Raw genomic sequence first — 56,416 nt, 5'->3', positions numbered from 1 at the left:
ACCACCAACGTCTTCCATGTGCAGGGTGAAAACCTCAGCCTGGAACTGGTGCCTCAGCGCCTGCGTGGTGAAATTGCTGTCCTCGATATTCAGGATGACAAAGGCAAGGTTATTGTCGAGCAGGGTCGTCGTATCACCGCTCGCCACATCAACCAGCTGGAAAAAGCCGGGATCAAAGAGCTGCAAGTGCCTCTGGACTACGTCCTGGGTCGCACTACCGCCAAGGTCATCGTGCATCCGGCTACCGGCGAAATCCTGGCAGAGTGCAACACCGAACTGAACACCGAAATCCTGGCAAAAATTGCCAAGGCTGGCGTTGTTCGCATCGAAACTCTGTACACCAACGATATCGACTGCGGTCCGTTCGTCTCCGACACCCTGAAGATCGACTCCACCAGCAACCAATTGGAAGCGCTGGTCGAGATCTATCGCATGATGCGTCCAGGCGAGCCGCCAACCAAGGACGCTGCCGAGACACTGTTCAACAACCTGTTCTTCAGTCCTGAGCGCTATGACCTGTCTGCGGTCGGCCGGATGAAGTTCAACCGTCGTATCGGTCGTACCGAGATCGAAGGTTCGGGCGTGTTGTGCAAAGAAGACATCGTCGCGGTTCTGAAGACTCTGGTCGACATCCGTAACGGTAAAGGCATCGTCGATGACATCGACCACCTGGGTAACCGTCGTGTTCGCTGCGTAGGCGAAATGGCCGAGAACCAGTTCCGCGTTGGCCTGGTACGTGTTGAGCGTGCGGTCAAAGAGCGTCTGTCGATGGCTGAAAGCGAAGGCCTGATGCCGCAAGACCTGATCAACGCCAAGCCAGTGGCTGCGGCGGTGAAAGAGTTCTTCGGTTCCAGCCAGCTGTCCCAGTTCATGGACCAGAACAACCCGCTGTCCGAGATCACCCACAAGCGTCGTGTCTCTGCACTCGGCCCTGGCGGTTTGACTCGTGAGCGTGCTGGCTTCGAAGTCCGTGACGTACACCCGACTCACTACGGTCGTGTATGCCCGATTGAAACGCCGGAAGGTCCGAACATCGGTCTGATCAACTCCCTGGCCGCCTATGCGCGCACCAACCAGTACGGTTTCCTCGAGAGCCCGTACCGCGTGGTGAAAGACGCTCTGGTCACCGACGAGATCGTATTCCTGTCCGCCATCGAAGAAGCTGATCATGTGATCGCTCAGGCTTCGGCCACGATGAACGACAAGAAAGTCCTGATCGACGAGCTGGTAGCTGTTCGTCACTTGAACGAGTTCACCGTCAAGGCGCCGGAAGACGTCACCTTGATGGACGTATCGCCGAAGCAGGTAGTTTCGGTTGCTGCGTCGCTGATCCCGTTCCTCGAGCACGACGACGCCAACCGTGCGTTGATGGGTTCGAACATGCAGCGTCAAGCTGTACCAACCCTGCGTGCTGACAAGCCGCTGGTAGGTACCGGTATGGAACGTAACGTGGCTCGCGACTCCGGCGTTTGCGTCGTGGCTCGTCGTGGCGGCGTGATCGATTCCGTCGACGCCAGCCGTATCGTGGTTCGTGTTGCTGATGATGAAGTTGAAACCGGCGAAGCTGGTGTCGACATCTACAACCTGACCAAGTACACCCGCTCCAACCAGAACACCTGCATCAACCAGCGTCCGCTGGTGAGCAAAGGTGATCGGGTTCAGCGTAGCGACATCATGGCTGACGGTCCGTCCACCGATATGGGTGAGCTGGCTCTGGGTCAGAACATGCGCATCGCGTTCATGGCATGGAACGGCTTCAACTTCGAAGACTCCATCTGCCTGTCCGAGCGTGTTGTTCAGGAAGACCGTTTCACCACGATCCACATCCAGGAACTGACCTGTGTGGCGCGTGACACCAAGCTTGGGCCAGAGGAAATCACTGCAGACATCCCGAACGTGGGTGAAGCTGCACTGAACAAACTGGACGAAGCCGGTATCGTTTATGTAGGTGCTGAAGTAGGCGCAGGCGACATTCTGGTAGGTAAGGTCACTCCGAAAGGCGAGACTCAGCTGACTCCGGAAGAAAAACTGCTGCGTGCGATCTTCGGTGAAAAAGCCAGCGACGTTAAAGACACCTCCCTGCGTGTGCCTACCGGCACCAAGGGTACTGTCATCGACGTACAGGTCTTCACCCGTGACGGCGTTGAGCGTGATGCTCGTGCGCTGTCGATCGAGAAGACTCAACTCGACGAGATCCGCAAGGACCTGAACGAAGAGTTCCGTATCGTTGAAGGCGCCACTTTCGAACGTCTGCGTTCCGCTCTGGTCGGCCACAAAGCCGAAGGCGGCGCCGGTCTGAAGAAAGGTCAGGAAATCACCGACGAAGTTCTCGACGGTCTTGAGCACGGCCAGTGGTTCAAACTGCGCATGGCTGAAGATGCACTGAACGAGCAGCTCGAGAAGGCTCAGGCCTACATCGTTGATCGCCGCCGTCTGCTGGACGACAAGTTCGAAGACAAGAAGCGCAAGCTGCAGCAGGGCGATGACCTGGCTCCAGGCGTGCTGAAAATCGTCAAGGTTTACCTGGCAATCCGTCGCCGCATCCAGCCGGGCGACAAGATGGCCGGTCGTCACGGTAACAAGGGTGTGGTCTCCGTGATCATGCCGGTTGAAGACATGCCGCACGATGCCAATGGCACCCCGGTCGACGTCGTCCTCAACCCGTTGGGCGTACCTTCGCGTATGAACGTTGGTCAGATCCTTGAAACCCACCTGGGCCTCGCGGCCAAAGGTCTGGGCGAGAAGATCAACCGGATGGTCGAAGAGCAACGTAAGGTTGCTGAACTTCGCACCTTCCTGGACGAGATCTACAACCAGATCGGCGGTCGTAACGAAGATCTGGATAGCTTCTCCGACCAGGAAATCCTGGATCTGGCGAAGAACCTGCGTGGCGGCGTTCCAATGGCCACTCCAGTGTTCGACGGCGCCAAGGAAAGCGAAATCAAGGCCATGCTGAAACTGGCAGACCTGCCAGAAAGCGGCCAGATGCAGCTGACCGACGGCCGTACCGGCAACAAGTTCGAGCGCCCGGTTACTGTTGGCTACATGTACATGCTGAAGCTGAACCACTTGGTAGACGACAAGATGCACGCTCGTTCTACCGGTTCGTACAGCCTGGTTACCCAGCAGCCGCTGGGTGGTAAGGCGCAGTTCGGTGGTCAGCGTTTCGGGGAGATGGAGGTCTGGGCACTGGAAGCATACGGTGCTGCTTACACTCTGCAAGAAATGCTCACAGTGAAGTCGGACGATGTGAACGGCCGGACCAAGATGTACAAAAACATCGTGGACGGCGATCACCGTATGGAGCCGGGCATGCCCGAGTCCTTCAACGTGTTGATCAAGGAAATTCGTTCCCTCGGCATCGATATCGATCTGGAAACCGAATAACACGTGACGCGAATCGAGAGCGGGGCAGGATTGCCCGCTCTCTGCTCCGCCAGGAGGAAAGGCCTTGAAAGACCTACTGAATTTGCTGAAAAACCAGGGTCAAGTCGAAGAGTTCGACGCCATCCGTATTGGATTGGCATCGCCTGAGATGATCCGTTCGTGGTCGTTCGGTGAAGTTAAAAAGCCGGAAACCATCAACTACCGTACGTTCAAACCTGAGCGTGACGGCCTGTTCTGCGCCAAGATCTTTGGCCCGGTAAAGGATTACGAGTGCCTGTGCGGTAAGTACAAGCGCTTGAAGCACCGTGGTGTGATCTGCGAGAAGTGCGGCGTTGAAGTCGCGCTGGCAAAAGTTCGTCGTGAGCGCATGGCGCACATCGAACTGGCCTCGCCAGTAGCCCACATCTGGTTCCTGAAATCGCTGCCGTCCCGTATCGGCTTGCTGATGGACATGACCCTGCGTGATATCGAACGCGTTCTCTACTTCGAGAGCTATGTCGTTATCGATCCAGGCATGACCACCCTTGAAAAGGGTCAGCTGCTCAACGACGAGCAGTACTTCGAAGCGCTGGAAGAGTTCGGTGACGATTTCGATGCCCGCATGGGTGCCGAAGCTGTCCGTGAACTGCTGCACGCTATCGACCTGGAACACGAGATTGGCCGCCTGCGTGAAGAAATTCCGCAAACCAACTCCGAAACCAAAATCAAGAAGCTGTCCAAGCGTCTGAAGTTGATGGAAGCCTTCCAGGGTTCCGGCAACCTGCCAGAGTGGATGGTGCTGACCGTTCTGCCGGTTCTGCCGCCAGATCTGCGTCCACTGGTCCCGCTGGATGGCGGTCGCTTCGCGACTTCCGACCTCAACGATCTGTATCGTCGAGTGATCAACCGTAACAACCGCTTGAAGCGCCTGCTTGATCTGTCCGCTCCGGACATCATCGTGCGCAACGAAAAGCGCATGTTGCAGGAAGCCGTCGACGCACTGCTCGACAACGGTCGTCGTGGCCGCGCTATCACCGGTTCCAACAAGCGTCCTCTGAAATCCCTGGCTGACATGATCAAGGGTAAGCAAGGTCGTTTCCGTCAGAACTTGCTCGGTAAGCGTGTTGACTACTCCGGTCGTTCGGTAATTACCGTAGGTCCGACCCTGCGTCTGCACCAGTGCGGTCTGCCGAAGAAAATGGCTCTCGAGCTGTTCAAGCCGTTCATTTTCGGCAAGCTGGAAATGCGTGGTCTTGCTACCACCATCAAAGCGGCCAAGAAGATGGTCGAGCGCGAGCTGCCAGAGGTTTGGGACGTTCTCGCTGAAGTGATTCGCGAACACCCGGTTCTCCTCAACCGTGCACCGACCCTTCACCGTCTGGGTATCCAGGCGTTTGAACCGGTACTGATCGAAGGTAAGGCTATCCAGCTGCACCCTCTGGTCTGTGCTGCGTACAACGCCGACTTCGACGGCGACCAAATGGCCGTGCACGTACCGCTGACACTGGAAGCCCAGCTGGAAGCGCGTGCGTTGATGATGTCGACCAACAACATTCTGTCGCCAGCCAACGGTGAGCCAATCATCGTTCCGTCGCAGGACGTTGTATTGGGTCTGTACTACATGACTCGTGAAGCGATCAACGCCAAAGGCGAAGGTCGTGTGTTCGCGGATCTGCAGGAAGTTGACCGTGTGTTCCGTGCCGGCGAAGCCGCACTGCACGCCAAGGTCAAGGTGCGGATCAACGAAACCGTGAACGATCGTGATGGCGGCAGCGTGACCAACACTCGTATCGTCGACACTACAGTCGGCCGTGCGCTGTTGTTCCAGGTTGTGCCAAAAGGTCTGTCCTTCGACGTCGTCAACCTGCCGATGAAGAAGAAAGCGATCTCCAAACTGATCAACCAGTGCTACCGCGTGGTTGGTTTGAAAGAGACCGTGATCTTCGCTGACCAGTTGATGTACACCGGTTTTGCCTATTCGACCATCTCCGGCGTTTCCATCGGTGTTAACGACTTCGTTATCCCTGATGAAAAAGCCCGCATCATCGGTGCAGCCACCGACGAAGTGAAAGAGATCGAAAGTCAGTACGCCTCCGGCCTGGTAACCCAGGGCGAGAAGTACAACAAAGTGATCGACCTTTGGTCCAAGGCGAACGACGAAGTTTCCAAGGCGATGATGGCCAACCTCTCGAAAGAGAAAGTCATCGACCGTCATGGCGTCGAAGTCGACCAGGAATCCTTCAACTCGATGTACATGATGGCCGACTCGGGCGCACGGGGTTCTGCCGCGCAGATCCGTCAGCTCGCCGGTATGCGTGGCCTGATGGCCAAGCCGGACGGTTCCATCATCGAAACGCCGATTACTGCGAACTTCCGTGAAGGTTTGAGCGTACTTCAGTACTTCATCTCTACTCACGGTGCTCGTAAAGGTCTGGCGGATACCGCGTTGAAAACTGCGAACTCCGGTTACCTGACTCGTCGTCTGGTAGACGTGGCGCAGGATCTGGTTGTGACCGAGATCGATTGCGGCACCGAACATGGCCTGGTAATGACTCCGCACATTGAAGGCGGTGACGTTGTTGAGCCGTTGGGTGAGCGCGTATTGGGTCGTGTCATTGCCCGTGACGTATTCAAGCCAGGTACCGAGGAAGTTATCGTTCCTGCGGGCACTCTGGTAGACGAGAAGTGGGTCGAGTTCATCGAGCTGAACAGCATCGACGAAGTGATCGTGCGTTCGCCGATCAGCTGCGAAACCCGCTACGGCATTTGCGCCAAGTGCTACGGCCGTGACTTGGCTCGTGGTCACCAGGTGAACATTGGTGAAGCGGTCGGCGTTATCGCTGCCCAGTCCATCGGTGAGCCGGGTACCCAGCTGACCATGCGTACGTTCCACATCGGTGGTGCGGCAAGCCGGACCTCCGCAGCCGACAGCGTTCAGGTGAAGAATGGCGGTACCGTCCGTCTGCATAACCTGAAGCACGTTGAGCGAGTGGATGGTTGCCTGGTTGCTGTGTCCCGTTCCGGTGAGCTGGCAATCGCTGATGACTTCGGTCGTGAGCGTGAGCGCTACAAGCTGCCGTACGGTGCTGTGATTTCGGTTAAAGAAGGTGACAAGGTCGACGCTGGCGCAATCGTGGCCAAGTGGGATCCGCACACTCACCCAATCGTTACCGAAATGAAAGGTACCGTGACCTACGTGGGCATGGAAGAAGGCATCACGATCAAGCGTCAGACTGACGAATTGACCGGTATGACCAACATTGAAGTACTCGACGCCAAAGACCGTCCAGCTGCCGGTAAAGATATCCGTCCTGCTGTGAAGATGGTTGATGACAACGGCAAGGATCTCTTGCTGCCGGGTACCGACGTAATTGCTCAGTACTTCCTGCCTGCTAACGCCCTGGTCGGTGTAGCGGACGGTGCGAAAATTGCGATCGGTGATGTTATCGCTCGTATTCCGCAAGAGACTTCGAAGACCCGTGACATCACCGGTGGTCTGCCGCGTGTTGCCGACTTGTTCGAAGCCCGTCGTCCGAAAGAAGCCTCGATCCTGGCTGAAGTCAGCGGCACCATCGCGTTCGGTAAAGAGACCAAAGGCAAGCGCCGTCTGGTCATCACCCCGAACGACGGTAGCGATCCGTACGAAGAGCTGATTCCGAAGTGGCGTCACCTGAACGTCTTCGAAGGCGAACAGGTAAACCGCGGCGAAGTAATCTCCGACGGTCCGAGCGATCCACACGACATCCTGCGTCTGCTGGGTGTGAGTGCGCTGGCCAAGTACATCGTGAACGAGATCCAGGACGTTTACCGTCTGCAAGGCGTGAAGATCAACGACAAGCACATCGAGACCATCCTGCGTCAGATGCTGCGTAAAGTTGAGATCGCTGAGTCCGGCGACTCCAGTTTCATCAAGGGCGACCAGATGGAATTGACTCACGTACTGGTAGAGAACGAGCGTCTGAGCACTGAAGACAAATTTGTCTCCAAGTTCACTCGTGTACTGCTGGGTATCACCAAGGCGTCGTTGTCCACCGAATCGTTCATCTCGGCGGCTTCCTTCCAGGAAACCACTCGCGTACTGACCGAAGCGGCGGTAACCGGCAAGCGCGATTACCTGCGCGGCCTGAAAGAAAACGTGGTCGTGGGTCGTCTGATCCCGGCCGGTACCGGTCTGGCTTATCACAGCGAGCGCAAGCGCCGCCGTGATGCTGACAAACCGTTGCGCGTGAGCGCCAGTGAAGTGGAAGCTGCACTGACCGAAGCGCTGAACTCGAGCGGTAACTGAGTTCTGCGGTAGTAAATGAGTGCAGGCCCTGATCGCTCCGTTCATCCAGTCGAGACAATTTGTCGAGGTTGGATGGGGGGAGAGGTCGGGGCCTTGCCTTGACTGGGGGCAAGATCCTCTTTAGACTCTTGTACCCCTAAATTTGGCGGGGATTCGTTCCTGCCATTTTGCTTTTCTTGCAAGACAATAGCGTCGCAAGACAACAGTGGAGCTAGTAGATGGCAACTATCAACCAGCTGGTACGTCAGCCGCGTAAGCGTATCGTCGAGAAATCCGACGTGCCTGCGCTGCAGAACTGCCCGCAACGTCGTGGCGTATGCACCCGTGTGTATACCACTACGCCGAAAAAACCTAACTCGGCACTGCGTAAAGTATGCCGTGTGCGTCTGACCAACGGTTTCGAGGTTTCCTCGTACATCGGCGGTGAAGGCCACAACCTGCAAGAGCACAGCGTGGTACTGATCCGCGGCGGTCGTGTAAAAGACTTGCCAGGTGTTCGTTACCACACCGTTCGCGGCTCTTTGGATACTTCCGGCGTTAAAGGTCGTAACCAAGGTCGTTCGAAGTACGGTACCAAGCGTCCGAAGTAATAGTCGCTTGCAGCAAAAAACCGATTTCTATTTTTCTGAGTCGATAAGAGTAAGGTCGGAGGCGTCCCGAAAGGGCACCGATTCCGAGCGAACCTGAAGACCGTTTGAGGGCTTATCCATGCCAAGAAGACGCGTAGCAGCCAAGCGCGAAGTGCTTGACGATCCAAAATACGGAAGCCAAATCCTGGCCAAGTTCATGAACCACGTGATGGAAAGCGGCAAAAAAGCCGTTGCCGAGCGTATCGTTTATGGCGCGCTGGAAAAGGTTAAAGAACGCAAGAACAGCGACCCCCTGGAAATCTTCGAGAAAGCTCTCGACGCCATCGCTCCGCTGGTCGAAGTAAAGTCGCGCCGTGTAGGCGGTGCTACTTACCAGGTTCCGGTCGAAGTTCGTCCGTCCCGTCGTAACGCGCTGGCAATGCGCTGGTTGGTAGACTTCGCCCGTAAGCGCGGCGAGAAGTCTATGGCTCTGCGTTTGGCTGGCGAACTGTTGGACGCTGCTGAAGGTAAAGGTGCTGCTGTTAAGAAGCGTGAAGACGTGCACCGTATGGCTGAAGCCAACAAGGCTTTCTCGCACTACCGCTTCTAATTTTAGCTTCACTAATTTTGCGAGGGCTTTATGGCTCGTACTACTCCGATTAGCCGCTACCGTAACATCGGTATCGTTGCTCACGTGGATGCTGGTAAAACCACCACCACCGAGCGCGTCCTTTTTTACACTGGCAAAAGTCACAAAATGGGCGAGGTGCATGACGGCGCCGCGACCACAGACTGGATGGTGCAGGAGCAGGAGCGTGGTATTACCATTACTTCTGCTGCTATCACCGCCTTCTGGAAAGGTTCTGAGAAGCAGTACTCGCACGAACACCGTTTCAACGTTATCGATACCCCGGGCCACGTAGACTTCACTATTGAAGTTGAACGCTCCCTGCGCGTACTCGACGGCGCTGTCGTTGTGTTCTGCGGTACTTCGGGTGTTGAGCCTCAGTCGGAAACCGTATGGCGTCAGGCCAACAAATACGGCGTTCCACGTCTTGTTTACGTAAACAAGATGGACCGTGCTGGCGCTAACTTCCTGCGCGTGATCGGTCAGATCAAGCAGCGTCTGGGTCACACTCCGGTGCCAATCCAGTTGGCTATCGGTTCCGAAGACAACTTCCAGGGTCAGATCGATCTGATCAACATGCAAGCTGTCTACTGGAATGACTCTGACAAGGGTATGGTCCCTGTTCGCAAGGACATCCCTGCCGAGCTGCAAGAGCTGGCTGAAGAGTGGCGCAGCAACATGGTTGAGGCTGCGGCCGAAGCCAACGAAGAGCTGATGAACAAGTATCTCGAAGGGGAAGAGCTCTCCATCGAGGAAATCAAGGCCGCTCTGCGTCAGCGTACTATCGCTGGTGAGATCGTTCTGGCTGTTTGCGGTTCTTCCTTCAAGAACAAGGGCGTTCCCCTGGTTCTCGACGCCGTTATCGACTTCCTGCCTGCTCCGACCGACATTCCTGCTATCAAGGGTTCCAACCCGGATAACGAGGAAGAGGAAATGGAGCGTCATGCAAGCGACGACGAGCCTTTCGCGGCTCTGGCGTTCAAGATCGCTACCGACCCATTCGTGGGTACCTTGACCTTTGTTCGGGTTTACTCGGGCGTGTTGGCCTCCGGCGACGGCGTGATCAACTCGGTAAAAGGCAAGAAAGAGCGCGTGGGTCGTATGGTGCAAATGCACGCAAACGCCCGTGAAGAAATCAAGGAAGTACGCGCTGGTGACATCGCGGCCTTGATCGGCATGAAGGACGTCACCACTGGTGAAACTTTGTGCAACGCTGACAAGCCAATCATCCTGGTTCGCATGGACTTCCCGGAGCCGGTTATTTCGGTTGCCGTAGAGCCTAAGACCAAGGATGACCAGGAAAAAATGGGTATCGCTCTGGGCAAACTTGCTCAGGAAGACCCGTCTTTCCGCGTCAAAACTGATGAAGAGACTGGTCAAACGATCATCTCCGGCATGGGCGAGCTGCACCTGGACATCCTGGTTGACCGGATGCGCCGTGAGTTCAACGTCGAAGCCAACATCGGTAAGCCTCAAGTTTCGTACCGTGAGCGCATCACGAAGAGCTGCGAAATCGAAGGCAAGTTCGTTCGTCAGTCCGGCGGTCGTGGCCAGTTTGGTCATTGCTGGATCCGTTTTGCACCTGCTGACGAAGGTCAGGAAGGTCTGCAATTCCTGAACGAAGTAGTGGGTGGTGTGGTTCCTAAGGAATACATCCCGGCTATCCAGAAGGGTATCGAAGAGCAGATGAAGAACGGTGTTGTTGCCGGCTATCCGCTGATCGGCCTGAAGGCTACCGTGTTTGATGGTTCTTACCACGACGTCGACTCGAACGAGATGGCGTTTAAGGTGGCTGCTTCCATGGCGACCAAGCAACTGGCCCAGAAGGGTGGTGGTGAGTTGCTTGAGCCGATCATGGCGGTAGAGGTTGTTACGCCTGAAGACTATATGGGTGACGTGATGGGCGACCTTAACCGTCGTCGCGGCATGATTCTGGGTATGGAAGATACGGTTTCCGGTAAAGTAATTCGTGCCGAGGTTCCGTTGGGCGAGATGTTCGGTTATGCGACCGACGTTCGTTCCATGTCTCAGGGTCGCGCAAGCTACTCTATGGAATTCAAAAAATACAATACGGCTCCGTCGCACATCGTCGAAACCGTTACCAAAAAACAAGGCTGATTCAGTCCTTTAGGCAAGGAGTTAATTGTCGTGGCTAAAGAAAAATTTGATCGTTCCCTACCGCACGTCAACGTTGGCACTATCGGTCACGTTGACCACGGTAAAACCACTCTGACCGCTGCTCTGACTCGCGTCTGCTCCGAAGTTTTCGGTTCGGCTCGTGTTGACTTCGACAAGATCGACAGCGCACCAGAAGAGAAAGCTCGCGGTATCACCATCAACACCGCTCACGTTGAGTACAACTCGAAGATCCGTCACTACGCTCACGTTGACTGCCCAGGTCACGCTGACTATGTGAAGAATATGATCACCGGTGCTGCTCAAATGGACGGCGCTATCCTGGTTTGCTCGGCCGCTGATGGTCCGATGCCACAAACCCGTGAGCACATCCTGCTGTCCCGTCAGGTAGGCGTTCCGTACATCGTGGTTTTCCTGAACAAGGCTGACCTGGTAGACGACGCTGAGCTGCTGGAACTGGTTGAGATGGAAGTGCGCGATCTGCTGAGCACTTACGACTTCCCAGGCGACGACACTCCAATCATCATCGGCTCCGCTCGTATGGCGCTGGATGGTCTGGACGATAACGAGATGGGCACCACTGCCGTCAAGAAACTGGTTGAAACTCTGGACAGCTACATCCCAGAACCAGTTCGTCTGACCGACAAGCCGTTCCTGATGCCAATCGAAGACGTATTCTCGATCTCGGGTCGCGGTACTGTTGTGACTGGTCGTATCGAGCGCGGTATCGTTCGCGTTCAGGATCCACTGGAAATCGTTGGTCTGCGTGACACTACCGTCACCACCTGCACCGGTGTTGAAATGTTCCGCAAACTGCTCGACGAAGGTCGTGCTGGCGAGAACTGCGGCGTGCTGCTGCGCGGCACCAAGCGTGATGACGTGGAGCGTGGTCAGGTTCTGGTTAAGCCAGGTACCGTTAAGCCGCACACCAAGTTCACCGCAGAAGTTTACGTTCTGAGCAAAGAAGAAGGCGGTCGTCACACTCCGTTCTTCAAAGGCTACCGTCCACAGTTCTACTTCCGTACTACTGACGTGACTGGTAACTGCGAACTGCCAGAAGGCGTTGAAATGGTAATGCCAGGCGATAACATTCAAATGACTGTTACCCTGATCAAAACCATCGCAATGGAAGACGGTCTGCGTTTCGCTATTCGCGAAGGCGGCCGTACCGTTGGTGCTGGCGTTGTAGCTAAAATCATCGAGTAAGCTTCTCTTCTGAGATAGCTTCGATGCTTTGAAAAAGCCCCCGCTCAGCGGGGGCTTTTTTATTGGGTTGACACCTATCGGGGGCGTCTATAGAATTGCGCCTCCTTTTAACGGGCGTATTGCGCCCGGTGGGAATAGCAGCCGGAGTCTGAAATCCAATGCAAAATCAGCAAATCCGTATCAGGTTGAAGGCTTTTGACCATCGCCTGATCGACCAATCCACCCAGGAAATCGTGGAAACCGCGAAACGTACTGGTGCTCAAGTGCGTGGTCCAATTCCACTGCCTACCCGTAAAGAGCGGTTCACCGTTCTGGTCTCCCCGCACGTCAACAAAGACGCGCGTGACCAGTACGAGATCCGTACTCATAAGCGCGTTCTGGACATCGTCCAGCCAACGGATAAAACCGTTGATGCTCTTATGAAGCTTGATCTTGCGGCCGGTGTGGAAGTGCAGATCAGCCTCGGCTAAGACTCGGTCTTAGTCGTGTAACGCTCTGAAATGGGCGGCCATAGCGGGTGAAAGCCCCGTACACTCATGAGGTTTACAACATGACTATTGGTGTAGTCGGTCGTAAATGCGGTATGACCCGTATTTTCACCGAAGAAGGTGTCTCCATTCCGGTCACGGTCATTGAGATCGAGCCGAATCGCGTCACCCAGTTCAAAACTGAAGAGACCGATGGCTATCGTGCAGTGCAAGTCACTGTAGGCGAGCGTCGTGCTTCGCGTGTTACAGCTGCGCAAGCTGGCCACTTCGCTAAGGCGAACGTTGCCGCTGGTCGTACCGTCATGGAATTCCGCCTTGAAGAAGGCGAGTACCAGGCCGGCGATCTGATCAACGCTGAAATCTTCGCCGCTGGTCAACTGGTTGATGTAACCGGTCAGTCCAAGGGTAAAGGCTTCCAGGGTACGATCAAGCGTTGGAATTTCCGCGGGCAAGATAACACCCACGGTAACTCCGTATCCCACCGCGTTCCAGGCTCTATCGGCCAGTGCCAGACTCCTGGTCGTGTATTCAAGGGCAAAAAAATGTCCGGTCATATGGGCGCTGAGCGCGTGACCGTGCAGTCCCTCGAAGTAGTGCGCGTGGACGCTGAACGCAATCTGTTGTTGGTCAAGGGTGCTGTTCCTGGCGCTACTGGCGGCAACTTGGTTGTACGTCCAGCAGCCAAGGCTCGCGGTTAAGGGGAAGCTGACATGCAATTAAATGTAAATGACGCTCAAGCGATCGAAGTTTCCGAACTGACATTTGGCGGCGAATTCAACGAGACGCTGGTTCACCAAGCAGTCGTGGCCTACATGGCCGGCGGCCGTCAAGGTAGCAAGCAGCAAAAGACCCGTTCCGACGTTCGTGGTGGCGGTAAGCGCCCATGGCGTCAGAAAGGTACTGGCCGTGCTCGTGCCGGTACTATCCGTAGCCCAATCTGGCGTGGCGGCGGTACCACTTTCGCAGCTCGTCCTCAGGATCACTCCCAGAAGCTGAACAAGAAGATGTATCGCGCAGCAATGCGTTCCATCCTTGCTGAGCTGGTGCGTACTGATCGTCTGGTCGTGGTTCAGGATTTCGCTGTTGAAACGCCGAAAACCAAAGACCTGCTGGGCAAACTGAACAACATGAGCCTGACCGACGTTCTGATCGTGTCGGACGCTGTTGATCAGAACCTGTACCTGGCTGCTCGTAACCTGCCGCACGTTGATGTACGTGATGTGCAAGGTTCCGATCCAGTTAGTCTGATCGCATACGACAAGGTGTTGATCACCGTGTCGGCCGTGAAGAAATTCGAGGAGCTGCTGGGATGAACCAGGAACGCGTATTTAAAGTTCTGCTTGGCCCGCACGTTTCCGAGAAGGCTACGGTTCTGGCAGACAAGAAAGGCCAGTTCGTTTTCAAGGTTGCCACTGACGCAACCAAGCTGGAAATCAAGAAGGCCGTCGAAAGCCTGTTCAGCGTGAAAGTAGAGCGTGTTACTACCCTGAATGTTCTGGGTAAGAGCAAGCGCACTGCTCGCGGTCTGGGCAAGCGTAATGACTGGAAGAAGGCAGTTATCTCCCTTCAGCCAGGCCAAGATCTCGATTTCAGCAGCAGTGCTGAGTAAGGAAGGGGTGCATCATGGCAATCGTTAAATGCAAACCGACTTCCCCTGGCCGCCGTTTTGTGGTCAAGGTGGTCAACCAGGAGCTGCATAAAGGCGCTCCTCACGCACCGCTGCTCGAGAAAAAATCGAAGACTGGTGGTCGTAACAACAATGGTCGTATTACCACTCGTCACATCGGTGGTGGCCATAAGCAGCATTATCGTCTGGTCGATTTCCGTCGCAACGACAAAGATGGCATCGCTGCCACTGTCGAGCGTATCGAATACGATCCAAACCGTACTGCTCACATCGCTCTGCTGCTGTACGCAGATGGCGAGCGTCGCTACATCATCGCGCCTAAAGGCGTGAGTGCTGGCGACCAGCTGATCGCAGGTGCTCTGGCACCGATCAAGCCGGGCAACGCTCTGCAACTGCGTAACATTCCAGTTGGTAGCACCGTACACGGCATCGAATTGAAGCCAGGTAAAGGCGCGCAAATCGCTCGTTCCGCTGGTGCTTCGGCTCAGCTGATCGCTCGTGAAGGTGTCTACGTGACCCTGCGTCTGCGTTCTGGTGAGATGCGTAAAGTGCTGGCTGAATGCCGCGCGACCCTGGGTGAAGTCTCGAACTCCGAGCACAGCCTGCGTTCGCTGGGTAAAGCTGGTGCCAAACGCTGGCGTGGCGTTCGCCCAACCGTTCGTGGTGTTGCCATGAACCCGGTTGACCACCCACATGGTGGTGGTGAAGGTCGTACCTCTGGTGGTCGTCATCCGGTATCGCCATGGGGCTTCCCGACTAAGGGCGCGAAGACTCGTGGTAATAAGCGTACCGACAAAATGATCGTCCGTCGTCGCAAGTAAATAGAGGGATACGACAGTGCCACGTTCTCTGAAAAAAGGTCCTTTTATTGATCTTCACCTACTGAAGAAGATCGAAGTGGCGGCGGAAAAGAACGATCGCAAACCAGTTAAGACCTGGTCGCGCCGTTCCATGATCCTGCCACAAATGGTCGGTCTGACCATTGCTGTGCATAACGGTCGTCAACATGTTCCAGTTCTCGTGAACGAAGACATGGTCGGCCACAAACTGGGCGAGTTTGCCGGTACCCGCACATATCGTGGGCACGTGGCAGACAAGAAAGCCAAGCGTTAAGGGGTAAGGAACGATGGAAGTAGCCGCTAAGTTGTCGGGCGCTCGAATCTCCGCCCAGAAAGCCCGCTTGGTCGCCGACCAGATCCGCGGGAAGAAGGTGGGCGAAGCGCTCAACCTGTTGGCTTTCAGCAGTAAGAAAGCCGCCGAGATCATGAAGAAAGTGCTGGAGTCGGCCGTAGCCAACGCCGAGCATAACGAAGGCGCAGACGTTGATGACCTGAAGGTCAGCACCGTTTTCGTCAACGAAGGGCGTTCGCTGAAGCGCATCATGCCACGTGCCAAAGGCCGTGCTGATCGCATCGTCAAGCGGTCTTGCCATATCACTGTCAAGGTTGCTGACAAGTAACGGAGTCGAAGAGATGGGTCAGAAAGTACATCCCATTGGCATTCGCCTGGGAATCGTCAAGGAGCACACCTCCGTCTGGTACGCAGACGGTCGGACTTATGCGGACTATTTGTTCGCTGATCTGAAGGTGCGTGAGTATCTCCAAGACAAACTAAAAAGCGCGTCCGTAAGCCGTATCGATATCCATCGTCCGGCTCAGACTGCACGTATCACCATCCACACCGCTCGTCCAGGTATCGTTATCGGGAAGAAAGGTGAAGATGTTGAGAAACTGCGTCAGGACCTGACCAAGCAAATGGGTGTGCCTGTGCACATCAATATCGAAGAGATCCGCAAGCCGGAGCTCGACGGTATGCTGGTTGCGCAGAGCGTAGCTCAGCAGCTGGAGCGTCGCGTAATGTTCCGTCGCGCTATGAAGCGCGCTGTTCAGAACGCCATGCGCATTGGTGCCAAAGGCATCAAAATCCAAGTGAGCGGTCGTCTCGGCGGTGCTGAAATCGCACGTACTGAATGGTATCGCGAAGGTCGTGTGCCTCTGCACACCCTGCGTGCCGACATCGACTATGCCAACTACGAAGCTCACACCACTTATGGTGTGATCGGTGTAAAGGTTTGGATCTTCAAAGGCGAAGTAATTGGTGGTCGCCAAGAAGAACTGAAACCACAAGCACCAGCGCCTCGTAAAAAAGCTGCTAAGTAAGGGGTACGCCAAATGTTGCAACCAAAGCGTACGAAGTTCCGCAAGCAAATGACTGGTCACAACCGTGGCCTGGCATTGCGCGGTAGCAAAGTCAGCTTCGGCGAGTTCGCGCTGAAGTCTGTTGCTCGTGGTCGTCTCACCGCTCGTCAGATCGAGTCAGCGCGTCGTGCACTGACCCGTCACGTTAAACGTGGCGGCAAGATCTGGATCCGTGTATTCCCGGACAAGCCTATCTCCAAAAAGCCCCTCGAAGTTCGTATGGGTAAAGGTAAGGGTAACGTGGAGTACTGGGTTGCCCAGATTCAGCCAGGCAAAGTCCTGTATGAAATCGAGGGTGTTACTGAAGAGCTGGCGCGTGAGGCTTTTGCCCTGGCTGCTGCAAAGCTGCCGCTCGCCACCGCCTTTGTTAAACGGACGGTGATGTGATGAAAGCGAATGAACTTCGTGAAAAATCCGCACAGCAGCTGAACGAGCAACTGCTCGGCTTGCTGCGCGACCAGTTCAATCTGCGCATGCAGAAAGCAACTGGCCAGTTGGGGCAGTCTCATCTGCTCTCGCAAGTTAAGCGTGACATTGCTCGCGTGAAGACTGTGCTCAACCAGCAGGCAGGTAAGTAATCATGGCTGAAGCCGAAAAAACTGTCCGTACGCTGACTGGCCGTGTTGTCAGCGACAAGATGGACAAAACCATCACCGTTCTGATCGAGCGTCGCGTTAAGCACCCGATCTACGGTAAATACGTTAAGCGTTCGACTAAGCTGCACGCGCACGACGAAACCAATCAGTGCCACATCGGCGACAAAGTCACTATTCGTGAAACTCGTCCTTTGGCCAAGACCAAGTCTTGGGCGCTGGTTGATGTTCTCGAACGCGCTGTGGAAGTCTAAGGACTAGGGGTCGGAGAAATTATATGATTCAGACTCAATCCATGCTCGATGTGGCCGATAACAGCGGCGCTCGCCGTGTTATGTGCATCAAGGTGCTGGGTGGCTCCCATCGTCGTTACGCTGGTATCGGTGACATCATCAAAGTTACCGTGAAGGAAGCAATTCCTCGCGGTAAGGTGAAAAAAGGCCAAGTGATGACTGCTGTTGTAGTCCGCACTCGTCACGGCGTTCGCCGTGCAGATGGCTCCATTATCCGCTTTGATGGCAACGCTGCTGTTCTTCTGAACAACAAGCAAGAGCCGATCGGCACCCGTATCTTTGGGCCAGTGACCCGTGAACTTCGTACTGAGAAGTTCATGAAGATCGTCTCGCTCGCCCCAGAAGTGCTGTAAGGAGATCCGACATGCAAAAGATTCGTCGTGACGACGAGATCATCGTGATCGCCGGCAAAGACAAAGGTAAGCGCGGTAAGGTGCTGAAGGTTCTCGCTGATGACCGTCTGGTCGTTGGTGGTCTGAACCTGGTCAAGCGTCATACCAAGCCTAACCCGATGTCGGGCGTACAGGGCGGTATCGTCGAGAAAGAAGCGCCACTGCACGCTTCCAACGTCGCCATCTTCAACGGCGAAACCAACAAGGCTGACCGCGTTGGTTTCAAAGTAGAAGACGGTAAGAAAATTCGTGTCTTCAAGTCGACCCAAAAAGCGGTTGATGCTTGAACACTGCTAGGTAGAAGACCATGGCACGACTAAAAGAGATTTACCGGAAGGAAATCGCACCGAAACTTAAGGAAGAACTTAAGCTTTCGAACGTGATGGAAGTTCCGCGCGTTACCAAAATCACCCTGAACATGGGTCTGGGCGAAGCGATCGGCGACAAAAAAGTCATCGAGCACGCTGTTGCTGACCTGGAAAAGATCACCGGCCAGAAAGTCGTTGTGACCTACGCTCGGAAATCCATCGCTGGCTTTAAAGTCCGTGAAGGTTGGCCGATCGGCGTCAAAGTGACCCTGCGCCGTGAGCGTATGTACGAGTTCCTGGATCGTCTGCTGTCGATCTCCCTGCCTCGGGTTCGCGACTTCCGCGGCCTGAATGCCAAGTCCTTCGATGGTCGTGGTAACTACAGCATGGGCGTTAAAGAGCAGATCATCTTCCCGGAAATCGACTACGACAAGATCGATGCTCTCCGCGGTCTGGACATTACCCTGACCACCACTGCCAAGAACGATGATGAAGGTCGCGCCCTGTTGCGTGCTTTCAAATTCCCGTTCCGCAACTGATTGGAGTAGGAAAATGGCCAAGATGAGCATGAAAAACCGCGAGCTGAAGCGTCAGCTCACGGTTGCCAAGTACGCCAAAAAGCGTGCAGCACTGAAAGCTATCATCGTTGATCTGAACGCAAGTCCAGAAGCGCGTTGGGAAGCTACAGTAGCTCTGCAGAAGCAGCCACGTGACGCAAGCGCTTCGCGCATGCGTAACCGCTGCCGCCTGACCGGTCGTCCACACGGCGTTTACCGCAAGTTCGGCCTTGGCCGTAACAAGCTGCGTGAAGCTGCAATGCGTGGTGACGTACCTGGTCTGGTTAAAGCCAGCTGGTAAGCACTGTCAAAGTCTCGGTGTTCGGGGTCGCAAGATCCTGACCATCGGTGACCTTGAACTTGAATCAAGCCCCTATTGGGGCTTGATTCATTTGTGGGGTGTGTCTAGAATACCCGGCTCGCCTGAGTCCGTGCTTTTTTTGCGCGGATGTACTCGGCGACACGTAGTAGCCGCAAGGCTAATTTTTTGTGTATTAGGAGCGTCTAGCCCATGAGTATGCAGGACCCGTTAGCGGACATGCTAACTCGAATCCGTAATGCCCAGATGGCTGAAAAGTCCGTCGTAAGCATGCCATCTTCTACTTTGAAGGTAGCTGTTGCCAAAGTCCTGAAGGACGAAGGTTACATTGCGGGTTATCAGATCAGCAGCGAAATCAAGCCACTGCTGTCCATCGAGCTGAAGTACTTCGAAGGCCGTCCGGTCATCGAGGAAGTGAAGCGCGTTAGCCGTCCAGGCCTGCGTCAGTACAAGTCCGTCGATGATCTGCCAAAAGTTCGTGGCGGTCTCGGTGTGTCTATCGTCTCCACCAACAAAGGTGTGATGACGGATCGTGCTGCGCGCGCTGCCGGTGTCGGCGGCGAAGTTCTTTGCACTGTGTTCTAAGGGGGGATAAGCATGTCACGCGTCGCTAAGAACCCCGTTAAGCTGCCAGCCGGTGTCGAAGTCAAATTCGCAGGCCAACAGCTTTCGGTGAAGGGTGCCAAGGGCACTCTCGAACTGAACATCCATTCGTCCGTTGAGATCGTTGAAGAAGCTGGTGAGCTGCGTTTCGCTGCTCGCAATGGCGATCAACAAACTCGCGCAATGGCTGGTACCACTCGTGCGTTGGTAAACAACATGGTCCAAGGCGTAAGCCAAGGCTTCGAGCGTAAGCTCCAGCTGGTCGGTGTTGGTTACAAAGCGCAAGCAAAAGGCACAGTGCTGAACCTGGCTCTTGGCTTCTCGCACCCAGTGGATTATGAACTGCCGGAAGGCATCACCGCTGAGACTCCTAGCCAGACCGATATCCTGATCAAGGGCATCGACAAGCAGCTGGTAGGTCAAGTGGCCGCCGAGATCCGCGACTTCCGTCCACCAGAGCCGTACAAAGGCAAAGGTGTGCGCTACGCGGACGAAGTCGTCCGTCGTAAAGAAGCCAAGAAGAAGTAGGGCATAGCAAATGACCGACAAAAAAGTTACTCGACTGCGTCGCGCTCGCAAAGCACGCCTGAAAATGCACGAGCTCGAAGTCGTGCGTCTCTGCGTGTTCCGCTCGTCGCAGCACATCTACGCCCAGGTCATTTCGGCCGACGGCAACAAAGTCCTGGCAAGTGCCTCGACTTTGGATAAAGAACTGCGTGATGGTGCCACTGGCAACATCGACGCGGCCACTAAGGTTGGCCAGCTGGTCGCTACGCGTGCTAAAGCCGCTGGCGTCTCGCAGGTGGCTTTCGACCGCTCTGGCTTCAAGTACCACGGCCGCGTCAAGGCGCTGGCTGATGCTGCTCGTGAAGCTGGGCTGGAGTTCTAAGTTATGTCAAATAACGACCAAAAGCGCGACGAAGGCTACATCGAGAAGCTGGTTCAAGTTAACCGCGTAGCTAAAACCGTTAAAGGCGGCCGTATCTTCACTTTCACCGCGTTGACCGTGGTTGGTGATGGTAAAGGGCGCGTTGGCTTCGGCCGTGGCAAGTCGCGTGAAGTGCCTGCTGCGATCCAGAAGGCAATGGAAGCTGCTCGCCGCAACATGATCCAGGTTGATCTGAACGGCACCACTCTGCAGTACGCAATGAAGTCCGCTCACGGCGCTTCGAAGGTGTACATGCAGCCTGCTTCTGAAGGTACTGGTATCATCGCTGGCGGCGCTATGCGTGCTGTCCTCGAAGTTGCTGGCGTTCAGAACGTTCTGGCCAAGTGCTACGGCTCGACTAACCCGGTAAACGTGGTTCACGCCACTTTCAAAGGTTTGAAAGCAATGCAGTCTCCTGAATCCATTGCCGCCAAGCGTGGCAAAAGCGTCAAGGAGATCTTCTGATCATGGCTACCGTTAAAGTTACGCTGATCAAAAGCATGACCGGCCGCATCCCTAACCACAAACTGTGCGTTAAGGGTCTGGGTCTGCGTCGCATCGGTCACACTGTAGAAGTCCAGGATACTCCCGAGAATCGCGGGATGATCAACAAGGCTTACTACATGCTGCGTGTCGAGGGTTAATCGATGAAACTCAATGATCTGAGTCCAGCGCCGGGTTCCCGTCGCGAAAAGCATCGTCCGGGCCGTGGTATCGGTAGCGGTTTGGGTAAGACTGGTGGCCGTGGCCACAAAGGTCAAACCTCCCGCTCCGGTGGCACCATTGCTCCAGGCTTTGAAGGCGGTCAACAGCCGCTGCATCGTCGCCTGCCGAAGTTTGGTTTCGTTTCCCTGAAAGCCATGGACCGCGCAGAAGTGCGTCTGTCCGAGCTGGCTAAAGTGGAAGGCGACATCGTCACCGTGCAGTCCCTGAAAGATGCCAACGTGATCAACGTCAACGTTCAGCGTGTGAAAATCATGCTGTCCGGCGAAGTTACTCGCGCTGTCACCATCGGAAAGGGAATCGGCGCCACCAAAGGTGCGCGTGCGGCTATCGAAGCAGCTGGCGGCAAGTTCGAGGAATAAATGGCTAAGCAAGGTGCTCTCTCTGCGCTCGGCAAAGGCGGTATGTCTGAACTCTGGGCTCGTCTGCGTTTTCTGTTCCTGGCGATTATCGTCTACCGAATAGGCGCACACATCCCGGTTCCAGGTATCAACCCGGACCGACTCGCGGACCTGTTTCGACAGAATGAGGGGACCATTCTTAGCTTGTTCAACATGTTTTCCGGCGGCGCGCTGGAACGGATGAGCATCTTTGCACTGGGGATCATGCCGTACATTTCGGCATCGATCATCATGCAGCTGATGACCGCCGTCAGCCCGCAGCTGGAACAGTTGAAGAAGGAAGGTGAAGCTGGCCGTCGCAAGATCAGCCAGTACACCCGCTACGGCACTGTCGTCCTCGCTCTCGTCCAGGCTATTGGCATGTCCATTGGTCTGGCGGGGCAGGGCGTTGCGTTCACTGGTGACTTTGGCTTCCATTTCGTCGCGGTATCCACTTTTGTGGCTGGTGCGATGTTCATGATGTGGCTGGGTGAGCAGATTACTGAGCGTGGTGTTGGCAACGGTATCTCGATGTTGATTTTTTCGGGTATCGTCGCCGGTCTTCCGAGAGCGATCGGGCAGTCTTTCGAGTCTGCACGTCAGGGTGATATCAACATCTTCGCCCTGGTTGCCATCGGTTTGCTGGCAGTAGCGATTATCGGTTTCGTGGTGTTCATTGAGCGTGGCCAGCGTCGTATTGCTGTTCACTACGCCAAGCGTCAGCAGGGCCGTAAGGTCTTCGCTGCGCAGACCAGCCACTTGCCGCTGAAGGTGAACATGGCCGGTGTTATTCCGGCTATTTTCGCGAGCAGCATTTTGCTGTTCCCGGCTTCGTTGGGTGCCTGGTTCGGTCAGTCTGAAGGTATGGGCTGGTTGCAGGACATCTCGCAGTCGATCGCTCCTGGTCAGCCGTTGAATATTCTGCTGTTTAGTGCAGGGATTATTTTCTTCTGCTTCTTCTATACGGCGTTGATGTTCAATCCGAAAGACGTAGCGGAAAACCTGAAGAAGTCCGGTGCCTTTATTCCGGGCATCCGTCCAGGTGAGCAGTCTGCGCGCTACATTGATGGCGTTCTGACTCGCTTGACCATGTTCGGTGCTCTTTACATGACGGCCGTCTGCCTGTTGCCCCAGTTCCTGGTGGTTGCAGCAAACGTACCGTTCTACCTTGGCGGGACCTCGTTGCTGATCGTGGTCGTGGTTGTGATGGACTTCATGTCCCAAGTACAATCGCACCTCGTTTCGCACCAGTACGAATCCCTGATGAAGAAAGCCAACCTGAAGGGTTACGGCAGCGGCATGTTGCGCTGAGTACCCATAAGGTTCGAGGAGTTGGTGATGAAAGTTCGTGCATCGGTGAAAAAGCTGTGCCGTAACTGCAAGATTATTCGCCGCGAAGGTGTTGTTCGAGTAATTTGCAGCGCGGAACCGCGTCACAAACAGCGCCAAGGCTGAGTGTGATTGTGCTTCAAGCCCGGCAGCTAGTGCGCTGCCGGGTTGATTATTTGTTATTACAGCGATATTATCTCGCGCCCTATTTCTTGGCTTCCGGGGCGTAGGTAGCTGTCAATTGGAGTCCCACTGAATGGCCCGTATTGCAGGCGTTAACATTCCAGATAACAAGCATACTGTTATCTCGCTGACCTACATCTATGGTGTTGGTCGCACTACTGCACAGAAAATTTGTGCAGTGACTGGGGTAAACCCAGCGGCAAAGATCAAAGATCTGAGCGACGAGCAGATTGAACAGCTGCGTGGCGAAGTGGCGAAGTTCACCACTGAAGGTGACCTGCGTCGCGAAATCAACATGAAAATCAAGCGTTTGATGGACCTCGGTTGCTATCGCGGTCTGCGTCATCGTCGTGGTCTGCCAGTACGCGGTCAGCGTACCAAGACCAACGCGCGTACCCGTAAAGGTCCGCGTAAGCCGATCCGCAAGTAATCGCCCCAGCGAATCGACAGGAAATTAATCATGGCAAAACCTGCTGCTCGTCCTCGTAAAAAAGTTAAAAAGACAGTGGTTGATGGCATCGCCCACATCCATGCTTCTTTTAACAACACCATCGTGACCATCACCGACCGTCAAGGTAACGCTCTTTCCTGGGCTACCTCCGGTGGTTCGGGTTTCCGCGGTTCCCGCAAGTCCACCCCGTTCGCCGCTCAAGTAGCTGCTGAACGTGCTGGTCAAGCTGCGCTGGAATACGGCCTGAAAAACCTCGACGTTAACGTCAAAGGTCCAGGTCCAGGTCGTGAATCCGCAGTCCGCGCTTTGAACGGCTGTGGCTACAAGATCGCCAGCATCACCGACGTGACGCCAATCCCGCACAACGGGTGCCGTCCGCCGAAGAAGCGCCGCGTGTAATCCAGGAGATTGTAAAGAATGGCTCGTTACATTGGTCCAAAATGCAAACTCGCTCGTCGCGAAGGCACCGATCTCTTTCTGAAGAGCGGCGTGCGCGCGATCGAATCGAAGTGCAACATCGAAGCAGCACCTGGTATCCACGGCCAACGCCGCGGTCGCCAGTCCGATTACGGCACCCAACTGCGTGAAAAGCAGAAGGTCCGTCGTATCTACGGCGTTCTCGAGCGTCAATTCAGCGGCTACTACAAAGAAGCTGCTGGCAAGAAAGGCGCAACTGGCGAAAACCTGTTGCAACTGCTCGAATGCCGTCTGGACAACGTTGTATACCGTATGGGTTTTGGCTCTACTCGTGCCGAATCCCGTCAGCTGGTATCGCACAAGTCGATCAGCGTTAACGGTCAGACCGTAAACGTTCCGTCCTACCAGGTTCGTGCTGGTGACGTGGTCGCAGTTCGCGAGAAAGCAAAGAACCAACTTCGCATTGTCCAAGCTCTCGATCTGTGTGCCCAACGTGGCCGCGTAGAATGGGTAGAAGTAGACACTGAGAAGAAGTCGGGCGTTTTCAAGAACGTTCCTGCTCGCAGTGATCTGTCCGCCGACATCAACGAAAGCCTGATTGTCGAGCTCTACTCCAAGTAAGGGCTAGAAAATAGGTGCATCCATGCAGATTTCGGTAAATGAGTTCCTGACACCCCGCCATATTGATGTGCAGGTTGTCAGTCCAACCCGCGCCAAGATCACTCTCGAGCCTCTCGAGCGTGGTTTCGGCCACACCCTGGGCAACGCGCTGCGCCGCATCCTGTTGTCCTCAATGCCCGGCTGTGCAGTAGTCGAGGCCGAGATTGACGGTGTGCTCCACGAGTACAGCGCCATCGAAGGTGTACAGGAAGACGTAATTGAAATCCTGTTGAACCTTAAAGGTCTGGCTATCAAGCTGCACGGTCGAGACGAAGTTACGCTGACCTTGTCGAAGAAGGGTTCGGGGGTGGTTACCGCTGCCGATATTCAGCTGGATCATGATGTCGAGATCGTTAACCCCGATCACGTAATCGCTAACCTGGCGTCTAACGGCGCCCTGAACATGAAGCTCACCGTAGCTCGTGGTCGTGGTTATGAACCGGCAGACTCGCGTCAGAGCGATGAAGACGAAAGCCGCAGCATCGGTCGCTTGCAGCTTGACTCTTCGTTCAGCCCGGTTCGCCGTATCGCATACGTGGTGGAAAACGCCCGTGTCGAACAGCGTACTAACCTGGACAAGCTGGTTATTGATCTGGAAACCAACGGTACCCTGGATCCTGAAGAGGCTATCCGCCGTGCTGCAACCATCCTGCAACAGCAGTTGGCTGCGTTCGTCGATCTCAAAGGTGACAGTGAGCCAGTGGTTGTCGAGCAGGAAGACGAGATCGATCCGATCCTGCTTCGCCCGGTTGACGATCTGGAACTGACTGTACGTTCGGCTAACTGCCTTAAGGCGGAAAACATCTACTACATCGGCGACCTGATTCAGCGTACCGAAGTAGAGCTGTTGAAGACTCCGAACCTTGGCAAGAAATCCTTGACTGAAATCAAGGACGTTCTGGCCTCCCGCGGTCTGTCCCTCGGCATGCGCCTCGACAACTGGCCGCCTGCAAGTCTTAAGAAGGACGACAAGGCGACTGCCTGATCGTCGTAATCACCGAACGTTGTGTTTGGTAAGGAATGAACCATGCGTCATCGTAAAAGTGGTCGTCACCTGAGCCGCACCAGCTCGCACCGCAAGGCCATGTTTCAAAACATGGCGGTGTCGCTGTTCGAGCACGAGCTGATCAAAACTACACTGCCAAAAGCCAAAGAACTGCGCCGCGTTGCTGAGCCGCTGATCACTTTGGCCAAGACAGACAGCCTGGCTAACCGCCGTCTGGCTTTCGACCGTACTCGTTCGAAAGCTATCGTTGGTAAGCTCTTCAACGACCTGGGCAAGCGTTACGCTACCCGTGAGGGTGGCTACCTGCGCATCCTCAAGTGCGGTTTCCGCGCTGGCGACAACGCGCCTATGGCGTACGTCGAGTTGGTTGATCGTGCTGTCGGCGGTGAAGCTGTATCCGCTGAGTAAGACGTCAGTCTGAAACAAAGAACCGGGCCTAGTGCCCGGTTTTTTGTGTCTATAAAAAATGCGCCACGCATACAAGCTTCTATGCTGTCTAGGTCTGCATTATAGACAGGGGGAAATTATTGTTAGTTATTTCCTATTGAGGCCTACAGATTAATGCATTGGTAGCGTTCATATAGAAGATTAATACTTCCCCTCAAGCCGATTAGCCGGCATATCAAAATTGATAGAGGAAGAAGATCAAAATGAGCCAAAACAAGACGTTGACCACCGCCAGCGGCGCACCTGTCGCTGATAATCAGAACTCCCTTTCCGCCGGTCCTCGAGGCCCGCTGTTGCTCCAGGATTTTCACCTGATAGAAAAGCTGGCGCACTTTAACCGTGAAAACATCCCGGAGCGTCGTGTACACGCCAAGGGCTCCGGTGCTTACGGCACGTTCACCGTCACCCATGACATCACTCAGTACACCAGAGCAGCCCTGTTTTCGACGGTAGGCAAGCAGACTCCGACCTTCCTGCGTTTTTCCACCGTGGGTGGTGAGCGCGGTTCGGCTGACACCGCACGAGATCCGCGTGGTTTCGCTCTGCGGTTCTATACCGAAGAAGGTAACTGGGACGTCGTTGGCAACAATACGCCAGTGTTCTTCATTCGCGATCCGCTGAAGTTCCCCGACTTCATTCACACGCAAAAGCGTGACCCGCACACCAATTTGAAAAGCCCGCAGAATGTTTGGGACTTCTGGTCGCAGTCGCCGGAAGCGCTGCATCAGATCACTATCCTGATGTCCGATCGGGGTATTCCCGATGGCTACCGGCACATGCACGGATTCGGCAGCCACACCTTCAGCCTGATCAACGCCCAAGGCGTTCGTCACTGGGTTAAATGGCACTACAAGACCCAACAAGGCATCAAAAACCTCGATCCAGCAGTCGCGGCGCAACTTGCGGGTACTGATCCGGATTACGCCCAGCGTGACCTGTTCAATGCCATCGAGCGCGGGGATCTTCCGAGGTGGGAGGTATGCATGCAGATCATGACCGAGGCTCAGGCAGCCAGCCACGCTGATAACCCCTTTGATGTCACCAAGACCTGGTCTCAACAAGACTTTCCACTGATCAAAGTCGGTGTGCTGGAGTTGAACCGCAATCCTGTCAATTACCACGCCGAGGTGGAACAAGCTGCCCTCGCTCCGAGCAATATCGTGCCTGGCGTCGGCTTCTCGCCGGATCGCATGCTGCAAGGTCGGATCTTCGCTTACGCTGATGCGCATCGGTACCGCGTGGGGACCAACCACCAGCAACTGCCGGTGAACGCACCGCGCAACCTGGTGAATACCTATCAGCGTGATGGTGCCATGGCGTATGGCAATTACGGCACTGGCGCGCCCAACTACGAGCCAAACAGCTATCCGAATGCGCCGAAACAGGATCCAGGTTACGACGAGCCGTCACTGCCGCTAAATGGCGTTGCTGATCGTCATGATCATCGTGTAGACCGGGATTACACCAGCTATGCCGGTGATTTGTTCCGACTGATGACCCCCGCGCAGCAATCGCTGCTGATCAGAAACATCGCAGATTCCATGAGCGGTGTCTCAGATGATGTTATCACCCGGGTTTTGCCGTATTTCTACCAGGCTGATCCCGCGTATGGAGATGGAATCGCAACGCTGTTAGGCAAACAGCTTAACGTAGTCTAAACGATAAGCAGAACCGCCCTCATTTGGGCGGTTTTTGCGTTATTTAAACCGCTTTTCTCAGAATATCTTTGCTTTTATTGCGTCAGGCGAGTGACCTTCGGGTCAGCTTGGTTCAAACTACAGACTTTCAAGCAGGGAGATGTAGGGCGATGCAAGGTCACCCAGACGTAATCGATTACCTCAACACGTTGCTGACAGGCGAACTGGCAGCGCGTGATCAATATTTCATCCATTCGCGGATGTACGAGGACTGGGGGTTCACCGAGCTCTACGAGCGTATCAACCACGAGATGGAAGAAGAGGCGCAGCATGCTGACGCCCTGATGCGTCGGATCCTGATGCTCGAAGGTACGCCGCGCATGCGTCCAGACGATCTCGATGTCGGCACCACCGTCCCGGACATGCTCGCCGCTGACCTGCGTCTGGAATATAAAGTTCGTGCCGCGCTGTGCAAAGGCATTGAGCTTTGCGAACTGCACAAGGATTACGTCAGCCGCGAGATCCTGCGCATTCAGCTGAACGACACCGAGGAAGATCACACCTACTGGCTGGAGAAACAGCTGGGTTTGATCAAGTTGATCGGTCTGGAGAATTACCTGCAATCGCAGTTCTGATCTTTTTAGGCCGACGACGCACAAAAAAGCCCCTGTCACCAACAAAGTGACAGGGGCTTTTTCATGGGCCTGATTCAGGCCTTGTCGCGAGCCAGCAGTGGCTTGAGATAATAGCCAGTATGCGACTGCTTCATCTCCGACACATCCTCCGGCGTACCGACGGCGATGATCTGGCCGCCTTTGGAACCGCCTTCCGGCCCCAGGTCCACCAGCCAGTCAGCAGTCTTGATCACATCCAGGTTGTGCTCGATTACCACCACGGTATTGCCGTGGTCGCGCAAACGATGCAACACGTCGAGCAGTTGCTGGATATCCGCGAAGTGCAGGCCGGTAGTCGGTTCATCGAGGATGTACAGGGTCTTGCCGGTATCGCGCTTGGACAGCTCGCGGGACAGTTTCACCCGCTGGGCTTCACCACCGGACAGCGTCGTCGCCGATTGCCCCAGCTTGATGTAGGAAAGACCTACGTCCATCAACGTCTGAAGCTTGCGCGCCAGGGCTGGAACCGCGTCGAAGAACACCCGGGCTTCCTCGATGGTCATTTCGAGGGTTTCGTGGATGCTCTTGCCCTTGTACTTGATCTCCAGGGTTTCGCGGTTGTAGCGCTTGCTCTTGCAGACGTCGCACGGGACATAGATGTCCGGCAGGAAGTGCATTTCCACCTTGATCAGGCCGTCGCCCTGGCAGGCTTCACAGCGTCCGCCCTTCACGTTGAAGGAGAAACGCCCCGGTCCGTAACCGCGGGAGCGGGATTCCGGTACGCCGGCGAACAACTCGCGAATCGGCGTGAACAACCCGGTGTAGGTCGCCGGGTTGGAGCGCGGCGTGCGACCGATCGGGCTCTGATCGATGTCGACGACTTTATCCAGATGCTCAAGACCCTTGATGCTGTCGTGAGCTGCCGCTTCCAGGGTCGTTGCCCCGTTGAGTGCGGTAGCGCTCAAAGGGAACAGCGTATTGTTGATCAGCGTCGATTTGCCCGAGCCGGACACGCCGGTCACGCAGGTCAGCAGACCGATCGGAATCTCCAGATCGACATTGCGCAAATTGTTGCCGCGAGCGCCCTTTAGGGACAACGACAACTTCTTGTTACGAGGGGTGCGTTTGGCTGGAACAGCGATCTTCACTCGGCCCGACAAATACTTGCCGGTCAGCGAATCAGGGTGAGCCATGACTTCGTCCGGCGTCCCTTCGGCGACGATATGCCCGCCGTGCACACCTGCGCCCGGGCCGATGTCCACCACATAGTCAGCCAGACGAATCGCGTCTTCGTCGTGCTCGACCACGATTACCGTGTTGCCGATGTCCCGCAGATGCTTGAGGGTGCCCAGCAACCGGTCGTTGTCCCGCTGGTGCAGGCCAATTGACGGTTCATCGAGGATGTACAGAACTCCCACCAGGCCGGCGCCAATCTGGCTGGCCAGGCGGATACGCTGGGCTTCACCGCCGGACAGCGTATCGGCACTGCGATCCAGCGACAGGTAGTCGAGACCGACATTGACCAGAAACTGCAGCCGCTCACGGATTTCCTTGAGAATCTTGTCGGCAATTTCGCCGCGGCGGCCAGTCAGCTTCAGCACGCCGAAGTATTCGCAGGCATCGCCGATCGGCAAGTTGGTCACCGCTGGCAAGGTCTTCTCGCCAACCCACACGTGCCGCGCCTCGCGACGCAGACGGGTGCCACGGCAATCCGGGCAAGGCTGGGTGCTGAGGAACTTGGCCAGTTCTTCACGGACCGAAGCCGATTCGGTTTCGCGGTAGCGGCGTTCCAGGTTCGGCACGATGCCTTCGAACGGGTGCGAGCGTTTGACGATGTCGCCACGGTCGTTCAGGTACTTGAAGTCGACGTTCTGCGAGCCGCTGCCGTGCAGGATGAATTTCTGCTGATCGGCCGGCAGTTCGTTGAACGGCACTTCGAGGCTGAACTTGTAGTGGGCGGCCAGCGAGCCAAGCATCTGGAAGTAATAGACGTTACGCCGGTCCCAGCCGCGGATCGCGCCTTCGGCCAAGGTCAGTTCGCTGTTCACCAGTCGTTTGGTGTCAAAGAACTGTTTAACCCCCAGGCCATCGCAGGTCGGGCAGGCGCCGGCCGGGTTGTTGAAGGAAAACAGCTTGGGTTCCAGCTCGCTGATGGCATGGCCGCAGATCGGGCAGGCAAAGCGTGCGGAGAAGATGATTTCTTCGCCGGGCTCGTCGTCCATTGGCGCCACCAGCGCGATACCGTCCGCCAGCTTCAGCGCGGTCTCGAACGATTCGGCCAGGCGCTGTTGCAGATCGGCGCGGACCTTGAAGCGGTCGACCACGACGTCGATCGAATGCTTCTTCTGTTTATCCAGCTTCGGCAATTCGTCCAGCTCACAGAGCTTGCCGTTGACCCGGGCCCGCACAAAACCCTGGGCCCGCAATTCTTCGAAGACCGAGAGGTGTTCGCCCTTGCGCTCGCGGATCACCGGGGCCAGCAGCATCAATTTGCTGCCCTCCGGTTGCGCCAGCACCAGGTCGACCATCTGACTGACGGTCTGGGCTTCCAGCGGAATGTCGTGGTCCGGGCAGCGCGGAATACCGACGCGAGCGTAAAGCAGGCGCAGGTAGTCGTAGATTTCGGTAATGGTGCCGACCGTCGAGCGCGGGTTGTGCGAGGTCGACTTCTGTTCGATGGAGATCGCTGGCGACAGACCTTCGATGGTGTCGACGTCAGGTTTTTCCATCATCGACAGGAACTGCCGGGCGTAGGCCGACAGCGATTCGACATAGCGGCGCTGGCCTTCGGCGTACAGCGTATCGAAGGCCAGGGACGACTTGCCGGATCCGGACAGGCCGGTGATAACAATCAGTTTGTCCCGTGGCAGGGTCAGGTCGATGTTCTTCAGGTTGTGGGTTCGGGCCCCACGAATCAGGATCTTGTCCAAAGTGGCCTCGCTCGGCGGGCGTCGAAAACGTAGGAGTATACGGCCAAATACTGGATGGATGCACACTATCGAATGAGGGCATCGCAGCCATACATGAAAGCTGCGCGTCAAAGCGTCGCGATGTACCCCGTCAATCGATGGGACTGGTAGAATCGCCGCCGGTTCACATGAGGTTTTTCCATGCACGATCCCCACAGCGAACGCATGAGTGGCAGTGAGACCCGCGCGGCAAGCGGGCTGGCCCTGGTGTTCGCCTTCCGTATGCTTGGCATGTTCATGGTGTTGCCGGTGCTGGCGACCTATGGGATGGACCTGGCGGGCGCGACCCCGGCCCTCATCGGGTTGGCGATTGGCGCTTACGGCCTGACCCAGGCGATTTTTCAGATTCCCTTTGGCTTCATTTCCGACCGCATCGGTCGACGTCCGGTGATTTACCTGGGGCTGATCGTCTTCGCCCTGGGTAGCGTGCTGGCGGCCAATGCCGACTCGATCTGGGGCGTCATCGCCGGACGCATCCTGCAAGGCGCCGGGGCGATTTCCGCGGCGGTCATGGCGTTGCTGTCGGACCTGACCCGGGAACAGCATCGGACCAAAGCCATGGCCATGATTGGCATGACGATCGGTCTGTCTTTCGCTGTCGCCATGGTTGTAGGACCGTTGCTGACCCGTGCCTTCGGCCTGTCCGGATTGTTCTTCGCCACCGGCGCGATGGCACTGCTCGGCATCGTCATCGTGATGTTCATGGTGCCGCGCGCCACCGGGCCATTGCAGCACCGCGAGTCCGGCGTCGCGCGTCAGGCGCTGATACCGACGCTCAAGCACCCGGACCTGCTGCGCCTGGACCTGGGCATTTTTGTGTTGCACGCGATGTTGATGTCGAGCTTCGTTGCATTGCCCCTGGCGCTGGTCGAAAAAGCCGGTTTGCCCAAGGAGCAGCACTGGTGGGTGTACCTGGCCGCGCTGCTGATTTCCTTCTTCGCCATGATCCCGTTCATTATCTACGGCGAGAAGAAACGCAAAATGAAACGAGTTTTACTCGGCGCCGTCGTGACGCTGATGCTCACTGAGCTATTCTTCTGGCAGTTCGGCGACAGCTTGCGGGCTCTGGTAATCGGCACGGTGGTGTTTTTCACCGCGTTCAATCTGCTGGAAGCGTCCTTGCCATCGCTGATCAGCAAGGTTTCACCGGCAGGCGGCAAAGGCACGGCGATGGGGGTTTATTCCACCAGTCAGTTCCTCGGTTCGGCACTGGGCGGGATCCTCGGCGGCTGGCTGTTTCAGCACGGCGGTTTGTCGGTTGTGTTCCTGGGATGTGCCGGGCTGGCTGCACTTTGGCTGGCCTTTGCTGTTACCATGCGCGAACCACCTTACGTCACGAGCCTGCGCTTGCCGTTGTCGCCCGAGGCGATCCGCGAAGCGGGTCTGGTCGAGCGCCTGAAGGCCGTCGTAGGGGTAACAGATGCGGTGATCGTTGCTGATGAAGCGGCGATTTACATCAAATTGGACACAGAACTATTGGATCGCACGACCCTTGAGCGCCTGGTGAACAACCCGGCCGAGGCAGCGTGCGTAGCCTAGGAGAACGTTATGGCCCGTGGGGTTAACAAAGTCATATTGGTCGGCACTTGCGGCCAGGATCCCGAAGTTCGCTACCTGCCTAACGGTAACGCCGTGACCAACCTGAGTCTGGCGACCAGCGAACAGTGGACCGACAAGCAAACCGGTCAGAAGGTCGAGAAGACCGAATGGCACCGTGTGTCGATGTTCGGCAAAGTGGCCGAAATCGCCGGCGAATACCTGCGTAAAGGTTCGCAGGTCTACATCGAAGGCAAACTGCAGACCCGCGAGTGGGAAAAAGACGGTATCAAGCGTTACACCACTGAAATCGTGGTCGACATGCAAGGCACCATGCAACTGCTGGGCGGCCGTCCACAACAGGGCGACCAACAAGGCGGGGGCAATAACTACCAGCAATCCGCTCCAGCCCCACGCCAGCAGGCTCCGCGTCCGCAGCAGTCGGCACCGCAACAGTCACGCCCGGCTCCACCGCAGGCCGCGCCGCAACCGGCTCCGGATTTCGACAGCTTTGATGACGATATTCCGTTCTAAAAAAGCAGCTGTTTGATACGTAACACACAGAAAGCGAAGCCATTGATCTGGCTTCGCTTTTTTGTTGGCGCTGTTAACTGGATAAAGCAGTCATGTTGGCCCGCGCCATGTGCAGTTTTTTGTAGCTGTCGATCAGACGCAAGTGTCTGTCGAGCCCCTCCAGTTTCATGCTGGTCGGCGTCAAGCCATGGAAGCGCACGCTGCCGTCCACCGATCCGATCGCTGCATCCATCCGCTCGTTGCCAAACATCCGGCGGAAATTGGCCTCGTAGTCTTCCAGTTCCAGGTCTTCGTCCAGTTTCATCTCCAGCACCACGTTCACGGCCTGATAGAACAAGCCGCGCTCAACCGTGTTGTCGTTGTACTGCAGGAACATTTCCACTGCCTCTTTCGCCTCTTCAAATTGCTGTAGGGCGAGATAAATCAGCAGCTTCAACTCCAGGATCGTCAGCTGACCCAAGGCGGTATTGTCGTCAAATTCGATGCCGATCAAGGTGGTGATATCGGTGTAGTCGTCCAGCTCACTTTCCACCAGACGCTCAACCAGCGCTTGCAGTTCCTCTTCGTCCAGGCGATGCAGGTTCAGGATGTCGGCGCGGAAGAACAGCGCTTTGTTGGTGTTATCCCAGATCAGATCGTCTACTGGATAAATTTCCGAATAGTTCGGCACCAGGATGCGGCAAGCCGTTGCACCGATATGCTCGTAGACCGCCATGTACACTTCCTTGCCCATGCCTTTGAGAATGCCGAACAAGGTCGCGGCTTCCTCGGCATTCGAGTTTTCACCCTGGCCGGAGAAGTCCCACTCCACGAATTCGTAATCCGACTTGGCACTGAAGAAGCGCCACGACACCACGCCGCTGGAGTCGATAAAGTGCTCGACGAAGTTATTTGGCTCGGTCACGGCATGACCTTCAAACGTCGGCTGGGGCAAGTCGTTGAGGCCTTCGAAGCTGCGGCCCTGCAGCAATTCGGTCAGGCTGCGTTCCAGCGCCACTTCCAGGCTCGGGTGCGCGCCGAACGAGGCGAACACGCCACCGGTTCGCGGGTTCATCAACGTGACGCACATCACCGGGAATTCACCCCCCAGGGACGCATCCTTCACCAGCACGGGGAACCCCTGTTCTTCCAGCGCCTGAATACCGGCCAGTATTCCTGGGTACTTCGCCAGCACGTGGGCCGGCACATCCGGCAGGGCAAATTCACCTTCGATGATTTCGCGTTTTACCGCGCGCTCGAAGATCTCCGACAGGCACTGTACCTGGGCTTCGGCCAGTGTGTTACCGGCACTCATGCCGTTGCTCAGGAACAGGTTTTCAATCAGGTTGGACGGGAAATACACCACCTCGCCGTCCGACTGGCGCACGTACGGCAGCGAGCAGATGCCGCGCTCTTCATTGCCTGAGTTGGTATCGATCAGATGGGAACCACGCAGCTCGCCGTCGCGGTTGTAAATCTTCAGGCAGTACTCGTCGAGGATTTCGGTCGGCAGTGCATCCTTACGGCCAGGCTTGAACCAGCGCTCGTCCGGGTAGTGCACAAACTCTGCGTTGGCGATGTGTTCGCCCCAGAACTGGTCGTTGTAGAAGAAGTTGCAGTTGAGTCGCTCGATAAACTCGCCCAACGCCGACGCCAACGCGCCTTCCTTGGTCGCACCCTTGCCGTTGGTAAAGCACATCGGCGAGTGCGCATCGCGGATATGCAGCGACCACACATTGGGCACGATATTACGCCACGAGGCGATTTCAATCTTCATGCCCAGGTCCGCCAGAATGGCCGACATATTGGCGATGGTTTGCTCCAGCGGCAGATCCTTGCCGGCAATATAGGTGCTCGCCTCTGAGTTGGAAGCAGGCATCAGCAACGCTTGGGCATCGGCGTCGAGGTTGTCCACTTCTTCGATCACAAACTCAGGCCCGGCTTGCACCACTTTTTTCACGGTGCAACGGTCGATGGAGCGCAGGATGCCTTGGCGATCCTTGTCGGAAATATCCGCCGGCAACTCGACCTGGATCTTGAAAATCTGGTTGTAACGATTTTCCGGGTCAACAATATTGTTCTGCGACAGGCGGATGTTATCCGTGGGGATATTGCGCGTGTCGCAGTACAACTTCACAAAATACGCCGCACACAGCGCCGACGAAGCCAGGAAGTAGTCGAACGGACCCGGTGCCGAGCCATCGCCCTTGTAGCGGATAGGTTGATCGGCCACCACCGTGAAGTCATCGAACTTGGCTTCAAGTCGAAGGTTGTCGAGAAAGTTGACCTTGATTTCCATGGGGGATTACCAGAATAACGGCTAAACGAATGGCCGCCATTATCCGGCATTTCCGCAGTAAGTCTTGTGGGTGTCTGACGATATGTCGACACCGGGCCTTTTTTAGTGGGCGATGGAGGGTCAGTCGAGTATCAGATGCGGCAAGAACCGGCTCGAATCCTTGGTAATCAAACTGTCGTCCTCACGCACGCCGATGCCGGCGGCTTGATCCCCGATCACCCAGGAGCCGATCAGCGTGTAGCTGTCGCCAAACTTCGGCAGCGGAGCAAATTCCTGAAGGATGAACGGCGCATCGGTGTAGGGGCCGTCCTCTTTTACGATCAGACCGTCATCGGTTTGCAGCTCAATGTTCGCGCCTTCCCGTGAGAAGAATGGCTTGCGCACCCAGCCCTTGGGCACCGCTTTACGCGGGTCAGTGTCCAGATGCGCCGCGAGCAGGTTCGGGTGACCTTTGTTGAACTCCCACAGCAGCGGCAGGATGCCCTTGTTGGAGATGATCGATTTCCAGGGCGGTTCGAAAAACTGTGTGTCGCTTTGCGCAATTGCAGCGCCGAAAGGTTCGTGGAAGATGAACTCCCAGGCATGCAGTTTGAACAGGTGAGGGATCCAGCGATCTTCGAGGTCGACGAAACGTCCGTCACTGGTGAGGCCAATATCCTCGATATCGATGTGCCGCGACTCGATGCCGACCTTTTCCGCGACCAGGCGCAGGTAATCGGTGGTGCCCTTGTCTTCGACCGAGTCTTTCATCGAGGCGAAATAGAAAGGCCGTTTGAGTTGCAGTTGAGCAAAGGCCTGATGCAGCTTGGTGTCGATGCTGTTGAACTGGTCGGCATGCCTGGGCAGCAAGCCGCGTTCGATGCATTGCTCGAGCCAGCCCCACTGAAACGCTGCGGCCTCATACAGGCTGGTCGGCGTGTCGTAGTTGAGTTCCAGCAACTTGGCTGGCCCGCTGCCGTTGTAGGAGAAGTCCATGCGCCCATACAGGTGCGGGTGGCCTTCGAGCCATGAAGTGCGAACCATGTCGAAGAACGGCGCGGGAATGCTCAGGCGCTCCAGCAACTCTTCGCTTTGCACCACTCGCGCCACCAGGTCCATGCACATCTCATGAACCTCGGTGGTTGGGTCTTCGAGGTCGTTCTCGATCTGCTTGAGCGTGAACTGGTAGTACGCGCTCTCGTCCCAATAGGGTTCGTCGTCGATGGTATGGAACAGAAAACCGAGGCTTTCGGCGGTCTGTTTCCAGTCATGACGCTCGGCGCAGAGGATTTTCTTCATGGCCTTGCTCCCTTAGCTGCTCGAACCGCCAAAGCTCTTGCTTGACCCACCCCAGCCACTGCGTGCGCTGGCCTGGCTACCGAAACCACCGCGAGAGGTGGACGATGCAACGGACACCGGCTTGCTGCGGGTGATGGTGTCGGTGTAACTGCTACTGCTGCCGTAACGCGCCTGATTGGACCTGTTGAAGGTTGAACCTGACGATACCCGCTGGCTGAGTGTCGAGGACGAGTAGTCACCGCGATTATCGCGATAGCGATAGACCGGTTCGGAGTAGTAACTGTTACGGTTGTTGCTGAGCATGTTGCCGATCAGCAGTCCCGTCAGCAGGCTACTGCCGGAGAAGCCCGACCCTGCGGCATTCGCTTCCGATGCGGGCAATTTAGCCTTGGCCGCGTCCACTTCGGACTGCGTTACCTCGCCATCGGCACTCAGCTCGAAACCGCCGAGCTTGGGGATGAATTTGCCGGCGGAATCCTGCTGGCACCAGTCGGCAACAAAGTCGGCGTCGCAATCAGCCTGGTTGTCGTACACCGGCGCAATGCTTCGATGCTGGGCCATGGCCTTCATATAGGCGTCAGAACAGATGTCGACCGGGAGCTTTTCATCGGCGCACTGCTGAACGGACTGGAAATTGTACTTTTTGTGGATCTCGTAGGTTTTTTCCGTCGGCCCGCAGCCTGATATGGCCATGGCGACAGACGCCGCCAGCGAGAGCTGAACGTACTTGCTTCGTTTCATCGCAATCTCCGAGGCGCAATCAGTTCTGGGAAGGGGTCATGCACGCGGCATTCAACATGCCGACGCTGATGGCCACTGCCGCGACATAGATACCCGCAGCGATTTCGCCGTTCTTGATGCGCTCAGAGGCGCCTTTTAGCACCAGGCTGGTCACCAGGAACGCCAGCAGTTGTACGAAAGCGGCGATCACCGCCCAGACGACGAAGTCCAGAATGCTGATCGAGTAGGCGATCACATTGCTGGCCGGAATGGCGAAACCGATGATGGCGCCGCCCAGGGCGATTGCGGCTGCAACGTTGCCCGCACGGATCAGTTCGAATTCCCGGTGCGGTGTGATTCGGGTGTAGATGAACTGGAACAGCGCGAACAGCACGGCGGCGCCGAGAATGTACAAGACAAACCCGAGCACGGCGGCTTTGTTCAGGGAGATGGAGAGCGCTTCAAGCATGGACTTCTTCCTTTTTAAAAAGTGTTCAGGTCGGTGGTGTACAGCGAAATACCCAGCGAAGTGCTCAAGCTGATGGTGCCTTCGGCGTCTTCTTCGACGGAAAACAGCAGGAATTCCCGGCGATCGGTCAGGCCGGTTTCGCGGGCGTACAGCATCGAACGATGCCCGATGCTGTAGGTTTCATCCGGATTCTTCAGGTGTTCGCTCAACGGCACCAGTTCGGTCTGGCCGTTCTCGGTGCCCCATTCACGGGTGTATTCGACACCGTTGTGGGTGTAGGTCGGCAGCCCGATCAGGCTTTGAGGGCCGGCCAGCCGACGCAGCTCCGCTTCACTGTTGATGGTGACGTAGCTGAGGTAGTTGAACAGGATCACTGACTCGACCTGCCCGGCGATGTCACCGGTGGTGTGCACTTGCAGCCAGTAGTCTTCGTCGTTCATGTAATAGCGCGACAGCCAGGTCGACTGCCCGAGATCAATGGTGCCGGCGCTCCAGATCTGCTGCGAACCGGGGATGGTCACCGCGGTTTTTTCGTCGAGCAGCAATTTCAGGGTCGTGTCGAACATCACGCCCTTGCCTATTGCCAGGCCCAGCGGGCCGTTGACTGGCAGGTTGTCGTTGGCTGTCCATTTCGAATCGGTATTCGTGCCCGCGTTCGGGGCCTCAAGCCCCAGCAACTGTTTAAACCATCCCATTGGAGATTTCCTTGAGGCGAGTGGAGGCGATGTAGAAGAGTTCGCCGCCCTTGACGCGAGTGGCGCCGGGCGGGTTGATCGAAGGTTGTCGGGCGCCTTTGGCGCGGTAGCCGATAAGGGTCGCGTTGTGGTGTTCTTTCATCTGTGCGTACAGATCGCCGAACGTTGCTTCAAAGGTTTCGGGCAGTCTCATCAGGTATTGGGTGGCGCCTTGGCCCACGCACAGCAATTCATTGATGACCACTGATGAGCCCGGATCCTGAGAAGCGCGCACCAACATTTCGATGGCCATGCTTGAGGTGCATTCCAGGCTGGGCGCGTAGGCACTGGCGAGCGCGGCGATTTCACTTTCATTGAAGTGGGCGACCACATGCCCGACCGGGCTCAGTTGATTGACCGCCAGCACGGTGGCCAGGGTCAGATCGTCTGAATGGGTGCGCACCAGTACGCGTTCGGCGCCAGGTACGCCGGCACGCAGCAAAAGCGCGGCAGAGGACAGGCTTTCGCCTTTGATAAAGGCCGCCTTGCCCGGCATGGGATTTTCTTCGAGGTCGCAATCGCAAATGACGATCAGGTTGTCATTGGACGTTTCGTCCTGTAGCAACAATTCAATGACCCGCTCGCTGGATGCGCCTTCCCAGCCGATGAGAACGGTATGGCCGACCTTGCCGGTGAAATCGCCTTTGCCCTTCATGCCTTTTCTCCATACATCGATGACGCTGCTGGTGGTTTTGCCGATGGCTGCCGTCAGCAGCGCAATGCCCCCGAGCATGACCCAGGTAGCCACGAAAATCCGTCCCGCGGCTGTCTGTGGCGCGAGATCGCCGTAGCCGACGGTGAGCGTGGTGGTGAGATAGAAGTAGGTGAATGTGGCGGGGGCGGTGAGGTGTTGCTCGCCCAGAAGCACCAGCCCCAGATATGCCGTGCTCAGGTGTACGCCCAGCGCAATGGCCAGGCCGGCCCAGCCGAAGCGATGGAAAAAGGACGCCGCGTACGCGCGCAATAAAAGGAAAATCGACATTACATCCCTGACTCCTTGGGGGCTCATTCCTGGCGACGTAATCGCTCTGGCGTCTGAGTGCTCAAGCGCGGTTACCGGACGGCATTAAACCTGCTGCGCGGCGTAGATAACAGTACCTTGGCTGCAATAAACCCGGCGATCGCACCAAAGATATGCCCTTCAAAAGAAATACCCCGGCGAGGAAGGAAGCCAACAATCAGCCCGCCATAGAGCAGGACTACGACACTGGCTGTTATCAGGTTGCTCCAGCTCCTCTGGAACCAGGCGCGCGACAGGAGGTACGCCCATAGCCCGAACACCCAGCTGCTGGCACCGATATGCACGCCGGCAAAACCGAACAGCCAGATCAGCGAACCGCCCAGCAAAATGATGATAGCGCTGACGGCCATGAACCGGTTGAGCCCTTCGACAATGACCAGAGTGCCGAGGATCAAAAAGGCAATCAGGTTGGCGCTCAGGTGCGCAAAGGATGTGTGCAGGAAAGGCGAGGTGATGATGCCGGCCAGTCCGTGCAGGGTGCGCGGAACCAGGCCGAAGGCGTTAAGGCTGTAGCCGGTCGCAACATTGAGCAGTTGCAGCGCAACCATGAAGATGGCCAGGCCGGCGATTGTCTTGAAACCCTTCAGGGCATCCATCCTTGAACTCGATTCGGCAGTAAAGAAGGGCAATCAATTAATGCCTGTCAGTTAAGAGATAGAACAAGCACTGAGTAAAGTTGTGGCGAGGGAGCTTGCTCCCGCTGGGCCGCGAAGCGGCCCCTCTTATCCCCAAAAAGAAGGGACTGCTGCGCAGTCCAGCGGGAGCAAGCTCCCTCGCCACAGGGTCAGTGCGCTTGACTGACTGGCTGACCGGGTTACTCGGCCGATTTTTTCTTCAGGCGTTCCAGGATCGCATTGGCGCTGCCTTCGTTCGGCGTGATGCCGGCTTCGCGCAGTTTGCGTTCCAGGTCGGTGCCGGTCGACGCGTCGGTCAGTTCGTCCTGGGCTTGCAGTTCAGCGGCGCGTTGCTGCTGCTTGGCCTGCAAGCGGTTCAGCGTACCGACGGCGGTTTCCAGCTTGCCGTTGGCGCCGCCACTGGCGATCGAAGCGCTGACCTGGGCTTTTTGTACGCTTTCGCGAGCCTTGGCCATGTCCACTTGCTGGCGCAGGCTTTTGATGCGGTTTTCGGCCTTGGTGATGTCTTTGCGCATGTTGTCCGCGTAACCGCCGAATTCGGTGGCCTGCTTTTGCTCGACATCCAGTTCATTGGTCAGGGTCGAAATGGCTTCGGCCACTTCCAGTGCCAGGTCTTCGCGGTTGGCCTGGATCGCGGCCAGGGCCTTGGATTCCAGGTCCTTGATCTTGGCGTTGTACTCGCTGACGCGGTCAGCCGACAGTTTGTGCTTGGCCATGATGGTGACCAGCTCACGCTTGGCGTTGGCCAGCGCGCTGTCAGCATCGCGAATTTCCTGATCGAGGATGCGCAGGGCCTGTTGGTCGACGATCGATTCGCCGACTTCGTTGGCACCGCCACGCAGCGCGGTGAACAATTTGCTCCAGATGGACTGAGTCATTGGATATATCCTGTTCCCGAATAATTAATTGAAGAAGCGTTCAAAGGCTTCGCTGGCGCGCTGGACGTTGTCGACGAGGGTTTTGATCTCGGTCACGACGTTGGTCAGGCTGGAGTCGGAGCTCAGTGCGCCGAACATGTTGTAAACGATCTGCCCGTTGGGCATGGACTCGATACCGATCGAGGACAGCGGGAACATTTCCCGGCTGCGTAGAACGGCATCGTTGAAGGCCGGGATGTCGTTGATCGACTCGACATCGACCAGGACCGTATCCACGATGATCTGATCGCCAACCACCGCGATGTAAATCGGCAAGCCACCGAAATCGTTCATTTCCAGCTTGATGCTGGACTCGGAGCCTTGAACGAGGGAGAGGGTGATTTCGTTCGCAACCACTTCGTCGAGGGCCTGAAGGGCGCTGTAGAGGCGATCGATGTTCCAGTTATTACCTGCGCTCATGTAATTCTCCGACATGAATGAGCCAGCCAGAATCGGTTGGCGTAGCTGTTTCTCCATCTGCTTGAGCAGGCTTCGATTTTCGGGAAGCACCCAAGTCTCGTGTTTCACATAGCCGGCGGCACCCAGGCCCGCGCGCATCTGCTTCATGTAAAAGCTCGATGGTTTTTTCGCGGAGGGTTTCGAGCGCTCTCCCTTGCGGCTCGCTGAATCGGTAACAGACCCGGTAGGCGGATCTGATGGAGAGCTGCTTTTCATGGTGCTGATCCCGTTGTGAAAAAAAACTCACGCGTGAGAAACACTACAGGCAATTTTTGCGGATCTCAATAGCTCACGCGTGAGATTTTTTGACGTGTATGTGTATGGCAATAGCAGGCCAGTAGCGTGCAAGCACTACTGGCCTTGGCGGATAGAGTCGCAGCGCAACACTCGATTCATGCCTGAGGCGGCAGTTCATGCCGAGTGGGGGTTTTTTCTTCATGGTAGTGGGGTTTTGCCGCGTCAGAGGCCATCAGCTGCGGATTCGCCAGAATGGTTTCCGTCAACAGGCTGTCTTCGCCCTCACTGAACCAGCAAGCGAGGGCTGAATTTCGATTGCCATGCATGTCCACGACGTTCGGCCAGTGTTCGACGCCGTGCGCGTCACTGGGCGCGATGTCGGGGTAATGCTTGGGCGGCAGAACCAAAGCATCACCGGGTCGGAGCCACAGGTCAGCCAGATAAATCTCCCTCGACGCAGGCCGCCAGCGGGCGACGCTGATCACCAGCGGCAAACGCCCATAACGGGAAAAAAACACGTGGGGGAAGTTGTGATATTCGAGGTCGGTCGGGTTGTATGTCAGCAGCTCACGCTGACGCGCCGGCCCCAGGTAAGGAGATTGGTGGCCCGCCCATTTGCCATAGGTGTATTGGCCCAGAATCAGTTGGTCATACTCGAAACGCATGCATTCACCGTTTTCGAGCAGGGTCATGCCGAAGGCTTGTGCCGTTTCCTTCGTTGCCCAGATGGGTTCGTAGCGCACTTCCCTGGCGTGAAAGTCGAACGCCTTGATCCAGTAAGAACCGGTGCTCGTTGGAACCTCACGGTCCTTCCAGCTGATGCCGGAATATCTGGCGCCCAGCGACAGGTCAGGGTTCTCGGGACTCAGCGGGATCAGATTGCCGCGCACCTGAGCACTGGGCTGCGCTAGCCCATGGTCGTTGAACAGATAGGGAAACTGGCGGGGATCGAGCGCTGTTTCCACGCCGTCGCCGATAAAGGGAACACAGTTGAAGACTTGCATCGTAGATAGACCACTCACGCAAGAGGGCTACAGGAAAGGCGGTCAATCGCCTGTGGGAAACCCGCCGACCCGACGCCAGGGCCGGGTCGGCTGAGTCTGCTCGGCATCAACTATACGGACGATGCTGTTCGCGCAGCCAGTCCATGCCGTGAGGTTGGCGCCAAGGCCTGACGGCGGCGCGTTTTTCAACCTGGGTCAGGCACATGGCATTCATCCAGTAATGGACCAGCAACAGGTGAAACACCTCATCGCCGCGTCGGTCCCAGATCACGTCGTCCTGCTGGCGACCCGGTTCGATGGGTTTGAGCCGGCAGTCGTTTTGGTCATGCATGCCTTGCAGGCAGGTGCCCGTCTCGTAGTTGATCAGCAGCACCGGATGATTGATTTCAGGGTAGGGTTTTTCCAGCTCGGGCATGTACCAGTATTGCCCGGGGTTGTGCCTGTCCGGCGTTTGCATGGCGATGCGGGTCTTGTTTTGCGGATCGGTGGCCAGTGCCGGTTTGTCGCCGGTGTTGTTGCGCACGATGTACAGCACGGTGCGTGGGTCTTCCTCGGTCTTTTCCGTTTGCATCAGTTTGACTTTACCGAATGAGTCGTGGGAAAGGCGCGCCTTGATCTTCACCGTTGGATTGAGGTCTTTGCCCGGTTGACCAAAACCGGCGATAAGACCGTCGACGCCGGGCACTTCGAAGTTGTTGCCCGCCAGCACATAGGTCAGGCCGGACGAAGGGTTGGGCTGCATGTTCCGGGTCAGGGTTTCCCAGCGTTTGAGCGATGATTCGCTGGCGCCATTGAGCAGCAGGGCTTCACGCATGGCGCGGGTCGGGTAGTAGCGTGTGTCGCGGGGCCAGCGCTCAGTCGCCATCAGCAACTTGTGCCCGCTTTTTTGTTTCAGCAGCAGGGCCAGTGCATCCCAGAACTGTTCAAAGTCCGTGGCGGACGCATTGGCTGTGGGTGGATAGTGAAAGCTTTCGCTGGTGTCCTTGCTTTTGTCATCGACGAACACCATACGCAGGGCCGGGCCTGTCGCCGCGCCTTTGGGGGTTGCCTGCCGATCGGAACGGCCGAGCACGACCACTGACTCCTGCCAGGTCGCCTCGATTTCCGCCTTGTAACTGGTGTACCACTGGTAGGCCTGTTCCAGTGCCGTACGGGTGTCGCCTTCCTTGACGAAGCAATAGACCGGCGCGATTTTCAACTCCACGACCTTGGGATCATCGGGCAGCGAGTCACGCCATTTGCCGAAGTCGGCGTTGCAGTTGCTCGGATCCACCCCATTGAAATTGATCGAATGCGTACCGCCCTGGGTGGTCAGGTTGGCGTTGCGATGGGCCACGTGTTTCTTGACCGTTTCCGAGATCTCAGTCGTAGCTTTACCGCTGACAAAGGCGCCGTACTCCGCCTTGACCATCGCATCGAGGGTGTTGGTCTCGCTGAGATAAGTCTTGAGCGCGGTCATCGCATAGTTCAACGAGCCACCGACGATCACCTCGTTGACGATATCGGCGCCGAAATCAACAAAGAAGTTGAAAAATGGCTTCGGATCGCGCGGATCAAAGGCCTTGGGCAGTTCCGCGATGCGCGTCTTGAAGGCGTCAGTTGCGTTGGCCGGGTTGACCTCAAAGGTCAGTTTCCATAGCCGCACCGTGTGACTGTAGAGCGCGGCCTCGCGCTCTTCGAGCTTTTTGATGTCGCTGCCGAAGGTGGCTTTGAAACCGGCGGAAAAGGCGCCATATTTGCCAGCGGCTTCGACACTCGACTGGGTATGTCTTTCATACTCGTCGCGGGAGGAAAACGTCTCGACGACGTAGTTGTCCTGGGCGACGGAGGTGCTCATGGTGACGTTTTTTCCGACGTTATAAGACGTGTTTCTGTACTGCACCGCACGCTTGCCCGATTCGGTATCACCGACTTTCTGGCATTCCTTGCTCTCGCCGGCCCAATCGAGCCGGTTCAGTCCGCGACCCAGCAATTGCGAACCGCCGATATCTCGCGGATCGTTGCTCGAGTTGCCCTTCAGTCCATCGTTCATCGCCTTTCTCCCATCGCTCAGGTTGTATCAATTGGTTCCAATTGATGGGATTCAGTATCTGGAGGCGTGTGATAACCGGACAGTCCAGAGCGGTGTCAGTCCGGTATCAGTTTGGTATCAGGCAAGTTGCCATCTTTCCGTTAACGCTGGAGAGGCAGTGGAGTTACACTCGGTCGGCTGCCGTTGGCCTCGAGCCCGGGAGTGCTGTTACCGATATCGAATGGTGCACTCATTGGCGCGCTTGCCCAGTGTGGAAGGGGCGGCCGGGGCTATCAATATGGACTCCAGACACAACTCGCATCCGGCCCTGCCCAAGCGCGATGCCTCGGTATCCGACGGCCGTGTCCTGCTCGATGCCGTGTCGTTGAAAGGGCTGCGCAAACAGCGTGGTCTGAGCCAGGAAACCCTGGCCGAAGCCTGCCTGAACCGGCACCTGTGCGTGTCTATCGCCTCTATCAAACGCGCCGAAACCGGCAAGCCGGTGCTCTACCGCACGGCCCGTCACCTGGCCACGGCCTTCGAGGTCGATGTGAGCGCGCTGTTGGTAGATTCAGCCTCGGCGGCCCTGGTCGAAATCGAGCAGTCGATTACCGAATTGCACGAGACGGCCTTTGCGCAACAGACGCTGAAACAGGCCGATGACACTGTCATCCGCTATGTGCTGGAACTGTCCTTTGGAATCGATGTGCTGTCAGAAGCGGCCACTCCGGCGCTCGCGGCTGAAATTGAACGCCTGGTTCGTCAGTTTGGCGGCGTTCTACTCGGTATGACGCAGGATGTCGTGATCGCCCAGTTCGGTTCTCCGCAGGCGTATCGCAGTGATAGCGAGCGGGGCCTGTTATGCGCGCTGGCGCTGAGCCGAGAACACTTCGTGAAGCCGGGGCACGCCTTATTGCTGCGGCTCGTGCGCTTGAGTGCCGAAACGACGGAGTTGCACGCCGACGCCGTCTTGCTCGCGCAAAAGCCTCTGTCTGATCGCCATGGCCAAGCGCCGGTGTATGTTGCGCAGAACTTGCTCGAACAACTCGCTTCACGGTTTGAGTTTTCGCCCACCGACGATGAGTTTTACGCGTATCGAAAATGCCTGCGCCTGCGCAACCTCGACGAAAATGCGCTTCGTCCATTGGTGGGGCGGGCGATTGAGTTGTTGCAGTTCAAGGGAGTGATTGAGGCCACGCAGGAATGCCAGGACGGACATGTGGTCTACGTGCGCGGTATGGCGGGTATTGGGAAGACCCGCCTGGTCAGCGAATTTTTCGAAATGGCCCGGCAGCGTGGATTCGCCTGCCATCGCGGCGATGTGCTGGATTTCGGCATGGACAACAGTCTCTGGCCCTTGGGGCAGTTGGTGAGCAGTCTGCTCGGCCTGGGCGGATCGTCCCCGACCAGTGCGTCACAATTGGAGGCCGCGTTGTCCCGCCTGAAAGTGGCCCCCGAGCATCGAATGTTCCTTCAGGTGCTGATGGGCGTGTCGTCTGCCGAGCCGCCCATTTTGTATGCCGCGATGAGCAACCAGGCCCGCACCCAAGGGCTGTTCCACGCCTTGCTTGAGGTGTTGCTGCGAATCGCGGTGCAACAACCCTTGTTGATCTGCCTCGAAGACCTGCACTGGGGCGACGTCACGCTGTTTGCGATGTTGGGCAAACTGCTCAACGCCACGGACGAAGCGCCGGTGGTCTGGCTGCTGACGTCCCGTCCCGAAGGCGACCCGCTGGAAAGCGAAATCCGCGCGCACTCTTCCAACCCCATGAGCCTGCTCGACATCGCACCGATTCGGGCACGTGAGGCCACCGTCCTGGCGGATCAATTCACCGATGTCGACCCGCGCTACCGGGCTGACTGCGTGACGCGCGCCCAGGGCAATCCGCTGTACCTGACGCAACTGTTGTCGAGCCAGGAGGGCGTTTTCCCCGACAGCCTGCGGCATTTGGTCCAGACCCGCTTTGACAAGCTGGCCCCTGACCAACGTCGCGCCCTGCATTTCGCCGCTGTCCTGGGTAATCGCTTCGAACTGACGCTCTGGCGCGAAGCGCTGGGGCAGCCCGACTATCTTCCGACGGCGGATATGCGCCAGGGGCTGCTGCGGGAAGTCGAGCCAGGAAGCTACCAGTTTGTCCACGATTTGGTCATGCACTGTCTCTACGATGCGATGCCCACGGTCCTTCGTGAACAGTTGCACCGTGAAGTGGCAAGTCTCTACCGCGAGCGCGACCGGGTCCTCCATGCCCAGCATTTGCTTCGGGCCAACGATCCATCGGCATTCGACGCGCTGTTGGCCGCCATGAATGAAAAACGACTCGCCTGTCAGTACGACAGCGTTCTCGCATTGGCGCGTCAATGCGCGGTGTTTGTCGAGCGCGTGCGCACCAGTTTCCCGCTCGCTTTGTTGTCCGGCCAGGCGTGTTCAGGCCTGGGCCAGACCGTTGAAGCACGGGAGCATTTTCAGCGGGCGTTGGCATTGGCTGAACAGCCGCAAGATCAGATCGAGTCAGCGCTGGGACTTGCGTCGGTCCTCAATACGCTCGATTGCCTGGACGAGGAAGAGCGCCTGATCGAAAACATGCTGCCCATCGCCCAGGCCTTGCAGGCACACACGGCGCTTGCCCGACTGCATCAACTACGCGGCAACATTTATTTCCCGCGCGGCGACTATGCCGAGTGTCGCCGGCTGCATGAAGAGGCATTGTCCTTTGCGCGTCTCGGTCGGCATCTGGAAACCGAGGCCAAGGCCCTGAGTGGTATCGGTGATTCGTACTACGCACAAGGGCGCATGCAGACCGCCTACGAGGTCTTCGATCAATGTGTACGCCTGTGCGAGCGCAATGAGTTGGTACACGTGGAGGCGGGCAATCGCAGCGCGCGCGGATCGGCGCAGTTTTATCTGGGTCAGCCGGAGCAGGCATTACGCGACGCCACGGATGCCATCGAATGCAGCGGCAGGATCGGCAATCATCGAGCGGAAGTTTTCTCGCGGCTGACCGCCGCCTGGGTGCTGGTGGCAAGCGGTCAGGACGTGTCGGCGGAGCAAGAGTTGACCTGCGCGCTGGAGCTTGCTCGCAACCTTGGCGCCAGCCGTTTCGAGGCGATTTTGCTGGAAGGGCTGGCGCGGGTGGCGTTGCATCGGGGCGAGCGCGGGCTGGCGCAGACATTGATCCTGGAAGCGGCGAGCCTGGTCGAACGCTTCGAGTTGCAGCGCTATATCGGCCCCTGGATCTACGGCAGCCTGGCGCTGATCATTGACGATGCGCAGATGAGCCGCCAGGCATTGTTACAGGGCGAAGCTCAGCTCACTCAAGCTTGCCTGGCTCACAATGCCCTGCGTTTCCATGTCGCCGCCGCCGAAGTGTGCCTGCTGGCCGGCGATTTCGAACAAGCAGACCGGCATGGGCAGAAATTGACCGTCGTTACCGACGCCGCGCCTTGCCCTTGGGTCAGTCACCATGCGGGCTTGATCAAGGTGGCCGGTCAATGGTTGCAGGCCGGAGATCGGCGCAGTGAGCAAACGCTGCGAGTGCTGCAGCGTGAGTCGGTGCCGCTCGGGTACGTGGCGACCATGCCCAGGTTGATGAAGAGGTTGGCGTTGCCATCCTGAGGCCTGGCCGGGCTGTTGGTCTGCTCAATTCGAAATGAGTCGCCTCGGACAAGGCCTATTGGCTGGTTACCAGAAAGTCGTCGGTGGACACCACGCTGGCATAGGCAAAACCCAGGGCCGACATGAAGGCGGCGTGAACGTGTGCGGCCGGGACGGTGACGCCGTTGAACTCCAGGTCAAGGGTGGCGCAGGCGTCGTGGATCACCGTGACCGTGTAGCCGAAGTCCGCCGCAGCACGAGTGACGCCGTCGATGCACATGTGGCTCATGCTGCCGATGACCACCAGGTGTTCGATACCTTGCTGGTCGAGGATGTCCTTGAGTTCGGTTTCGCGGAACGAGTTGACGAAGTGCTTGAGCACCACCGGTTCATCGGCGCGGTTCAGGACTTTGGGGTGCAACTTCGCGCCGTCGGAGCCCGGGGTGAAGAACGGTGCGTCGTCGGAGGTGAACTCGTGACGGATGTGGACCACCGCGTCACCGGCCTCGCGAAAGGCCTGGATCAGCCGTGCAGCGTTGTCTGCGGCGGCATCGGCGCCCACCAAAGGCCACTTGCCCTGGGGGAAGTAGTCGTTCTGGATATCGACTACGATGAGTGCTTGCTTGGCCATGAGTGTTTCCTCGAAGTGCTTGTTGGGTGTGATTCAAGTATCAGGTTTTGCAGGCCGTCCGAGGATTGGCCGCACCGACAATAGAAGGGGGAAAACTGACAATGGGCGTAGAAAGGGCAGTCGTCGAATTGGGCGTGCTGATCTATCCTGGCGCGCAGATGGCGGCGGTGCATGGGCTGACGGATCTGTTCGGGGTGGCCAACCGGATTGCCGCCGAGCATCAGGCGACGCAGTTGCCGTTGCTGCGGATCAGCCATTGGCGGGTCGAGGGCGATCAGGCGCCAGAGCGGGTCTACGACAGTCAACCCGGCCCGGCCGGCGCGTTGGTCGCGGTGTTGATCCCTCCGTCGATTGGCGGCTTTTCCGAGGGCCAGGCACCGCAAGGGCTGATCCGCTGGATTCGTCAGCAACACGCCAGCGGCGCGACGTTGGGCGGGGTTTGCGTGGGGTCGATCCTGTTGGCTGAAAGCGGCCTGCTCGACGGCCGTAGCGCCACCACTCATTGGACCTCGGCCAAAGCCTTCGCCGAGCGTTACCCGGCGATCAAGCTCAAGGCTGACACGCCCATCGTCGATGACGGTGACCTGATTACCACCGCCGGGTTGATGGCCTGGTCAGAGCTGGGGTTACGGCTGGTGAACCGCCTGCTGGGGCCGAGCATTGCCACCAGCACGGCACAGTTTCTGGTGGTGGAGCACAGCGACAGCGCGAGCGAGTGCGGCAGTAATTTTTCACCGATTCTCAGCCATGGTGATGCCTCGATTCTCAAGGTCCAGCATTGGCTGCAAAGCACTGGGGCGGTCGATGTCTCGCTGGCGGCGATGGCCGAACGGGCGGGGCTGGAAGAGCGCACCTTCCTGCGGCGATTCCGTGCAGCGACCGGGTTGAAACCCACCGAGTACTGCCAGCACCTGCGCGTCGGCAAGGCGCGGGAAATGCTCGAATTCACCAACGGCACCATTGATCACATTGCCTGGACCGTGGGTTATCAGGACCCGAGTGCGTTTCGCGCAACATTCAAAAAGATTACCGGGCTGGCGCCGAGTGATTACCGGACGCGGTTTGGCGTGACACCGACAGCGGCTGTGGCCCGGTAGGGGAGTGCGGACCCTTGTAGGCGCTGCCGAAGGCTCGGGCCGCGTTCGGACGATCTTTTGATTCTGCTATTCATTCCGAGGTTTCTTCGAAATCCGCAACGACTTGGCCTTGGCCTCCACCACCAGGTACATCACCACGGTTATCAACAGCGGCAGAATGAAATAGATCGCCCGATAAGCGATCAACCCCGCCACCAGGCTACCCCGCGATACCTCGTGCTGCAGCAGCGCCACGAACACCGCCTCCAACACGCCGAGCCCGGCCGGGATATGGGTGATGACTCCGGCAATGGCGCTGATCAGCAACACACCAAGCACCAGCGGGTAGTCCAGTTTGCTCGGCAGCAACGTGAAGATCACTGCCGCCATCAGCGCCCAGTTCAGTGCGCCGAGGGCCAGTTGCAGGATCGCCATGCGTAGCGACGGCAGAATGATTTCCACGCCGCGAACCGACCATTTCCGGCGCCTGGAATACCGGCAGGCCGCCAGATATCCCATGCTCAACAGCAGCAACAAAACCCCCACGTCTTGCAGTACATTGCTGCTCACTTTCCAGCCCGGCGGTATTCGCATCAGGCCGCTGCTGAACACTGTGCCGGCAATCACCATGTAGCCGAACCAGTTGGTCGCCAGGCTCAGCCCGAGGATCTTCGCGATGTTGCCTTTGCTCACGCCGAGCCGCGAATACAGCCGATAACGCATGGCGATGCCGCCGACCAAGGCGCTCAGGTTGAGGTTGAAGGCATAGCTGATGATCCCCACCGGTAGGATCTGTCGCCAGGTCAGGTTCTGCCGGATGTAGGTGCGCCCTATCAGGTCGAAACAGGCATAGACCAGAAAACTTGCCAGGGTCACACCCGACGCAATGATCAGCGTACGCACTTTGAAATCGGCCAGGGTGTCGAATACTTCGTTCCATTCGATGCGCTGGGCGAGCATCGTGAACAACACGATCAGCGCCAGGAAAAACAGCATCGTCAGCGGTCTTTTCCAGCGTCGCCAGTGGTGTCTACCCGGCGTCTCGGAGTGCGGCGCAGGCTGCGCTTGGGAATGGCTCATGCCTTGGCGCTCCCGGTCGGATGAGTAAAGGGTTTCAGGCGCGGTTTATGCGCCGGCAACCAACCGGCCCACGCCGGGAAATGCCGCAGGAAGTGGAACACCAGAAAGCCGATGGTCATGTGCCAGATCCGCCCGCGAGGCGCCGTGTCCACCGACATGACCTTGCAGTGGTTGCTGCTCAGATCATCGAGACGCTGGAACAGGTCGTGGTTGAACGCCCGGTCGCGGATCAACACGTTGGCTTCCAGGTTCAGGGACAGGCTCAGCGGGTCGAGGTTGCTTGAGCCGACAGTGCTCCAGTCCTCGTCGACCAGAGCGACTTTGCCATGCAGGGGGCGGTCGCAATATTCGTAGATCAACACCCCGGCCCGCAGCAGGTAGTCGTAGGTCATGCGCGCGGCGAGTCTGGCCACCCGCAGGTCCGGTTGTCCCTGAAGAATCAGGCGCACCTCGACCCCCCGGCGTGCCGCATTGCGAATCTCGCGCAGCAGCCGATAGCCTGGAAAGAAGTAGGCATTGGCGATCACCACGCGACGCCGGGCACTGCGCAGTACCTGCAAATACACCTCTTCGATATCTTTTGGGTGTTCTGCGTTGTCGCGATACACCAGTCGCACCTGACCGTCATGATCGTCGACCGCCAGTTCAGCATGCCGCTGCCTGCGGCGTTGCCACCAGTATTTGGCTCGGGCCGGGCGACCGCTTTGCAGCAAGGCGAAATGATGAATATCGGCCACCGCCGGGCCTTGCACTTCAACCGAGTAATCCTGTTTGGCCTCGGGGCCGAAGTCGGCCAGATGGTCGGCGGAAAAATTGATTCCGCCGAGGAACGCAATCGCGCCGTCGACCACCACTATCTTGCGGTGCAGGCGGCGGAACCAGTTGGTGCGGATGCCCAGATGACGCGGAGCGGGATCGAATATTTGCAGGCGCACCCCTGCAATGCTCAGGGCAGCGAGGAACTCCGTACTCAGTTCGCCACAGCCGAATCCATCGAGACTGACGGTAATACGCACGCCGCGTTGCGCCGCTTCAATCAGGATCTGTTGAAGCTCATTGCCGACCTTGTCCTCGAACAGAATGAAGGTCTCCAGCAGGATTTCACTCTGGGCCTGACGCAGTACATCAAACACCCGTGGAAAGTACTCCTCGCCGTTTTCCAGCAATTGGACCCGGTTGTTACCGTGCCAGCTGTATTCGACGTCAGTCACCGCCGGCTCACGCACGGGCGGCGGTGGGGAAACCTGTTCGACCGTGGCCTTTTCCATCGATGGGCTACTCATAGCTCGATCTCCACCGATAGCGGCGCATGGTCGGAAAGATGGGACCAGGGGCGTGCGGCCAGTACTTGCGGACGGCTGGCCTTGAGGTTGCGCAGGTAAATACGGTCCAGGCGTAACGTCGGCAACCGCGCCGGGAAACTGCGCGCCGGTTTGCCATGCAGCTCGGCGAATACCTCACGCAAACCACAAGGCTTGAGCAACGCATCGGCGCGCTGACGCCAGTCGTTGAAGTCGCCGGCGACCACCAACGGAGCATCTTGCGGTAACTCTTCCAGGCGTCGGATCAGCAGCTTGAGCTGTGCCGTCCGGTGGCTTTCGCGCAACCCCAGATGGACGCAAATGGCATGCACTTCCCGGCCATCGCCGGGCATGCGCAACACGCAATGCAGGATTCCACGGTTTTCATGGCCGCTGATGGACACGTCGAGGTTGTCGTGGCGAATGATCTGGAATTTCGACAACAGTGCATTGCCGTGATCGCCCGCCGGGTAGACCGCGTTGCGCCCGTAGGCGAATTGCGGCCACAGGCTATCGGCAAGGAATTCGTACTGGGGCATCGCCGGCCAATTGTTGTAGCGCAGGGGGTGATGCTCGTGGGTGCCGTGGACCTCCTGCAAAAACACCACATCGGCGGACACACTGCGCACCGCGTCGCGCAACTCGGGCAGGATGAAGCGCCGGTTGAGCGCGGTGAACCCCTTGTGGGTGTTGACCGTCAGCACGGTGAAGCGGCTCACGGCATTGATGATGGGTTGTTGTTCATCCGTTCCGCCGACCGGTTCGGGAATGCTCATGGCAGCGCTCCTTCGGCGATCGGCTCGCACCACTGGGCGTAACGTTCGGGCCGTTGCAGGGCGTAGAACGATCCATTGATTTCGATGCTGTTGACTGCCCGTGACGCGAATTGCAATTCGCGTTTGTGGGTCAGCCCCTTCGGGTAGAAACCTCCCCGCCAGGGCGTGTAGCGCCAGCCTGAAATACCGATATGAATCGCCGCCATGTCGCCTCCCATCCTCGGACAGCCCTGTCTTTTGATGACTGCCAGGCGTGCGAGAAAGTTTCGACGGGACTACGGACGGTAAAAGCAAAAGATCGCAGCCTTCGGCAGCTTCCCACAGGCGCGCAGGAGTTGCCGAAAGCGACGATCATTTGATCTATCAGTGTCCGGCGACGATCCGGGCCGAACCTTCAGCCGGCTCGGCATACACCGGGCCCAATCGATCAAGACGACCACTCCAGGCGGTCAGTGCCAATGCCACCAACACCACCAGGCCACCGATCCACGCGGTATGGATCAGGCCCATATGCGCCACGATCAAACCACCACCCCACGCACCACCGGCAATGCCGAGGTTGAACGCCGCAATGTTCAGGCCCGACGCCACGTCCACCGCATGCGGGGTGTGATGTTCGGCCTGACGCACCACATACACCTGCAGCCCCGGCACGTTGCCGAACGCCACCGCACCCCAGACCAGCACAGTGGCCAGGGCCAGCCATGGATTGTCGGCGGTGAAGGTCAGCACGAACAACACGGCGGCGAGCAGGGCGAAGATGATTCTCAGGGCGCCGATCGGGCCGCGTTTGTCCGCCAGCTTGCCGCCCCAGATGTTGCCGACGGCCACCGAGATGCCGTACACCAGCAGCACCAGGCTGACGGTGCTGGCGCTGAAGCCGGATATGTCCTGAAGAATCGGCGCCAGAAAGGTGAAGGCGATGAACGAGCCGCCGTAGCCGACCGCCGTCATGGCATACACCAACAACAGACGCGGTTGTTTCAGTACCTGCAACTGCCGCAACAGCGAAGCCGGTTTGCTGTGGGCGATGTTTTTCGGCACGTAGAGCAGGCTGCCGATGAAGGCGATCACACCCAATGCAGACACGGCGAGGAAGGTTTCACGCCAGCCGAAATGTTGACCGATAAACGTCCCCAGCGGCACTCCGGTGACCAGCGCCACGGTCAGGCCGGTGAACATGATGGCAATCGCACTGGCGGCTTTTTCCTTCGGCACCAGGCTGGTGGCGATGATCGAGCCAATCGAGAAAAACACCCCGTGGGCCAGGCCGGTGACGATCCGCGCAATGATCAGCGACTCGTAGCTCGGCGCTTTCCAGGCCAACAAGTTGCCGAGGGTGAACAGCACCATCAGCGACAACAGCAGCAATTTACGTGGGACTTTACCGGTGAGGGCGGTCAGCACTGGCGCGCCGACGGCCACCCCGAGCGCATACAGACTGACCAGCAGACCGGCGGACGGCAGGCTGACGCCGAGGTCGGCGCCGATGGTGGGTAACAGGCCAACGATGACGAACTCCGTCGTCCCGATGGCGAAAGCGCTAAGGGTCAGCGCCAGCAAGGCAATGGGCATGGCTGCAACTCCGGTGGATTGATTGATGGAGCGCAGTGTCGGGGTTTGGGTCGTGCGGAAAAATACAGGGGTGGGCATTTGATATTTGCGTGCAGGTCAAATATCTCACGGCTGGTATTAAACCTTGTGGCGAGGGAGCTTGCTCCCGCTCGGCTGCGGAGCAGTCGTGAAACCACACAGCGTGGTGCATTCGGGAGAAATGGGGTTGCAGGTTTTGGGGGCGCTTCGCACCCCAGCGGGAGCAAGCTCCCTCGCCACAGGAGATTGAATCCTACAAGGGGGAGTGGCGGATCAGTGTGTTGCGTACTTCTGTAGTCGATTGCTGATCCAGCTCCAGCCAGAACTGCTGCTTGCCGGCGATCTCGGCGGCAGCCGGCAAGCCATCGCGATACACCAGCCGATTGCTCGCCAACGCCGGCACTTTCACGCCCGGCAGCAGGGTGCCGGCGAGGTTCAGTGGATCCACCCCGCACACTGCAATCAGACTCCCGTCATGCGGGCGCCGCCTGACTTCGCGCAGCAACGGGATCGCCTCGGGCAGCGCAAACTGTTCACCGGCCAAACCACTGACAAACCGTCCGCCACGGATCTCGCCCCGGGCCTCCAGCCGATGGAACGTGCGCAACAATTCCCGCCAACTCGGCAGCCAATCCGCCTCACGCTCCAGCAAGCGCCAGAACACCACGCCATAACGGCGCAGCAAGGTCATGGCGATGTGTTCCAGGGTTTCTGTGGGCGTGGATGTCGGGCGTTGTTTATCCACAACCGGCGCGGCAGTACCACGGCGCAACAACGCCCAGCGCCCGGCGTCGTCCATGCCGCCGACAAACGCGCCGCGCCCGCGTCGACTGCTGCGATTCTGGTGTTTGCTGGCCGGGGTGATCAGCGCCCGCAACCCGGCGAAACTGTCGGCGTTTACCAGTCCGGCACCGACCAGTTCCTGCAAGGCGATTTCCAGTTCCGAGCGCAGCAGATGGGCCTCGTGAATCAGCTCATCGAAAAACAGCGCGCCGTGCTGGCTGAGTGCTGCATGGACCTTTTGTGTTTTGGGCGACAGCTCGCTGACCGGCGTCTGCTCGGTCAAGCTGCTCCACAACCCGACCTGATTACGCGGCAGCAGCAGAATCGGCGTGCTGCGCAATGCCGTGCCGGCGCTCTTGTTGCGCGCGGTCAGGCGGGTCCAGACCAGTTTGCCGCTGCGGCATAACTCATCCAGCCAGCTCGCCGAATAGTCTTTGAG

At 57.4% G+C, this 56,416-nt stretch carries 58 protein-coding genes and 1 pseudogene (2 of these 59 cut by a window edge); 40 read left to right on the top strand and 19 right to left on the bottom strand.

Features of this window, described 5'->3' with window-relative positions; all coding sequences use genetic code 11:
* From rpoB to bfr, 36 genes are all read left to right on the top strand, one after another.
* Positions 1 to 3,387: the 3' portion of a DNA-directed RNA polymerase subunit beta gene (rpoB, locus tag AC1RO5_RS11695; protein ID WP_018925655.1), read on the top strand. 687 nt of this gene lie to the left of the window's left edge; the window shows 3,387 of its 4,074 coding nt (coding positions 688-4,074); its start codon lies beyond the left edge, outside the window; its stop codon occupies positions 3,385 to 3,387.
* A gap of 64 nt (positions 3,388 to 3,451) precedes the next feature.
* On the top strand, positions 3,452 to 7,651 hold the full coding sequence (rpoC, locus tag AC1RO5_RS11690; protein ID WP_019650829.1) for a DNA-directed RNA polymerase subunit beta': 4,200 nt from the start codon (positions 3,452 to 3,454) through the stop codon (positions 7,649 to 7,651).
* 218 nt (positions 7,652 to 7,869) lie between these two features.
* The gene (gene rpsL / locus AC1RO5_RS11685) at positions 7,870 to 8,241 is read left to right on the top strand and encodes a 30S ribosomal protein S12 (RefSeq protein ID WP_003186084.1); all 372 of its coding nucleotides are present in this window, start codon (positions 7,870 to 7,872) and stop codon (positions 8,239 to 8,241) included.
* Between the two features lie 118 nt (positions 8,242 to 8,359).
* Complete coding sequence (rpsG, locus tag AC1RO5_RS11680) at positions 8,360 to 8,830, top strand: 30S ribosomal protein S7 (protein WP_002555493.1); 471 nt, start codon at positions 8,360 to 8,362, stop codon at positions 8,828 to 8,830.
* A gap of 30 nt (positions 8,831 to 8,860) precedes the next feature.
* Positions 8,861 to 10,966: an elongation factor G gene (gene fusA, locus AC1RO5_RS11675; protein ID WP_007933703.1), complete on the top strand. Its 2,106-nt coding sequence runs from the start codon at positions 8,861 to 8,863 to the stop codon at positions 10,964 to 10,966.
* 30 nt (positions 10,967 to 10,996) lie between these two features.
* Positions 10,997 to 12,190 carry an elongation factor Tu gene (tuf, locus tag AC1RO5_RS11670; protein ID WP_007933700.1) on the top strand — a complete coding sequence of 398 codons (1,194 nt, stop codon included), beginning with the start codon at positions 10,997 to 10,999 and terminating at the stop codon, positions 12,188 to 12,190.
* A gap of 158 nt (positions 12,191 to 12,348) precedes the next feature.
* Complete coding sequence (gene rpsJ / locus AC1RO5_RS11665; RefSeq protein WP_003186070.1) at positions 12,349 to 12,660, top strand: 30S ribosomal protein S10; 312 nt, start codon at positions 12,349 to 12,351, stop codon at positions 12,658 to 12,660.
* Between the two features lie 80 nt (positions 12,661 to 12,740).
* Positions 12,741 to 13,376: a 50S ribosomal protein L3 gene (gene rplC / locus AC1RO5_RS11660; protein WP_003186059.1), complete on the top strand. Its 636-nt coding sequence runs from the start codon at positions 12,741 to 12,743 to the stop codon at positions 13,374 to 13,376.
* A 12-nt stretch (positions 13,377 to 13,388) separates the two neighbouring features.
* Positions 13,389 to 13,991, top strand: a complete 603-nt coding sequence (gene rplD, locus AC1RO5_RS11655; RefSeq protein WP_003228735.1) for a 50S ribosomal protein L4 — start codon at positions 13,389 to 13,391, stop codon at positions 13,989 to 13,991.
* Positions 13,988 to 14,287, top strand: a complete 300-nt coding sequence (rplW, locus tag AC1RO5_RS11650) for a 50S ribosomal protein L23 (RefSeq protein ID WP_002555488.1) — start codon at positions 13,988 to 13,990, stop codon at positions 14,285 to 14,287. The genes rplD and rplW overlap by 4 nt, the downstream gene beginning before the upstream one ends.
* A 14-nt stretch (positions 14,288 to 14,301) precedes the next feature.
* Complete coding sequence (rplB, locus tag AC1RO5_RS11645) at positions 14,302 to 15,126, top strand: 50S ribosomal protein L2 (RefSeq protein WP_003210080.1); 825 nt, start codon at positions 14,302 to 14,304, stop codon at positions 15,124 to 15,126.
* 16 nt (positions 15,127 to 15,142) lie between these two features.
* Entirely contained in the window at positions 15,143 to 15,418 is a 276-nt protein-coding gene (rpsS, locus tag AC1RO5_RS11640) for a 30S ribosomal protein S19 (protein WP_002555486.1), read from the top strand.
* A gap of 13 nt (positions 15,419 to 15,431) precedes the next feature.
* Positions 15,432 to 15,764, top strand: a complete 333-nt coding sequence (gene rplV / locus AC1RO5_RS11635; RefSeq protein ID WP_003103908.1) for a 50S ribosomal protein L22 — start codon at positions 15,432 to 15,434, stop codon at positions 15,762 to 15,764.
* 13 nt (positions 15,765 to 15,777) lie between these two features.
* Complete coding sequence (rpsC, locus tag AC1RO5_RS11630; protein WP_003176422.1) at positions 15,778 to 16,464, top strand: 30S ribosomal protein S3; 687 nt, start codon at positions 15,778 to 15,780, stop codon at positions 16,462 to 16,464.
* A gap of 12 nt (positions 16,465 to 16,476) precedes the next feature.
* Positions 16,477 to 16,890: a 50S ribosomal protein L16 gene (gene rplP / locus AC1RO5_RS11625; RefSeq protein ID WP_025215754.1), complete on the top strand. Its 414-nt coding sequence runs from the start codon at positions 16,477 to 16,479 to the stop codon at positions 16,888 to 16,890.
* Positions 16,890 to 17,081, top strand: a complete 192-nt coding sequence (gene rpmC / locus AC1RO5_RS11620) for a 50S ribosomal protein L29 (protein WP_002555481.1) — start codon at positions 16,890 to 16,892, stop codon at positions 17,079 to 17,081. Before rplP ends, rpmC begins: the two co-directional genes overlap by 1 nt.
* 2 nt (positions 17,082 to 17,083) lie before the next feature.
* Positions 17,084 to 17,350: a 30S ribosomal protein S17 gene (gene rpsQ / locus AC1RO5_RS11615; protein WP_003176419.1), complete on the top strand. Its 267-nt coding sequence runs from the start codon at positions 17,084 to 17,086 to the stop codon at positions 17,348 to 17,350.
* Positions 17,351 to 17,373: 23 nt separating this feature from the next.
* Entirely contained in the window at positions 17,374 to 17,742 is a 369-nt protein-coding gene (gene rplN / locus AC1RO5_RS11610; protein ID WP_002555479.1) for a 50S ribosomal protein L14, read from the top strand.
* An 11-nt stretch (positions 17,743 to 17,753) separates the two neighbouring features.
* Positions 17,754 to 18,068 carry a 50S ribosomal protein L24 gene (gene rplX, locus AC1RO5_RS11605; protein WP_007896770.1) on the top strand — a complete coding sequence of 105 codons (315 nt, stop codon included), beginning with the start codon at positions 17,754 to 17,756 and terminating at the stop codon, positions 18,066 to 18,068.
* Positions 18,069 to 18,088: 20 nt separating this feature from the next.
* On the top strand, positions 18,089 to 18,628 hold the full coding sequence (gene rplE, locus AC1RO5_RS11600) for a 50S ribosomal protein L5 (protein WP_003210069.1): 540 nt from the start codon (positions 18,089 to 18,091) through the stop codon (positions 18,626 to 18,628).
* Positions 18,629 to 18,641: 13 nt separating this feature from the next.
* On the top strand, positions 18,642 to 18,947 hold the full coding sequence (gene rpsN / locus AC1RO5_RS11595) for a 30S ribosomal protein S14 (RefSeq protein WP_003176414.1): 306 nt from the start codon (positions 18,642 to 18,644) through the stop codon (positions 18,945 to 18,947).
* A gap of 210 nt (positions 18,948 to 19,157) precedes the next feature.
* Entirely contained in the window at positions 19,158 to 19,550 is a 393-nt protein-coding gene (rpsH, locus tag AC1RO5_RS11590) for a 30S ribosomal protein S8 (protein ID WP_003186040.1), read from the top strand.
* A gap of 12 nt (positions 19,551 to 19,562) precedes the next feature.
* The gene (rplF, locus tag AC1RO5_RS11585; protein ID WP_003176412.1) at positions 19,563 to 20,096 is read left to right on the top strand and encodes a 50S ribosomal protein L6; all 534 of its coding nucleotides are present in this window, start codon (positions 19,563 to 19,565) and stop codon (positions 20,094 to 20,096) included.
* Between the two features lie 10 nt (positions 20,097 to 20,106).
* Positions 20,107 to 20,457 carry a 50S ribosomal protein L18 gene (gene rplR, locus AC1RO5_RS11580; protein WP_003186037.1) on the top strand — a complete coding sequence of 117 codons (351 nt, stop codon included), beginning with the start codon at positions 20,107 to 20,109 and terminating at the stop codon, positions 20,455 to 20,457.
* A gap of 3 nt (positions 20,458 to 20,460) precedes the next feature.
* Positions 20,461 to 20,961 (top strand): 30S ribosomal protein S5, encoded by a 501-nt coding sequence (gene rpsE / locus AC1RO5_RS11575; RefSeq protein ID WP_003186035.1) that lies wholly within the window; start codon positions 20,461 to 20,463, stop codon positions 20,959 to 20,961.
* 2 nt (positions 20,962 to 20,963) lie between these two features.
* Positions 20,964 to 21,140, top strand: a complete 177-nt coding sequence (gene rpmD / locus AC1RO5_RS11570) for a 50S ribosomal protein L30 (RefSeq protein ID WP_003176408.1) — start codon at positions 20,964 to 20,966, stop codon at positions 21,138 to 21,140.
* 3 nt (positions 21,141 to 21,143) lie between these two features.
* Entirely contained in the window at positions 21,144 to 21,581 is a 438-nt protein-coding gene (gene rplO / locus AC1RO5_RS11565; protein ID WP_003228720.1) for a 50S ribosomal protein L15, read from the top strand.
* Entirely contained in the window at positions 21,582 to 22,910 is a 1,329-nt protein-coding gene (gene secY / locus AC1RO5_RS11560; protein ID WP_003228718.1) for a preprotein translocase subunit SecY, read from the top strand.
* Between the two features lie 27 nt (positions 22,911 to 22,937).
* A complete protein-coding gene (gene rpmJ / locus AC1RO5_RS11555) occupies positions 22,938 to 23,054 on the top strand; it encodes a 50S ribosomal protein L36 (RefSeq protein ID WP_002555468.1) in 117 nt (38 codons plus the stop codon).
* 130 nt (positions 23,055 to 23,184) lie between these two features.
* Complete coding sequence (gene rpsM, locus AC1RO5_RS11550) at positions 23,185 to 23,541, top strand: 30S ribosomal protein S13 (RefSeq protein ID WP_003186020.1); 357 nt, start codon at positions 23,185 to 23,187, stop codon at positions 23,539 to 23,541.
* 30 nt (positions 23,542 to 23,571) lie between these two features.
* Positions 23,572 to 23,961, top strand: coding sequence for a 30S ribosomal protein S11 (rpsK, locus tag AC1RO5_RS11545; protein ID WP_002555466.1), 390 nt, complete (start codon positions 23,572 to 23,574; stop codon positions 23,959 to 23,961).
* An 18-nt stretch (positions 23,962 to 23,979) separates the two neighbouring features.
* Entirely contained in the window at positions 23,980 to 24,600 is a 621-nt protein-coding gene (gene rpsD, locus AC1RO5_RS11540; RefSeq protein ID WP_003176404.1) for a 30S ribosomal protein S4, read from the top strand.
* A gap of 22 nt (positions 24,601 to 24,622) precedes the next feature.
* Positions 24,623 to 25,624: a DNA-directed RNA polymerase subunit alpha gene (locus tag AC1RO5_RS11535; RefSeq protein ID WP_003186012.1), complete on the top strand. Its 1,002-nt coding sequence runs from the start codon at positions 24,623 to 24,625 to the stop codon at positions 25,622 to 25,624.
* Positions 25,625 to 25,666: 42 nt separating this feature from the next.
* The gene (gene rplQ / locus AC1RO5_RS11530; protein WP_007924175.1) at positions 25,667 to 26,053 is read left to right on the top strand and encodes a 50S ribosomal protein L17; all 387 of its coding nucleotides are present in this window, start codon (positions 25,667 to 25,669) and stop codon (positions 26,051 to 26,053) included.
* Positions 26,054 to 26,295: 242 nt separating this feature from the next.
* Positions 26,296 to 27,750, top strand: a complete 1,455-nt coding sequence (locus AC1RO5_RS11525; RefSeq protein ID WP_493174962.1) for a catalase — start codon at positions 26,296 to 26,298, stop codon at positions 27,748 to 27,750.
* A gap of 149 nt (positions 27,751 to 27,899) precedes the next feature.
* Positions 27,900 to 28,364 (top strand): bacterioferritin, encoded by a 465-nt coding sequence (gene bfr, locus AC1RO5_RS11520; RefSeq protein ID WP_007933692.1) that lies wholly within the window; start codon positions 27,900 to 27,902, stop codon positions 28,362 to 28,364.
* Positions 28,365 to 28,438: 74 nt separating this feature from the next.
* Here bfr and uvrA read toward each other — a convergent pair whose 3' ends face one another.
* Positions 28,439 to 31,273: an excinuclease ABC subunit UvrA gene (gene uvrA / locus AC1RO5_RS11515; RefSeq protein ID WP_007933691.1), complete on the bottom strand. Its 2,835-nt coding sequence runs from the start codon at positions 31,271 to 31,273 to the stop codon at positions 28,439 to 28,441.
* A 180-nt stretch (positions 31,274 to 31,453) separates the two neighbouring features.
* Between uvrA and AC1RO5_RS11510 the strand changes: the two genes are divergently transcribed.
* Positions 31,454 to 32,851, top strand: coding sequence for an MFS transporter (locus AC1RO5_RS11510; RefSeq protein WP_007933690.1), 1,398 nt, complete (start codon positions 31,454 to 31,456; stop codon positions 32,849 to 32,851).
* 9 nt (positions 32,852 to 32,860) lie between these two features.
* On the top strand, positions 32,861 to 33,382 hold the full coding sequence (locus AC1RO5_RS11505) for a single-stranded DNA-binding protein (RefSeq protein ID WP_007933689.1): 522 nt from the start codon (positions 32,861 to 32,863) through the stop codon (positions 33,380 to 33,382).
* 73 nt (positions 33,383 to 33,455) lie between these two features.
* Here AC1RO5_RS11505 and AC1RO5_RS11500 read toward each other — a convergent pair whose 3' ends face one another.
* The 11 genes from AC1RO5_RS11500 to AC1RO5_RS11450 form a co-directional block, all read right to left on the bottom strand.
* Positions 33,456 to 35,660 carry an OsmC domain/YcaO domain-containing protein gene (locus AC1RO5_RS11500; RefSeq protein ID WP_493174961.1) on the bottom strand — a complete coding sequence of 735 codons (2,205 nt, stop codon included), beginning with the start codon at positions 35,658 to 35,660 and terminating at the stop codon, positions 33,456 to 33,458.
* Between the two features lie 120 nt (positions 35,661 to 35,780).
* On the bottom strand, positions 35,781 to 36,938 hold the full coding sequence (locus AC1RO5_RS11495) for a glutathionylspermidine synthase family protein (RefSeq protein ID WP_493174960.1): 1,158 nt from the start codon (positions 36,936 to 36,938) through the stop codon (positions 35,781 to 35,783).
* Between the two features lie 12 nt (positions 36,939 to 36,950).
* Entirely contained in the window at positions 36,951 to 37,679 is a 729-nt protein-coding gene (locus AC1RO5_RS11490; RefSeq protein WP_493174959.1) for a DUF1190 domain-containing protein, read from the bottom strand.
* A 19-nt stretch (positions 37,680 to 37,698) separates the two neighbouring features.
* Positions 37,699 to 38,127: a DUF350 domain-containing protein gene (locus AC1RO5_RS11485; RefSeq protein WP_018925663.1), complete on the bottom strand. Its 429-nt coding sequence runs from the start codon at positions 38,125 to 38,127 to the stop codon at positions 37,699 to 37,701.
* 14 nt (positions 38,128 to 38,141) lie between these two features.
* On the bottom strand, positions 38,142 to 38,822 hold the full coding sequence (locus AC1RO5_RS11480; protein ID WP_493174958.1) for a DUF2491 family protein: 681 nt from the start codon (positions 38,820 to 38,822) through the stop codon (positions 38,142 to 38,144).
* Positions 38,809 to 39,843 carry an ion channel gene (locus AC1RO5_RS11475; protein WP_493174957.1) on the bottom strand — a complete coding sequence of 345 codons (1,035 nt, stop codon included), beginning with the start codon at positions 39,841 to 39,843 and terminating at the stop codon, positions 38,809 to 38,811. The genes AC1RO5_RS11480 and AC1RO5_RS11475 overlap by 14 nt, the downstream gene beginning before the upstream one ends.
* Before the next feature lie 71 nt (positions 39,844 to 39,914).
* Positions 39,915 to 40,478 carry a rhomboid family intramembrane serine protease gene (locus AC1RO5_RS11470; protein ID WP_493174956.1) on the bottom strand — a complete coding sequence of 188 codons (564 nt, stop codon included), beginning with the start codon at positions 40,476 to 40,478 and terminating at the stop codon, positions 39,915 to 39,917.
* Between the two features lie 218 nt (positions 40,479 to 40,696).
* Positions 40,697 to 41,395 (bottom strand): PspA/IM30 family protein, encoded by a 699-nt coding sequence (locus tag AC1RO5_RS11465; protein ID WP_493174955.1) that lies wholly within the window; start codon positions 41,393 to 41,395, stop codon positions 40,697 to 40,699.
* A 24-nt stretch (positions 41,396 to 41,419) separates the two neighbouring features.
* Positions 41,420 to 42,001, bottom strand: a complete 582-nt coding sequence (locus AC1RO5_RS11460; protein ID WP_007933673.1) for a YjfI family protein — start codon at positions 41,999 to 42,001, stop codon at positions 41,420 to 41,422.
* 284 nt (positions 42,002 to 42,285) lie between these two features.
* Complete coding sequence (locus tag AC1RO5_RS11455; protein WP_493174954.1) at positions 42,286 to 43,134, bottom strand: hypothetical protein; 849 nt, start codon at positions 43,132 to 43,134, stop codon at positions 42,286 to 42,288.
* A 106-nt stretch (positions 43,135 to 43,240) separates the two neighbouring features.
* The gene (locus AC1RO5_RS11450; protein WP_493174953.1) at positions 43,241 to 45,166 is read right to left on the bottom strand and encodes an MAC/perforin domain-containing protein; all 1,926 of its coding nucleotides are present in this window, start codon (positions 45,164 to 45,166) and stop codon (positions 43,241 to 43,243) included.
* A 277-nt stretch (positions 45,167 to 45,443) separates the two neighbouring features.
* Between AC1RO5_RS11450 and AC1RO5_RS11445 the strand changes: the two genes are divergently transcribed.
* Positions 45,444 to 48,758, top strand: coding sequence for an ATP-binding protein (locus AC1RO5_RS11445; RefSeq protein ID WP_493174952.1), 3,315 nt, complete (start codon positions 45,444 to 45,446; stop codon positions 48,756 to 48,758).
* Between the two features lie 55 nt (positions 48,759 to 48,813).
* Here AC1RO5_RS11445 and AC1RO5_RS11440 read toward each other — a convergent pair whose 3' ends face one another.
* Positions 48,814 to 49,368 (bottom strand): cysteine hydrolase family protein, encoded by a 555-nt coding sequence (locus AC1RO5_RS11440; protein WP_493174951.1) that lies wholly within the window; start codon positions 49,366 to 49,368, stop codon positions 48,814 to 48,816.
* Positions 49,369 to 49,469: 101 nt separating this feature from the next.
* On the opposite strand from AC1RO5_RS11440, the gene AC1RO5_RS11435 reads away from it, so the two are divergent.
* Positions 49,470 to 50,465, top strand: coding sequence for a GlxA family transcriptional regulator (locus AC1RO5_RS11435; protein WP_493174950.1), 996 nt, complete (start codon positions 49,470 to 49,472; stop codon positions 50,463 to 50,465).
* A 66-nt stretch (positions 50,466 to 50,531) separates the two neighbouring features.
* On the opposite strand, the gene AC1RO5_RS11430 is transcribed toward AC1RO5_RS11435, so the two are convergent.
* From AC1RO5_RS11430 to AC1RO5_RS11405, 6 genes and pseudogenes are all read right to left on the bottom strand, one after another.
* Positions 50,532 to 51,524, bottom strand: coding sequence for a lysylphosphatidylglycerol synthase domain-containing protein (locus AC1RO5_RS11430; RefSeq protein WP_493174949.1), 993 nt, complete (start codon positions 51,522 to 51,524; stop codon positions 50,532 to 50,534).
* Positions 51,521 to 52,807: a cardiolipin synthase ClsB gene (gene clsB, locus AC1RO5_RS11425; RefSeq protein ID WP_493174948.1), complete on the bottom strand. Its 1,287-nt coding sequence runs from the start codon at positions 52,805 to 52,807 to the stop codon at positions 51,521 to 51,523. Before clsB ends, AC1RO5_RS11430 begins: the two co-directional genes overlap by 4 nt.
* A complete protein-coding gene (locus AC1RO5_RS11420; protein WP_493174947.1) occupies positions 52,804 to 53,601 on the bottom strand; it encodes an endonuclease/exonuclease/phosphatase family protein in 798 nt (265 codons plus the stop codon). The genes clsB and AC1RO5_RS11420 overlap by 4 nt, the downstream gene beginning before the upstream one ends.
* A 29-nt stretch (positions 53,602 to 53,630) precedes the next feature.
* Positions 53,631 to 53,807, bottom strand: a pseudogene (locus tag AC1RO5_RS11415) (DUF72 domain-containing protein); the annotation flags it as partial.
* 157 nt (positions 53,808 to 53,964) lie between these two features.
* Positions 53,965 to 55,176, bottom strand: a complete 1,212-nt coding sequence (locus AC1RO5_RS11410; protein ID WP_493174946.1) for an MFS transporter — start codon at positions 55,174 to 55,176, stop codon at positions 53,965 to 53,967.
* Between the two features lie 271 nt (positions 55,177 to 55,447).
* A protein-coding gene (locus tag AC1RO5_RS11405; RefSeq protein WP_493174945.1) for a DEAD/DEAH box helicase crosses the window boundary here: on the bottom strand, positions 55,448 to 56,416 show its end. It continues 3,357 nt past the right edge of the window; 969 of the gene's 4,326 nt are visible here — the last part of the coding sequence; its start codon lies beyond the right edge, outside the window; it ends in the stop codon at positions 55,448 to 55,450.

This window comes from Pseudomonas sp. GW822-FHT02G04, from assembly GCF_058802085.1.
This window is presented reverse-complemented; position numbering and strand designations above follow the sequence as displayed.

Coding starts and splice junctions, on each gene's coding strand:
- rpsL (WP_003186084.1), top strand. CDS start 7,870: ATGGCAACTATCAACCAGCTGGTACGTCAGCCGCGTAAGCGTATCGTC.
- AC1RO5_RS11445 (WP_493174952.1), top strand. CDS start 45,444: ATGGACTCCAGACACAACTCGCATCCGGCCCTGCCCAAGCGCGATGCC.
- rpsH (WP_003186040.1), top strand. CDS start 19,158: ATGAGTATGCAGGACCCGTTAGCGGACATGCTAACTCGAATCCGTAAT.
- bfr (WP_007933692.1), top strand. CDS start 27,900: ATGCAAGGTCACCCAGACGTAATCGATTACCTCAACACGTTGCTGACA.
- rpsJ (WP_003186070.1), top strand. CDS start 12,349: ATGCAAAATCAGCAAATCCGTATCAGGTTGAAGGCTTTTGACCATCGC.
- fusA (WP_007933703.1), top strand. CDS start 8,861: ATGGCTCGTACTACTCCGATTAGCCGCTACCGTAACATCGGTATCGTT.
- AC1RO5_RS11460 (WP_007933673.1), bottom strand. CDS start 42,001: ATGAAGCAGATGCGCGCGGGCCTGGGTGCCGCCGGCTATGTGAAACAC.
- AC1RO5_RS11510 (WP_007933690.1), top strand. CDS start 31,454: ATGCACGATCCCCACAGCGAACGCATGAGTGGCAGTGAGACCCGCGCG.
- rpsN (WP_003176414.1), top strand. CDS start 18,642: ATGGCCAAGATGAGCATGAAAAACCGCGAGCTGAAGCGTCAGCTCACG.
- rplE (WP_003210069.1), top strand. CDS start 18,089: ATGGCACGACTAAAAGAGATTTACCGGAAGGAAATCGCACCGAAACTT.
- AC1RO5_RS11475 (WP_493174957.1), bottom strand. CDS start 39,843: ATGTCGATTTTCCTTTTATTGCGCGCGTACGCGGCGTCCTTTTTCCAT.
- AC1RO5_RS11470 (WP_493174956.1), bottom strand. CDS start 40,478: ATGGATGCCCTGAAGGGTTTCAAGACAATCGCCGGCCTGGCCATCTTC.
- rpsE (WP_003186035.1), top strand. CDS start 20,461: ATGTCAAATAACGACCAAAAGCGCGACGAAGGCTACATCGAGAAGCTG.
- AC1RO5_RS11450 (WP_493174953.1), bottom strand. CDS start 45,166: ATGAACGATGGACTGAAGGGCAACTCGAGCAACGATCCGCGAGATATC.
- AC1RO5_RS11505 (WP_007933689.1), top strand. CDS start 32,861: ATGGCCCGTGGGGTTAACAAAGTCATATTGGTCGGCACTTGCGGCCAG.
- rpsQ (WP_003176419.1), top strand. CDS start 17,084: ATGGCTGAAGCCGAAAAAACTGTCCGTACGCTGACTGGCCGTGTTGTC.
- AC1RO5_RS11440 (WP_493174951.1), bottom strand. CDS start 49,368: ATGGCCAAGCAAGCACTCATCGTAGTCGATATCCAGAACGACTACTTC.
- rpmC (WP_002555481.1), top strand. CDS start 16,890: ATGAAAGCGAATGAACTTCGTGAAAAATCCGCACAGCAGCTGAACGAG.
- rplQ (WP_007924175.1), top strand. CDS start 25,667: ATGCGTCATCGTAAAAGTGGTCGTCACCTGAGCCGCACCAGCTCGCAC.
- rpmD (WP_003176408.1), top strand. CDS start 20,964: ATGGCTACCGTTAAAGTTACGCTGATCAAAAGCATGACCGGCCGCATC.
- AC1RO5_RS11525 (WP_493174962.1), top strand. CDS start 26,296: ATGAGCCAAAACAAGACGTTGACCACCGCCAGCGGCGCACCTGTCGCT.
- rpsK (WP_002555466.1), top strand. CDS start 23,572: ATGGCAAAACCTGCTGCTCGTCCTCGTAAAAAAGTTAAAAAGACAGTG.
- rplD (WP_003228735.1), top strand. CDS start 13,389: ATGCAATTAAATGTAAATGACGCTCAAGCGATCGAAGTTTCCGAACTG.
- AC1RO5_RS11535 (WP_003186012.1), top strand. CDS start 24,623: ATGCAGATTTCGGTAAATGAGTTCCTGACACCCCGCCATATTGATGTG.
- rplP (WP_025215754.1), top strand. CDS start 16,477: ATGTTGCAACCAAAGCGTACGAAGTTCCGCAAGCAAATGACTGGTCAC.
- rplN (WP_002555479.1), top strand. CDS start 17,374: ATGATTCAGACTCAATCCATGCTCGATGTGGCCGATAACAGCGGCGCT.
- AC1RO5_RS11480 (WP_493174958.1), bottom strand. CDS start 38,822: ATGGGATGGTTTAAACAGTTGCTGGGGCTTGAGGCCCCGAACGCGGGC.
- rplR (WP_003186037.1), top strand. CDS start 20,107: ATGACCGACAAAAAAGTTACTCGACTGCGTCGCGCTCGCAAAGCACGC.
- AC1RO5_RS11465 (WP_493174955.1), bottom strand. CDS start 41,395: ATGACTCAGTCCATCTGGAGCAAATTGTTCACCGCGCTGCGTGGCGGT.
- rpsG (WP_002555493.1), top strand. CDS start 8,360: ATGCCAAGAAGACGCGTAGCAGCCAAGCGCGAAGTGCTTGACGATCCA.
- AC1RO5_RS11435 (WP_493174950.1), top strand. CDS start 49,470: ATGGGCGTAGAAAGGGCAGTCGTCGAATTGGGCGTGCTGATCTATCCT.
- AC1RO5_RS11455 (WP_493174954.1), bottom strand. CDS start 43,134: ATGCAAGTCTTCAACTGTGTTCCCTTTATCGGCGACGGCGTGGAAACA.
- rplB (WP_003210080.1), top strand. CDS start 14,302: ATGGCAATCGTTAAATGCAAACCGACTTCCCCTGGCCGCCGTTTTGTG.
- AC1RO5_RS11430 (WP_493174949.1), bottom strand. CDS start 51,524: ATGAGCCATTCCCAAGCGCAGCCTGCGCCGCACTCCGAGACGCCGGGT.
- rplO (WP_003228720.1), top strand. CDS start 21,144: ATGAAACTCAATGATCTGAGTCCAGCGCCGGGTTCCCGTCGCGAAAAG.
- secY (WP_003228718.1), top strand. CDS start 21,582: ATGGCTAAGCAAGGTGCTCTCTCTGCGCTCGGCAAAGGCGGTATGTCT.
- AC1RO5_RS11495 (WP_493174960.1), bottom strand. CDS start 36,938: ATGAAGAAAATCCTCTGCGCCGAGCGTCATGACTGGAAACAGACCGCC.
- rplV (WP_003103908.1), top strand. CDS start 15,432: ATGGAAGTAGCCGCTAAGTTGTCGGGCGCTCGAATCTCCGCCCAGAAA.
- AC1RO5_RS11500 (WP_493174961.1), bottom strand. CDS start 35,660: ATGGAAATCAAGGTCAACTTTCTCGACAACCTTCGACTTGAAGCCAAG.
- AC1RO5_RS11490 (WP_493174959.1), bottom strand. CDS start 37,679: ATGAAACGAAGCAAGTACGTTCAGCTCTCGCTGGCGGCGTCTGTCGCC.
- rpmJ (WP_002555468.1), top strand. CDS start 22,938: ATGAAAGTTCGTGCATCGGTGAAAAAGCTGTGCCGTAACTGCAAGATT.
- clsB (WP_493174948.1), bottom strand. CDS start 52,807: ATGAGTAGCCCATCGATGGAAAAGGCCACGGTCGAACAGGTTTCCCCA.
- AC1RO5_RS11485 (WP_018925663.1), bottom strand. CDS start 38,127: ATGCTTGAAGCGCTCTCCATCTCCCTGAACAAAGCCGCCGTGCTCGGG.
- rplW (WP_002555488.1), top strand. CDS start 13,988: ATGAACCAGGAACGCGTATTTAAAGTTCTGCTTGGCCCGCACGTTTCC.
- rplX (WP_007896770.1), top strand. CDS start 17,754: ATGCAAAAGATTCGTCGTGACGACGAGATCATCGTGATCGCCGGCAAA.
- rpsD (WP_003176404.1), top strand. CDS start 23,980: ATGGCTCGTTACATTGGTCCAAAATGCAAACTCGCTCGTCGCGAAGGC.
- AC1RO5_RS11410 (WP_493174946.1), bottom strand. CDS start 55,176: ATGCCCATTGCCTTGCTGGCGCTGACCCTTAGCGCTTTCGCCATCGGG.
- rplC (WP_003186059.1), top strand. CDS start 12,741: ATGACTATTGGTGTAGTCGGTCGTAAATGCGGTATGACCCGTATTTTC.
- rplF (WP_003176412.1), top strand. CDS start 19,563: ATGTCACGCGTCGCTAAGAACCCCGTTAAGCTGCCAGCCGGTGTCGAA.
- rpsM (WP_003186020.1), top strand. CDS start 23,185: ATGGCCCGTATTGCAGGCGTTAACATTCCAGATAACAAGCATACTGTT.
- AC1RO5_RS11420 (WP_493174947.1), bottom strand. CDS start 53,601: ATGAGCATTCCCGAACCGGTCGGCGGAACGGATGAACAACAACCCATC.
- rpsC (WP_003176422.1), top strand. CDS start 15,778: ATGGGTCAGAAAGTACATCCCATTGGCATTCGCCTGGGAATCGTCAAG.